Origin of the sequence: Duganella sp. S19_KUP01_CR8, from assembly GCF_036688705.1 — a bacterium.
In the GTDB taxonomy this organism is placed as follows: domain Bacteria; phylum Pseudomonadota; class Gammaproteobacteria; order Burkholderiales; family Burkholderiaceae_D; genus Rugamonas.
Map to the genome: position 1 here is coordinate 1 of NZ_JAQQPR010000007.1, position 56,311 is coordinate 56,311.

Annotated in this window: 53 protein-coding genes and 1 tRNA gene (1 of these 54 cut by a window edge); 21 read left to right on the plus strand and 33 right to left on the minus strand. The window is 65.9% G+C overall.

Annotated features, from left to right (window positions below):
• On the minus strand, positions 1-3,237 hold a 3,237-nt coding region (locus V6M89_RS08740; RefSeq protein ID WP_332852824.1), incomplete at its 3' end, for an MHYT domain-containing protein.
• A 136-nt stretch (positions 3,238-3,373) separates the two neighbouring features.
• Positions 3,374-4,342: an alpha/beta fold hydrolase gene (locus V6M89_RS08745; RefSeq protein WP_332852826.1), complete on the minus strand. Its 969-nt coding sequence runs from the start codon at positions 4,340-4,342 to the stop codon at positions 3,374-3,376.
• A gap of 253 nt (positions 4,343-4,595) precedes the next feature.
• Here V6M89_RS08745 and V6M89_RS08750 point away from each other — a divergent pair, with 253 nt between their 5' ends.
• Genes V6M89_RS08750 through V6M89_RS08760 form a run of 3 tightly spaced genes read left to right on the plus strand, consistent with a single transcriptional unit; the run spans position 4,596 to position 7,800 of the window.
• The gene (locus V6M89_RS08750) at positions 4,596-5,831 is read left to right on the plus strand and encodes an efflux RND transporter periplasmic adaptor subunit (RefSeq protein ID WP_332852827.1); all 1,236 of its coding nucleotides are present in this window, start codon (positions 4,596-4,598) and stop codon (positions 5,829-5,831) included.
• Positions 5,828-6,571, plus strand: a complete 744-nt coding sequence (locus tag V6M89_RS08755; protein ID WP_332852828.1) for an ABC transporter ATP-binding protein — start codon at positions 5,828-5,830, stop codon at positions 6,569-6,571. Before V6M89_RS08750 ends, V6M89_RS08755 begins: the two co-directional genes overlap by 4 nt.
• 44 nt (positions 6,572-6,615) lie before the next feature.
• Positions 6,616-7,800 carry an ABC transporter permease gene (locus V6M89_RS08760; RefSeq protein ID WP_332852829.1) on the plus strand — a complete coding sequence of 395 codons (1,185 nt, stop codon included), beginning with the start codon at positions 6,616-6,618 and terminating at the stop codon, positions 7,798-7,800.
• A gap of 1 nt (position 7,801) precedes the next feature.
• Here V6M89_RS08760 and V6M89_RS08765 read toward each other — a convergent pair whose 3' ends face one another.
• The 7 genes from V6M89_RS08765 to V6M89_RS08795 form a co-directional block, all read right to left on the minus strand.
• On the minus strand, positions 7,802-8,242 hold the full coding sequence (locus V6M89_RS08765; RefSeq protein ID WP_332852830.1) for a hypothetical protein: 441 nt from the start codon (positions 8,240-8,242) through the stop codon (positions 7,802-7,804).
• 142 nt (positions 8,243-8,384) lie between these two features.
• Positions 8,385-8,870, minus strand: coding sequence for a glycine zipper 2TM domain-containing protein (locus tag V6M89_RS08770; protein WP_332852831.1), 486 nt, complete (start codon positions 8,868-8,870; stop codon positions 8,385-8,387).
• Between the two features lie 98 nt (positions 8,871-8,968).
• Positions 8,969-9,286 (minus strand): hypothetical protein, encoded by a 318-nt coding sequence (locus V6M89_RS08775; protein WP_332852832.1) that lies wholly within the window; start codon positions 9,284-9,286, stop codon positions 8,969-8,971.
• 65 nt (positions 9,287-9,351) lie between these two features.
• Positions 9,352-10,062, minus strand: coding sequence for a choice-of-anchor J family PEP-CTERM protein (locus tag V6M89_RS08780; protein WP_332852833.1), 711 nt, complete (start codon positions 10,060-10,062; stop codon positions 9,352-9,354).
• Between the two features lie 193 nt (positions 10,063-10,255).
• Entirely contained in the window at positions 10,256-10,966 is a 711-nt protein-coding gene (locus V6M89_RS08785) for a choice-of-anchor J family PEP-CTERM protein (RefSeq protein WP_332852834.1), read from the minus strand.
• Positions 10,967-11,260: 294 nt separating this feature from the next.
• Positions 11,261-11,345, minus strand: a tRNA-Leu gene (locus V6M89_RS08790).
• A gap of 58 nt (positions 11,346-11,403) precedes the next feature.
• Positions 11,404-13,320 (minus strand): AAA family ATPase, encoded by a 1,917-nt coding sequence (locus tag V6M89_RS08795; RefSeq protein ID WP_332852835.1) that lies wholly within the window; start codon positions 13,318-13,320, stop codon positions 11,404-11,406.
• A 369-nt stretch (positions 13,321-13,689) separates the two neighbouring features.
• Here V6M89_RS08795 and V6M89_RS08800 point away from each other — a divergent pair, with 369 nt between their 5' ends.
• Both V6M89_RS08800 and V6M89_RS08805 read left to right on the plus strand, forming a co-directional pair.
• Complete coding sequence (locus V6M89_RS08800) at positions 13,690-14,076, plus strand: gel scht (protein ID WP_332852836.1); 387 nt, start codon at positions 13,690-13,692, stop codon at positions 14,074-14,076.
• 60 nt (positions 14,077-14,136) lie between these two features.
• Positions 14,137-14,544, plus strand: coding sequence for a hypothetical protein (locus tag V6M89_RS08805; RefSeq protein WP_332852837.1), 408 nt, complete (start codon positions 14,137-14,139; stop codon positions 14,542-14,544).
• Between the two features lie 9 nt (positions 14,545-14,553).
• On the opposite strand, the gene V6M89_RS08810 is transcribed toward V6M89_RS08805, so the two are convergent.
• The 8 genes from V6M89_RS08810 to hutC form a co-directional block, all read right to left on the minus strand.
• A complete protein-coding gene (locus V6M89_RS08810) occupies positions 14,554-15,285 on the minus strand; it encodes a substrate-binding periplasmic protein (protein WP_332852838.1) in 732 nt (243 codons plus the stop codon).
• 84 nt (positions 15,286-15,369) lie between these two features.
• On the minus strand, positions 15,370-17,094 hold the full coding sequence (locus V6M89_RS08815) for an ArnT family glycosyltransferase (protein ID WP_332852839.1): 1,725 nt from the start codon (positions 17,092-17,094) through the stop codon (positions 15,370-15,372).
• 102 nt (positions 17,095-17,196) lie between these two features.
• Positions 17,197-17,466, minus strand: a complete 270-nt coding sequence (locus tag V6M89_RS08820) for a type B 50S ribosomal protein L31 (RefSeq protein WP_116991849.1) — start codon at positions 17,464-17,466, stop codon at positions 17,197-17,199.
• A gap of 286 nt (positions 17,467-17,752) precedes the next feature.
• Positions 17,753-19,015 (minus strand): transcription termination factor Rho, encoded by a 1,263-nt coding sequence (rho, locus tag V6M89_RS08825; protein WP_116991848.1) that lies wholly within the window; start codon positions 19,013-19,015, stop codon positions 17,753-17,755.
• 121 nt (positions 19,016-19,136) lie between these two features.
• Entirely contained in the window at positions 19,137-19,463 is a 327-nt protein-coding gene (gene trxA, locus V6M89_RS08830; protein ID WP_020701014.1) for a thioredoxin TrxA, read from the minus strand.
• Between the two features lie 219 nt (positions 19,464-19,682).
• The gene (locus tag V6M89_RS08835) at positions 19,683-20,099 is read right to left on the minus strand and encodes a response regulator (protein WP_332852840.1); all 417 of its coding nucleotides are present in this window, start codon (positions 20,097-20,099) and stop codon (positions 19,683-19,685) included.
• A 15-nt stretch (positions 20,100-20,114) separates the two neighbouring features.
• Positions 20,115-24,398 carry a PAS domain S-box protein gene (locus V6M89_RS08840; RefSeq protein ID WP_332852841.1) on the minus strand — a complete coding sequence of 1,428 codons (4,284 nt, stop codon included), beginning with the start codon at positions 24,396-24,398 and terminating at the stop codon, positions 20,115-20,117.
• A 104-nt stretch (positions 24,399-24,502) separates the two neighbouring features.
• Complete coding sequence (hutC, locus tag V6M89_RS08845; RefSeq protein WP_332852842.1) at positions 24,503-25,279, minus strand: histidine utilization repressor; 777 nt, start codon at positions 25,277-25,279, stop codon at positions 24,503-24,505.
• A gap of 98 nt (positions 25,280-25,377) precedes the next feature.
• Here hutC and ada point away from each other — a divergent pair, with 98 nt between their 5' ends.
• On the plus strand, positions 25,378-26,484 hold the full coding sequence (gene ada, locus V6M89_RS08850) for a bifunctional DNA-binding transcriptional regulator/O6-methylguanine-DNA methyltransferase Ada (RefSeq protein ID WP_332852843.1): 1,107 nt from the start codon (positions 25,378-25,380) through the stop codon (positions 26,482-26,484).
• Complete coding sequence (locus V6M89_RS08855) at positions 26,481-27,425, plus strand: 2OG-Fe(II) oxygenase (RefSeq protein ID WP_332852844.1); 945 nt, start codon at positions 26,481-26,483, stop codon at positions 27,423-27,425. Before ada ends, V6M89_RS08855 begins: the two co-directional genes overlap by 4 nt.
• Here the strand turns inward: V6M89_RS08855 and msbA are convergent.
• Complete coding sequence (msbA, locus tag V6M89_RS08860; protein ID WP_332852845.1) at positions 27,410-29,236, minus strand: lipid A export permease/ATP-binding protein MsbA; 1,827 nt, start codon at positions 29,234-29,236, stop codon at positions 27,410-27,412. The genes V6M89_RS08855 and msbA overlap by 16 nt on opposite strands.
• A gap of 200 nt (positions 29,237-29,436) precedes the next feature.
• Here msbA and V6M89_RS08865 point away from each other — a divergent pair, with 200 nt between their 5' ends.
• Genes V6M89_RS08865 through V6M89_RS08875 form a run of 3 tightly spaced genes read left to right on the plus strand, consistent with a single transcriptional unit; the run spans position 29,437 to position 32,822 of the window.
• Entirely contained in the window at positions 29,437-29,868 is a 432-nt protein-coding gene (locus tag V6M89_RS08865) for a hypothetical protein (RefSeq protein WP_332852846.1), read from the plus strand.
• A gap of 35 nt (positions 29,869-29,903) precedes the next feature.
• Positions 29,904-31,067 (plus strand): hypothetical protein, encoded by a 1,164-nt coding sequence (locus V6M89_RS08870; RefSeq protein WP_332852847.1) that lies wholly within the window; start codon positions 29,904-29,906, stop codon positions 31,065-31,067.
• A gap of 60 nt (positions 31,068-31,127) precedes the next feature.
• The gene (locus tag V6M89_RS08875) at positions 31,128-32,822 is read left to right on the plus strand and encodes an amidohydrolase (RefSeq protein WP_332852848.1); all 1,695 of its coding nucleotides are present in this window, start codon (positions 31,128-31,130) and stop codon (positions 32,820-32,822) included.
• A 13-nt stretch (positions 32,823-32,835) separates the two neighbouring features.
• Here V6M89_RS08875 and V6M89_RS08880 read toward each other — a convergent pair whose 3' ends face one another.
• Both V6M89_RS08880 and V6M89_RS08885 read right to left on the minus strand, forming a co-directional pair.
• The gene (locus tag V6M89_RS08880) at positions 32,836-33,126 is read right to left on the minus strand and encodes a type II toxin-antitoxin system RelE/ParE family toxin (protein ID WP_332852849.1); all 291 of its coding nucleotides are present in this window, start codon (positions 33,124-33,126) and stop codon (positions 32,836-32,838) included.
• A gap of 2 nt (positions 33,127-33,128) precedes the next feature.
• Positions 33,129-33,353 (minus strand): TA system antitoxin ParD family protein, encoded by a 225-nt coding sequence (locus V6M89_RS08885; RefSeq protein ID WP_442881960.1) that lies wholly within the window; start codon positions 33,351-33,353, stop codon positions 33,129-33,131.
• A 278-nt stretch (positions 33,354-33,631) separates the two neighbouring features.
• Between V6M89_RS08885 and hutU the strand changes: the two genes are divergently transcribed.
• The 8 genes from hutU to V6M89_RS08925 all read left to right on the plus strand — a co-directional run bounded on the left by hutU (position 33,632) and on the right by V6M89_RS08925 (position 45,132).
• Entirely contained in the window at positions 33,632-35,335 is a 1,704-nt protein-coding gene (hutU, locus tag V6M89_RS08890; protein WP_332852850.1) for a urocanate hydratase, read from the plus strand.
• Positions 35,336-35,348: 13 nt separating this feature from the next.
• The gene (hutH, locus tag V6M89_RS08895) at positions 35,349-36,896 is read left to right on the plus strand and encodes a histidine ammonia-lyase (protein ID WP_332852851.1); all 1,548 of its coding nucleotides are present in this window, start codon (positions 35,349-35,351) and stop codon (positions 36,894-36,896) included.
• Between the two features lie 11 nt (positions 36,897-36,907).
• On the plus strand, positions 36,908-37,696 hold the full coding sequence (hutG, locus tag V6M89_RS08900; protein ID WP_332852852.1) for an N-formylglutamate deformylase: 789 nt from the start codon (positions 36,908-36,910) through the stop codon (positions 37,694-37,696).
• Positions 37,693-39,069, plus strand: coding sequence for a formimidoylglutamate deiminase (locus V6M89_RS08905; RefSeq protein WP_332852853.1), 1,377 nt, complete (start codon positions 37,693-37,695; stop codon positions 39,067-39,069). The genes hutG and V6M89_RS08905 overlap by 4 nt, the downstream gene beginning before the upstream one ends.
• Entirely contained in the window at positions 39,066-39,641 is a 576-nt protein-coding gene (locus V6M89_RS08910; RefSeq protein WP_332852854.1) for a HutD/Ves family protein, read from the plus strand. The genes V6M89_RS08905 and V6M89_RS08910 overlap by 4 nt, the downstream gene beginning before the upstream one ends.
• A 14-nt stretch (positions 39,642-39,655) precedes the next feature.
• Positions 39,656-40,867 carry an imidazolonepropionase gene (gene hutI, locus V6M89_RS08915; protein WP_332852855.1) on the plus strand — a complete coding sequence of 404 codons (1,212 nt, stop codon included), beginning with the start codon at positions 39,656-39,658 and terminating at the stop codon, positions 40,865-40,867.
• Between the two features lie 84 nt (positions 40,868-40,951).
• Positions 40,952-43,585, plus strand: coding sequence for a zinc-dependent metalloprotease (locus V6M89_RS08920; protein ID WP_332852856.1), 2,634 nt, complete (start codon positions 40,952-40,954; stop codon positions 43,583-43,585).
• Positions 43,585-45,132 (plus strand): glycine betaine ABC transporter substrate-binding protein, encoded by a 1,548-nt coding sequence (locus V6M89_RS08925; protein WP_332852857.1) that lies wholly within the window; start codon positions 43,585-43,587, stop codon positions 45,130-45,132. Before V6M89_RS08920 ends, V6M89_RS08925 begins: the two co-directional genes overlap by 1 nt.
• Here the strand turns inward: V6M89_RS08925 and V6M89_RS08930 are convergent.
• The 3 genes from V6M89_RS08930 to V6M89_RS08940 form a co-directional block, all read right to left on the minus strand.
• Positions 45,118-45,294, minus strand: coding sequence for a hypothetical protein (locus V6M89_RS08930; RefSeq protein WP_332852858.1), 177 nt, complete (start codon positions 45,292-45,294; stop codon positions 45,118-45,120). The genes V6M89_RS08925 and V6M89_RS08930 overlap by 15 nt on opposite strands.
• Before the next feature lie 66 nt (positions 45,295-45,360).
• On the minus strand, positions 45,361-45,852 hold the full coding sequence (locus V6M89_RS08935; protein ID WP_332852859.1) for a GNAT family N-acetyltransferase: 492 nt from the start codon (positions 45,850-45,852) through the stop codon (positions 45,361-45,363).
• A complete protein-coding gene (locus tag V6M89_RS08940) occupies positions 45,852-46,772 on the minus strand; it encodes a DMT family transporter (protein ID WP_332852860.1) in 921 nt (306 codons plus the stop codon). Before V6M89_RS08940 ends, V6M89_RS08935 begins: the two co-directional genes overlap by 1 nt.
• Positions 46,773-46,931: 159 nt before the next feature.
• On the opposite strand from V6M89_RS08940, the gene V6M89_RS08945 reads away from it, so the two are divergent.
• On the plus strand, positions 46,932-47,069 hold the full coding sequence (locus V6M89_RS08945; protein ID WP_332852861.1) for a hypothetical protein: 138 nt from the start codon (positions 46,932-46,934) through the stop codon (positions 47,067-47,069).
• 102 nt (positions 47,070-47,171) lie between these two features.
• On the opposite strand, the gene V6M89_RS08950 is transcribed toward V6M89_RS08945, so the two are convergent.
• Positions 47,172-47,609, minus strand: a complete 438-nt coding sequence (locus V6M89_RS08950) for an Mpo1 family 2-hydroxy fatty acid dioxygenase (protein WP_332852862.1) — start codon at positions 47,607-47,609, stop codon at positions 47,172-47,174.
• Positions 47,610-47,700: 91 nt separating this feature from the next.
• Between V6M89_RS08950 and V6M89_RS08955 the strand changes: the two genes are divergently transcribed.
• Positions 47,701-48,207, plus strand: coding sequence for a DNA-deoxyinosine glycosylase (locus V6M89_RS08955; protein ID WP_332852863.1), 507 nt, complete (start codon positions 47,701-47,703; stop codon positions 48,205-48,207).
• 2 nt (positions 48,208-48,209) lie between these two features.
• Here the strand turns inward: V6M89_RS08955 and V6M89_RS08960 are convergent, their stop codons facing one another.
• The 6 genes from V6M89_RS08960 to V6M89_RS08985 form a co-directional block, all read right to left on the minus strand.
• A complete protein-coding gene (locus tag V6M89_RS08960) occupies positions 48,210-48,755 on the minus strand; it encodes a DUF4256 domain-containing protein (RefSeq protein ID WP_332852864.1) in 546 nt (181 codons plus the stop codon).
• 57 nt (positions 48,756-48,812) lie between these two features.
• Positions 48,813-49,166: an HVO_A0114 family putative DNA-binding protein gene (locus V6M89_RS08965; RefSeq protein WP_442881961.1), complete on the minus strand. Its 354-nt coding sequence runs from the start codon at positions 49,164-49,166 to the stop codon at positions 48,813-48,815.
• Positions 49,163-49,525, minus strand: a complete 363-nt coding sequence (locus tag V6M89_RS08970) for a toxin-antitoxin system TumE family protein (RefSeq protein WP_332852865.1) — start codon at positions 49,523-49,525, stop codon at positions 49,163-49,165. Before V6M89_RS08970 ends, V6M89_RS08965 begins: the two co-directional genes overlap by 4 nt.
• Positions 49,526-49,590: 65 nt before the next feature.
• Entirely contained in the window at positions 49,591-50,331 is a 741-nt protein-coding gene (locus tag V6M89_RS08975) for a metallophosphoesterase family protein (RefSeq protein WP_332852866.1), read from the minus strand.
• 2 nt (positions 50,332-50,333) lie between these two features.
• Complete coding sequence (locus tag V6M89_RS08980; protein WP_332852867.1) at positions 50,334-50,885, minus strand: cysteine hydrolase family protein; 552 nt, start codon at positions 50,883-50,885, stop codon at positions 50,334-50,336.
• Between the two features lie 2 nt (positions 50,886-50,887).
• On the minus strand, positions 50,888-51,574 hold the full coding sequence (locus V6M89_RS08985) for a GNAT family N-acetyltransferase (RefSeq protein ID WP_332852868.1): 687 nt from the start codon (positions 51,572-51,574) through the stop codon (positions 50,888-50,890).
• Between the two features lie 109 nt (positions 51,575-51,683).
• On the opposite strand from V6M89_RS08985, the gene V6M89_RS08990 reads away from it, so the two are divergent.
• Positions 51,684-52,061 (plus strand): homoserine dehydrogenase, encoded by a 378-nt coding sequence (locus V6M89_RS08990; protein WP_332852869.1) that lies wholly within the window; start codon positions 51,684-51,686, stop codon positions 52,059-52,061.
• Positions 52,062-52,067: 6 nt separating this feature from the next.
• Here the strand turns inward: V6M89_RS08990 and V6M89_RS08995 are convergent, their stop codons facing one another.
• The 3 genes from V6M89_RS08995 to V6M89_RS09005 form a co-directional block, all read right to left on the minus strand.
• Positions 52,068-54,653, minus strand: coding sequence for a quinoprotein amine dehydrogenase (locus tag V6M89_RS08995; RefSeq protein ID WP_332852870.1), 2,586 nt, complete (start codon positions 54,651-54,653; stop codon positions 52,068-52,070).
• A 126-nt stretch (positions 54,654-54,779) separates the two neighbouring features.
• A complete protein-coding gene (locus V6M89_RS09000) occupies positions 54,780-55,964 on the minus strand; it encodes a tetratricopeptide repeat protein (RefSeq protein WP_332852871.1) in 1,185 nt (394 codons plus the stop codon).
• A 122-nt stretch (positions 55,965-56,086) separates the two neighbouring features.
• A protein-coding gene (locus tag V6M89_RS09005) for a DUF2863 family protein (RefSeq protein WP_332852872.1) crosses the window boundary here: on the minus strand, positions 56,087-56,311 show its end. It continues 993 nt past the right edge of the window; the window shows 225 of its 1,218 coding nt (coding positions 994-1,218); its start codon lies beyond the right edge, outside the window — the gene reads right to left on this strand; it ends in the stop codon at positions 56,087-56,089.

The following is a 56,311-nucleotide window of genomic DNA, read 5'->3' on the forward strand; positions in this document are numbered from 1 at the left end:
GCGCCGCAGCGACGGCAGCAGCGCCTGCGCCGCCGCGTGCGCGCGCGCCGCGTCGAAGGACGGCGCGGCGGCCGCGGCTTCGGCGGCCTGTTCGCGTTCGCGCAGCACGGCGCGCGGGGTTTCGATCGCATGGATCGCGCTCAGCGCCGCATCCAGCTGCGAGGTCAGCAGGCGCTGCACCTGCGCCAGTTCGGTCGGCAGGGTGGCCGTGCCGGCCTCGCGCTGCGGCGAGCCGCACAGCTTTTCCGCCTGCGCCAGCGAGGCGGCCAGCTGTTCCAGTCCCAGGTTGGCGGCCACGCCGCGCACCTTGTGGCAGCAGGCCTGCGCTTCGGCCAGCCGGGTCTCGCTGTCGCTGGCGAACAGCCGCGCCAGCGCCGTGGCGGCGTCGCCGTAGTCGGTGGCGAAGCGGTGCAGCGCCTGGTGGTACTTGACTTCGTCGCCGGACCAGCGCTGCAGGCCGGTCTTCTGGTTCAGCACGCGCGCGCGCGCCGGCGCGTCGGCCGCGGCCGGCGCCTGCTCCAGCGGCGGCAGCGCCAGCACGCGGGCGATTTCATGCGACAGCGCATACCAGTCCACCGGCTTGGAGGCGAAGCCGTTCATGCCGGCGGCGGACGCGGCCTCGCGGTGCGCCGCCAGCACGCTGGCGGTCATGGCGACGATCGGGATGGCCGGCGCGCCGGCCGCGCGCTCGCGTTCGCGGATCGCGCGGGTGGCCGCCAGGCCGTCCATCAGCGGCATCTGCATGTCCATCAAAATAAGGTCGTACGGGCGCTCGGCCGACAGGCGCAGCGCGGCCGCGCCGTCGCCGGCCCGCTCCAGCGTGTGGCCGCGCTTCTGCATCAGCAGGGTCAGCAGTTCCAGGTTCTGCGGCACGTCGTCGGCCGCCAGCACCCGCAGCGGCGCCAGCGGATAGGCGGTGCGCTCGGCGGCCTGGCTGCTGTCGTTGCGGGCCGGCTCCAGCGGCAGCACCAGGTGGAAGGTGGTGCCCTGGCCGGGCGTGCTCTCGGCCCACAGCTTGCCGCCCATCAGCGCCACCAGCTGGCGGCTGATGGTGGTGCCCAGGCCGGTGCCGCCGAAGCGCCGCGTCATGGACGGGTCGGCCTGGGTGAAGGGGTCGAAGATCGCTTCCAGCCGCTCCGGCGCGATGCCGATGCCGGTGTCCTGCACGGCGATCTCGAGCTGGCCCTGGGCGGCGCTGGCGCGCAGGCTGACGCTGCCGGCGGAGGTGAACTTGATGGCGTTGTCGAGCAGGTTGCCGAGGATCTGGCGCATGCGCAGCTCGTCGCCGTGCAGCCAGGGCGGCAGCGACGGGTCGTAGACGATGTCGATGGCCAGGCCCTTGCTGCGGGCGTTGCTGCCGAAGGTGGAGGCCAGCTCGTCGATCAGGCCCAGCAGACTGTAGTCGTCCGGCTCCAGCTCCACCGCGCCCTTGTCCAGCTTGGCGGTGTCGAGGATTTCGTTGAGCAGGCGCAGCAGCGAGCGGCCTTCCTTGCGCACCGTGTCCAGGTGGCGCCGCTGGTTGTCGTCCAGTTCGGTGTCCAGCAGCACGTCGGTGAAGCCGAGGATGGCGTTCATCGGCGTGCGGATTTCATGGCTCATATTGGCCACGAAGCTGGCGCGCGCGGCGGCCGCCTGTTCCGCCGTTTCCTTGGCCTTGCGCAGCTCCTGCTCCATCTGGCGCCGTTCGCTGATGTCGAGGATGACGCCGTCGATCCAGCGCTGCCCGGGATCGCTCTCGTCCTGGGTGACGGCGCCGTGCTCCCACATCCAGCTGGCGTGGCCGTCGGCGTGGCGCAGCCGGTATTCGACCTGGTAGGCGCTGGTGTCGGCGACCGCGCGGTCGATCTCCGCCTTCACGCCGGCGCGGTCTTCCGGCACGATCAGGCTGCCCAGCGTGCGGCTGCGGCCCTCGCCGACGAAGTCGCTGGCCGGGTAGCCGGCCAGGCGCTCGATGCCGTCGCTGACGAACACCGGCGGCGCGTCGAAGCGCATGCTGCTGCGGAAGGAGATGCCGGGGATGTTGCCGATCAGCGAGCGGAACTGTTGCTCGCTGTCGCGCAGCGCCTGCATGATGGCGCGCCGCTCGCTGATGTCGGTGATGAACAGCACGAACAGGTCGCGCTCGGCCAGCCGCGCGTGGCCCAGCGCGCGCCGGATCGGCACCTTGCTGCGGTCCTTGCGCACGGCGATCACTTCGCTGCCCTGGCCGGGGATGGCCGAGTCCTCGGTGCGCAGGTAGTTGAGCAGGCCGTCGCGCTCGGAGCGCTGGGCGTCGTCCATCAGCACGCGGATGTTCTGGCCGACGATCTCGTCGCGCCGCCAGCCGAAGATGCGTTCGGCCGAGGCGTTGAATTCGTGGATCAGGCCCTCGCGGTCGACCGTGACCACGCCGTCGATGGTGGTGGTCAGCAGGGCGCGCATCCAGGCTTCGCTTTCGCTTTTCTGGCGGAACAGTTCGCGGTAGCGCAGCAGGCCGTTGGCCGACATGATGAAGATGGTGATGGCGATGGTGATCAGCGAGATCGCCAGCGCCAGGAAGGTGCTGCTTTGTTCGGGCGCGGCGCCGGGCAGCGGGCGGCCGGCGAAGCGCGCGGCCGCCATGCCGGTGTAGTGCATGCCGGCGATGGCGCAGCCCATGACGGTGGCGCTGATCGCGCCCAGCACGCTGGACGGCAGGCGGGTGTGCATGCGCAGGCCGAAGCGCACCCACAGCGCCAAGGTGGCCAGCACCACCGCCACCACGATCGACAGGCCGAACATCAGCGGATCGTAGTACAGGGCGAAGGACATGCGCATCGCCGCCATGCCGGTGTAGTGCATGGCGCCGATGCCGGCGCCCACCAGCAGGCCGCCCAGCAGCAGCGAACCGGTGCCGATCTGGCGGCGGCTGATCAGCGACAGGGCGATGCCGGAGGCGGCCAGGCTGGGCAGCACCGACAGCATGGTGACGACGTGGTCGTAGTCGACCTCGGTGCACAGGTTGAAGGCCAGCATGCCGATGAAGTGCATGGCCCACACGCCGCAGCCCAGCGCCAGGCTGCCGGTGGCCAGCATGATGGCGCGCAGGCCGCGGCTCTTGCTGGACTGGGCCTGCGCCACCACCTGCAAGCCCATCCAGGAGGAAAAGATGGCTATCAAGATGGAGAGCAGCACCAGCGTCGGCGTGTAGCTGCCGTATTGGATCAGGGAAGGGTCGGACGGGGGCGCAAACAGCCGCAGGAGAGTGTCGATATTCATAAGGTTTCCGCTGTGGCGAACTGGCACAGCAGAAACCTTATCACAGTCCATCCGGGGTCAGGTCCCCCATTTATGCATCAGCTCGGTTTTTCAGCCGAACTGATGCATAAATGGGGGACCTGACCCCGGATGAACATCAGGATTTTGCGAAGGCCAGGAAATCGGCGTTGAAGCGATCCTTGTGGGTGTCGGTCAGGCCGTGCGGCGCGCCGGGGTAGGTGATCAGCTTGGCGTGCGGGACGAGCTTGGCGGCGGCGCGGCCGGCGGCGTCGATCGGCACCACCTGGTCGTCCTCGCCGTGGATGATCAGGGTCGGCTTGTCGAACTTTTTCAGGTCGTCGCGGAAGTCGGTTTCCGAGAAGGCCTTGATCGAGTCGTAGGTGTTCTTGTGGCCGCCCTGCATGCCCTGGTTGTAGAAGGCGTTGATCAGCGCCTGCGACGGCTTGGCGCCCGGACGGTTGTAGTTGAAGAACGGGCCGGAGGCGAAGTCCAGGTACAGCTGGCCGCGGTTGGCGATCGAGGCGGCGCGGATGCCGTCGAACACTTCGACCGGCAGGCCGCCGGGGTTGGTGGCGGTCTTGGCCATCAGCGGCGTCACCGCCGACACCAGCGCCAGCTTGGCCACGCGCTTGGTGCCGTGACGGCCCACATAGCGCGCCACTTCGCCGCCGCCGGTGGAGAAGCCGGCCAGGATGATGTTTTTCAAATCCAGCGCTTCGATCAACTGCGCCAGGTCGTCGGCGTAGTGGTCCATGTCGTTGCCGTCCCACGGCTGGCTGGAGCGGCCGTGGCCGCGGCGGTCGTGGGTGATGACGCGGAAACCGTTGTTGGCCAGGTGGAAGGCCGCCGATTCCCAGCTGTCGGCGTTGAGCGGCCAGCCATGGCTCAGGATCACCGGCTGGCCGCCGCGCGGGCCCCAGTCCTTGAAGTAGATCTCGACGCCGTCGCGGGTGGTGATGGTGCTGACGGTTTTTTGCACCTTGGCGGCGCCGGCGGCCTGGCTGTCGCTGCTGGCGGCGGCCAGCGGCAGGGCGACTGCGGCCACGGCGGCGGCGCTGCCGACCAGGGCGTTACGGCGGGATGGATTGCTAGCTTGGCTGGACATGATGGGCTTCCTTGGTGAGTGATGATGTGCCCCATGGTAGGGAGGAATGGCCGCGCTGGGAACGCCCATACGTGCAATCCCGGACTGCGACTTTGCACATACCCCGATGGGGTGGTCGGGCGCCCAGTCCAAAGGTGGAGGCCTGGCGGGGTGACCAATCGAATCCTTGCCATGTTGCATTCCTTGCAAAACGCCATATACTTGGCGGGCTGATCCGCATATCGACGGATCCCACCATGGGACACATAGAACGATGGCTTTCCTGACCAAGAAGAAGATTGCGCTGGCCATAGGCCTGCTTGTTATCGGTGGCGCCAGCGCCGCCTGGTATTCCAAAAGCAAGACCCCGGTGGTCGAGGCGCCGCGCTTCCGCGTGGCCGCCGCCGACACCGGCAACATCACGCAGACGGTGACGGCCACCGGCACCATCAACCCGGTGGCGCTGATCAACATCGGCTCGCAGGTGTCGGGCACGGTGAGCGAGCTGAAGGCGGACTTCAACGACCATGTGAAGAAAGGCCAGGTGCTGCTCAAGCTGGACCCGACCATCTTCAACGCCCAGATCCGCCAGGTCGAGGCGCAGCTGGCGTCGGCGCGGGCCAGCCTGCGGCTGGCGCAGGCCACCCACCAGCGCAACCAGACGCTGGTGACGCAGAGCTACATCTCGCCGCTGGCGCTGGACCAGTCCAAGCGCGAGGTCGACGTGGCGCAGGCCAATATCCAGCTGGCGCAGGCGCAGCTGGCGCGCGCCCAGGCCGACCTCGACAACAGCGTGATCCGCTCGCCGATCGACGGCGTCATCATCAAGCGCACGGTGGACCTGGGCCAGACCGTGGCGGCCTCGTTCACCACGCCGACCTTGTTCCAGATCGCCCGCGACCTGACCAAGATGCAGATCGACACCAGCGTCTCGGAAGCCGACGTCGGCGCGCTGAAGGATGGCCAGGCGGCGCGCTTCGTGGTCGACGCCTATCCCGACAAGGAGTTCGATGCGCGCATGCGCCAGTTCCGGCTGGCCGCCAACGTGGTGCAGAACGTGGTCACCTACAACGTGGTGCTGGACGTCGACAACAGCGAAGAGCTGCTCAAGCCGGGCATGACGGCGCAGGTGCGCCTGCTGGTCGGCAACCGCCAGCAGGTGCTGCGCATCCCGACCGCCGCGCTGCGCTTCCGCCTGAGCGACGAGGAAATCGAGAAGCAGGCCAAGAAGGACAAGGCGCTGGCCGCCAAGACGGCCTCCGCCGGCGCATCCGCCAGCGCCACCGCCGTGGCCGAGGCGCCGCAGGAAGACGACGCCGCCTTCCGCACCAAGAGCGAACTGGCGCGCTCGTTCAAGATCTACACCATGGACGACAAGAACAACCCGGTGGCCAGGGACATCAAGATCGGCCTGTCTAACTTCCGCTACACCGAGGTCGTCGGCGGCGAGCTGAAGAAGGGCGACAAGGTGATCACCCGCGCGATCAACGAGAAGCAGGGTGAGCTGTGACCGCGCCGCAACCGCTGATCGATATCCGCCAGGTCACCAAGAGCTACTTCTCCGGCAACGTTGAAACCCAGGTCCTGTTCGGCATCGACCTGGCGGTGCCGCGCGGCGACTTCCTGGCGGTGATGGGGCAGTCCGGCTCGGGCAAGTCGACCCTGATGAATATCTTCGGCTGCCTCGACCAGGCCACCGGCGGCAGCTACCACCTCAACGGCGTCGACACGCTGACCTTGTCGCGCGCCGAGCTGGCGACCATCCGCAACCGCACCATCGGTTTCGTGTTCCAGAGCTTTAACCTGATCAAGCGCATGAGCGTGGCGGAGAACGTGGCGCTGCCGCTGATCTACGCCGGCGTCTCGCGCGGCAAGGCGCACGCCAAGGCGCTGGTGGAGCTGGAGCGGGTCGGCCTGAAGGACTACGCCAAGCGCACGCCGAACCAGCTGTCCGGCGGCCAGCAGCAGCGGGTGGCGATCGCCCGCGCGCTGGTGGGCGATCCGCCGCTGATCCTGGCCGACGAGCCGACCGGCAACCTCGACACCCAGACCAGCGAGGAGATCATGCGCTCCTTCCAGCAGCTCAACGAGGAGCGCGGCATCACCATCCTGCTGGTCACGCACGAGCCGGACATCGCCGCCTACAGCAAGCGGCTGATGCGGCTCAAGGACGGCCACGTGCTGTACGACGGCCCGGCCGCCGAAGGCTTGCGGCTGATGTCGCAGAGCCATGAATCCATAACCGTGTAAATCATATGAATCCTTTACAGATAGTGGTAGAGGCGTTTCGCTCGATGATGGCGAACCGCCTGCGCACGCTGCTGACCATGCTGGGCATCATCATCGGCATCACCTCGGTGGTGCTGCTGCTGGCGGTGGGCGACAGCATGAAGCGCTTCATCGCCAAGGAGCTGGAGCAGCTGGGCACGAATATGCTGTTCGTCTCGCCCGGCGGCGACCGCGCGCAGCAGCAGCGCATGCGCAGCGGCGCGGCGCCGGCCCTGACCATGGCCGACGCGGCGGCGCTGAACGCGCTGCCGTCGCTGGCCGGCGCGGCCGGCGTGCTGCAGGGCGGCTTCAACCTGGCGGTCGGCAACGAGAACGCCTCGAAGACGGTGCACGGCGTGACGCCGGCCATGTTCAAGATCCGCGGCTGGAAGATCGACAAGGGCAGCGCCTTCAGCGACGCCGATGTGCGCGCCGCCTCGCGCATGGTGGTGATCGGCAAGAAGATCGCCGACCAGTTCTTCTACAAGGTCGACCCGCTGGGCAAGTACATCCGCATCGAGAACGTCTCGTTCCAGGTGGTGGGCGTGCTGTACGGCGAGGGCAAGCAGGTCGACGGCGGCGACCTGGCCGACTATGTGCTGGTGCCGATCACGGCGTCGGCGGCCAACCTGGTGCGGCTGCCGTTCCCCGGCAATGTGCATTACGTGGTGGCGCAGGGCAAGTCCGGCGGCAATCTGCAGGACGCCATCCAGGACATCAACGAAACCTTGCGCGACCGGCATCACATCAAGTTCGAGCAGCCGGACGATTTCCGCATCGACAACCTGGCCTCGTTCGCCGAGACCGCGCAGAAGATCAGCGCCGGCCTGGCGGCCCTGCTGGGCCTGATCGGCGCGATTTCGCTGATCGTCGGCGGCATCGGCATCATGAACATCATGCTGGTGTCGGTGACCGAGCGCACCCGCGAGATCGGCATCCGCATGGCGATCGGCGCCAAGCCGCGCGACGTGCTGCTGCAGTTCCTGACGGAGGCGGTGGTGATCTGCCTGGTGGGCGGGGTGTTCGGCATTTTGCTGGCCACCGGGGCGGCGGCCGGCATCACTTCGACCGGCAAGTTCGACGTGTTCATCACCTTGCAGGCGGTGGTGGTGGCGTGCGGCTTCTCCAGCCTGGTGGGGGTGTTCTTCGGCTTCTACCCGGCGCGCCGGGCGTCGAAGCTGCTGCCGGTGGACTGCCTGCGCTACGAGTAAATCAGTAGTCGAACTTGTTGCTGCGGGGGGAGGTCTTGAAGAAGGACGGCGCGGCTTCCCTGTCCTTCTGCTCCTGCTCGCGGCGCTCTTTGGCTTCCAGCTTTTTCTGGGCGATGCGCTCGTTGTGCTCGTCGATGCGCTGCTGCATGTCGCGCCCCTGCTTGCTGTTGCGCAGCAGGCTGAACTTTTGCAGCATGGCGGCGGCCCACAGCAGGAAGATCACCAGCAAGGCCAGCAGGTAGCCGGCCTGCCAGGCGCCGTAGTTCTGGCTGATGATGGGGAACAGCGGACTGGCATCCTCCAGCCAGCCCTGGCCCAGCACGCCGCATATCGCCGCCAGCACGCCCAGCGCCGAGGTCTTGACGATCAGCCAACGGCTGGCCTTGACGCGCTGGCTCCAGAAATGTCGTAAGTCTTCGTGTGGGTCGGTGGCGGTGGTCATGACGGTCGGTATGTGTGGCGGTGGGGCGGCAAGTATTATGTCATATTTTCCACTTGGAAACTAAATCCGGCTTTGCGCCGGCGCAAACAAAACGGCCCGGTCCCCTGTGCGGGGCCGGGCCGTTGTGCTGCGCGGGCGTGGCTTAGTTCTTCTTGGCGATCTCGTTGCCGACGTAGGCGCCGCCGACCACGCCGGCGATGGTGGCCGCGGTCTTGCCCTTGCCGCCGCCGACCTGGTTGCCGATCAAGCCGCCGACCACCGCGCCGATGCCCATGCCGAGCGGGCTGTTCTGCGCTACCGGGGCCGGAGCCGGGGCGGGCGCCTGGGCCACCGGCGCCTGGACGCTGTCGCCGTTGCTGTTGACGTGGCGTACCTGCGGGGTCACATGATGCACCACGGTGCGGTGTTCCAGCACGGGCTGGCGCGTTTCCTGCGCAGGCTGGGCGGCCAGTGGCGCGCTGGTTTGCGGCGCCGAGTTGGCGATCACTGGCGTGGCGCTGTCAGGGGTGGCGTGCGAGCTTGGCAGCAAGCCGGCGATCGACGCGGCGCCGACCAGGCTGACCAGCGTCAGCGACACGGCGGCTACGGCCATCAATGGGTGGATGCGGGTGGTTGGGGTGGTCGTCATTTTTGTTCTCCTGGGTTGCGCCACAGTGGCGCTTGTCCATATAACGGGCCGGAGAGCAAAGCTGGTGACGCAGAAAGTGTTTCCAGAGTAAGCAGATGTTACGGCGCGCCGTGGGCGGCGCTGCGGCGTTCCAGCCATTCGCGGCCGCCGTTGGCTAGCGCCTTGGCGATGACGGCGGGCGGCAGGCTGTAGACGGTGGCCCAGCTGGCGCGGCCGTCGCCGGTGTTGGAGGGGAAGCTGCTGGTCTCGACCGGCCAGTTGTATTTGCGCTTGAGCGTCTTGACGATGGCGGCCAGCGAGGTGCGCCCTTGCAGCGGCGGCGCGCCGGTCTGGTCGGCGTCGGAAATCAGGATGGCCAGCACGGCGCCGCGCGCGGTCAGCGGGCCGGGGAATTTGGGGAGTTTGGCGGGAGGCATGCCGCCATTCTAGCGGATCGGACCGGCGAGGCGGAGGCGGCGCTGCCGCCCGCCTCGCTGGCTGCTTAAGCCGCCTTGGCTTTGCGCTTGCGTGCCAGGCCGACCAGGCCCAGGCCGGCGCCCAGCATCAGGTAGGTGCTCGGTTCCGGCACGGCGGTGACCGACACGGTGTCGATGCCGATGTAGTCGGAGTTGTCGCCGAACGGGCCGCCGTCAGTCACCGAGTAGTGGAAGGCGAAAGCGCCGCTGGTGGCGCCGGACAGGCCGCTCAGGGTCACGCTGTACTTGGTCCATTCTTGCGGATAGCCGCCGACGTCCAGGTCGGGATTGACGGACAGCAGCAGCGAGCTGAACGTGCCGACGCTGGACGCCGTGCTGCCGACGTTGGTGCCGCCGACGTTGCTGAAGCGTACTTCCAGACGGTCGGGGTAGTCGGAGTTTTCGACACCGCGGGTGTAGAACGACAGCGTGTCGCCGTTGTGGTAGGTGGAGGTCGGCAGGATCAGCCAATCGCTGATGGTGGAGACGCCGCCGCCGCTGTTGAAATTGCTTCCCAGGTAGGAGTTGGGTGCGCCTTGGTGCGAACTGAACACGGCTGGATTCCCCTGGAACCAGTTGTTCACGCCCAGCGGAACACTATTGTTGACGACCGTCCAGCCGGTCGGTACGCCGCTGTCGAAACCCTCGGTGAGCGCGTTTGCCGAAGCGGCGCCTACGCTCAAGGTCATAGCCAGGAACAGGGTGGAAATCACAGCAGGTTTAAACGATACAGCCATTTTTACACCTCCATCAAACCATCTAGGGGAATACCGGCGAGGCCCCCGGCCCCGCCGGGCCATGCAATCCAATACAGATGAGGTCGCATGGTTCAACGATAACATATGCACAATTAAATTATGGAAATTTAAACAACTTTGCATATGATTTATATGATTTATTACAACAGGGGCGATGGGGGCGGTATCCGCCTCAGGCGGCCTTGGCACGACGCTTGCGCGCCAGGCCGAGCAGGCCCAGGCCGGCGCCCAGCATCAGGTAGGTGGTCGGTTCCGGCACGGCGGAGATCGACACGGTGTCGATGCCGATAAAGTTGGAGCTGGTGCCGTTCGGGCCGCCGTCGTCCAGCGAATAGTGGAAGGCGAAGGCGCCGCTGGTGGCGCCGGACAGGCCGTTCAAGGTCACGCTGTACTTGGTCCACGCTTCCGGATAGACGCTGGCGTCCTGGCCGGGATTGACGGACAGCAGCAGCGAACTGAACGAGCCGACGCTGTCGGCCGTGCCGCCGACGTTGGTGCCGCCGACATTGCTGAAGCGCACTTCCAGGCGGTCGGGGAAGATCGAGTTTTCAGCGGTGCGGGTGTAGAACGACAGGGTGTCGCCATTCTGGTAGGTCGAGGTTGGCAGGATCAGCCAATTGCTGATGGCCGACACGTCCTTGCCGTTGGCCCAGCTGGCGCCGATGTAGGAAGCGGGCGCGCCCTGCTGCGCACTGAACACCTTGGTGTCGCCCTGGAACCAGTTGACGTCGCCCCGTGGATTGCTATTGTTGACGACCGTCCAGCCACTCGGCACGCCGCCGTCGAAATTTTCGTTGAGTGCGTTTGCCGACGCGGCGCCCGCGCTCAAGGCCATGGCCAGCAACAGGGTGGACATCACAGCAGGTTTAAACGATACAGCCATTTCTACACCTCCATCAAACTATCGAGAGAATACCGGCGGGCCCCCGCCGCACCGGGCCACGTCATCCCGTACTGGCGGGATGGCGTGAAATGACGATAGCATATGCATAATGGAAATATGGCAGACGGAATAATCTTGCATATGGTTTATGCCGTTTTAGCGGGAAACTACACCGAAGCGGTCCAGTGGCTGTTGTTTCGCAAGCTCATCGGCCCGGCCCGGATCGCTGCGGGCGCCAGGCAATAAAAAACCCGCGCTGCCTGGGAGGCAACGCGGGTTTTTTACGGTGTTGGGTGGTGCCGGGAGCCGGAATCGAACCGGCACGCCTTGCGGCGCGGGATTTTGAGTCCCGTGCGTCTACCTATTCCGCCATCCCGGCAACGCGACCCGCATTATCACTGATTTGCCTGCGGGCCGCAAGCCATGGCGCGGAATTTTTATATTTGTGCAAGGTTGGCGGCGGCCGGTTGGCGGGCCTGCTGCTGCTCCAGCAGCGCGAAGATGGCGTCCTTGGACAGCACATACTGGTCCATCAGCACCTCCCTCAGCTCGCTGATCGCGCCGCGGTAGTCGGCGATCGCCTGCAGCGTGTAGGTGTACAGCTCGTCGGCCTTGGCCTGCACCTGGTCGAGGTCGCGCTCCCGGTGCTTGAACTGGCTGTAGTCCAGCTTGGAACGCGAATACATCGACAGCTGGTTGACCATCATGTCCAGCATGGAGGTGGCTTTCTGGATGTCGTTCTGGCTGCCGACCGAAATGCCGCGCGCGCCGTAGAACAGTTCCTCGGCGGCGACGCCGCCGTACAGCTGGATCACGTCGCGCTCCAGCTCCTCCAGCGTGCGCAGGGCGGCGTCGTCCGAGGCCGACAGCACATAGCCCAGCGCGCCGAGCTTGGACACCGACTCGGTGCTGATCTTGAGCAGCGGCGAGCGCTCCTTGACCTGCGCCAGCGTCAAGCCCTGGCGCAGCCACGGGTCGATCTGCATGAAGAAGTGGCCCAGCTCGTGCAACGCCACCCGTTCGCGCTGGCGGGTCTTTTCGGCGCTGGTGGCGCGGTCGGTCAGGCCGATGGTGGCGCGCTCGAAGGCGCGGAACATCAGCCCGGTGTCGATGGCCGCCTGCTCCTGGATGGCGATCATGCTGGCGCGGTCGACCACGGTCTGCAGCAGCGCCGGACTGAGGTTGGCGGTGATCTCGGCCACCTGGTCGAGGTCGAGCCGGTCCCAGTCCACGCAGCCGTCGGCCTTGCGCGCCAGGAAGGCGCGCAGCAGTGCGCGCCGCTCTGCCTTGTTGGGCAGGCGGAAATTGATCTTGACCGAGAAGCGGCGCAGCATCGCCTCGTCCATCGCCGAGCTGGCGTCGTCGAAGTTGGAGGCGACCACCCAGATCACGCCCGCGCCCTGGTCGCTGCGCACGCCGTCGAGCAGGCCCAGCAGCGTGTTGGCGGTGTCGTCCTCCCATTTCTTGTCGCCGCGTCCGCGCGGCATGAACAAGCTCTGGGCTTCGTCGAGGAATATGATACAGCTGCCGCGCGCGCAAGCCTTGCGATGTAATGTATGCAAGGCCTTGGCGCCGCCGCCGATGTAGCCGGACTCCAGCGCCGAGGCCGAGGCCTGGATCAGCGGCACGTTCAGGCGCTTGGCCAGGTAGCCGGCCAGCTTGGTCTTGCCGGTGCCGGCCGGCCCGGTCAGCATGACATTGAAGGGCTTGTCGATATCGTGCTCGCGATATACCGCGCGGTTGCGGATCATGTCTTCAAGGTGTAACACTTCCTGCTTGATATCCTCCATGCCGATCAGGTCGTCCATGCTGCCGCTCAACTGGTCCGGGGTCAGCACGGCGGCCGCCATGCCGCTTCCGGGCAGGCCGTGGCGCAGCATGAACAGCACCAGGCCGAGCAGCAGCAGATCGACCGCGTGGCGCCGCAGCCAGCCGCCCGCGCGCGCCAGTTTGCTGTCGTCCTCATCCTGCAGCACCGCGCGGTGCGAGGCCAGGTAGTCGTCGCGCGCGATGGCATACGGCAGGTTGTGCCGCAGCAGCACTTCACGTTCCAGACTCAGGTGCGTGGTGGCCGGCACTTTGACCACATACAGCACCGGATCGCCGCGCAGCTTGAATACATAGCGCGGCGCATCCGACAGCGGCGCCGCCACCAGCAGGTATTCCAGCCGCTGGCGCTGACCCGGCAGCGCGGTGATCTGGGCGATGTCCTGCGAGCGCAGCACCGGCTGCGGATCTTGCGGCACGTCGGCGCGCCAGCCGAACAGTATCGCCACGACGGCGACCAACAGGGCCAGCCCCGCGCGCACATAATTGTTGCGCAGGGCGGCTTGCAATTTGTACCAGGTATTCATGAATGCTATCCAGGCTAGGGCTGTGCGGCTGATATGGGGCTGATATGGGGGCGCGAGGATGGGGCGCAGCAGCCGAGGCTGCCATGGACGGCGCGCGAGGCGGAGGCGCTGCCGTGTGTTGCCCTCAATATAGCGGGACTGGGGAGGTTTGTATCAGCTGAGCTGAAAGAAAGACGCGGCTTGCAACAGCGTCGGCGCCGCCGTTCATCGCGTTTTTTTGCAACTGGCGCACGCGGATTTACCGCTCGTCGCATACGCCGGATATTGCGCAAAGTCTTTGTTAATCTGCACCTGTCTACCGCTGATCCGAAAAATGCAGCGGTGGCTCCCCGGCAGTATTAATGACTCGATATCCTTACGGAGCACACCATGAAAACCACACTCTTCGGCGTCGTCGCCGCACTCGCCTTCGCCGCCATCCCTGCCGCCCACGCGGACGACACCAGCGTGCAAATCAAAGGCGGCAGCCAGCGCTTTCATATGATGCAGGAAGACTTTGCGGACTACAAAAATTCGTATCGCTTGACCAACGGCCAGATCCTGAAATTCAGCCAGCGCCAGGCCCACTTCTACGCCCAGCTCGACAAGGGCCAGCGCGTGGAAATCTTCGCGATCGGCAAGGACCAGTTCGTTAGCGACGCCGGCACCCGCTTTGAATTCAGCGATGCGGCCGAGAACGTCGGCGTGGCCAACTTCGGCCGCCTGCCGATGGCCCAGGCCACCACTGGCGACACCATCGTCATGGCCCGTCGTTAAACCTATAACTAAACACATTGGGCACGCTGCCCATCCTGAAAAATTGATTGGAGCAAGACCATGAAAACCACTCTGTTGAGCCTGGCTGTAGCCGCTGCTTTGTCCATCACCGCCGTGGCTTCCGCCGCACCGGCCTCCGCTTCCGCCGAGGCCGCCAGCGAAAGCGTGAAGATCAGCGCGACGCGCTACCACATGGAGCCGCAGGAGTTTGCCGACTATCAGTCCTCCTACCATCTCAGCAACGGCGAAACCATGCGCTTCACGCGCCAGGTCGGCCGTTTCTACACCGAGATCCAGGGCCAGGCACGGGTGGAAATCTTTGCGGTGGGTCCGGCGGAATTCATCACCCGCAACGGTTCGCGCATGGCGTTCGACGACCAGGGCGACTCGCTCACCGTCAGCAACTACGAGCGCCTGCCGATGACGGCCCAGCTGCCGGCCAACACCATCGTCATGGCCAAGCGTTGATGGCGGGTTTTATTTGGGCAGGGTCCAGTGCTCATACTTCCGTTCCAGGCGCGTCATGGTGCCGTCGCGCCGCATCTCAGCCAGTGCCGCGTTGAGCTGGGCGACCAGTTCATCCGGCACTGAGGGGTTGCAGGCCAGGTAGACCTTGACCCGGTTGAACACCAGCAGCGGCACCACCTTGTCCGCCCAGTCGTACTGGCTCGGTCCGGGGCTGCCATTGCGCATGCCGACGGCCCACAGGTCTATGCGTTTGAGCAGCACTTTCTGCGGATTGGCCAGGTCGTTGCTGACCGGCTCGACATGAAAGCCGCGGCTGCGCAGGTACTCGTCGCGCGCATCGCCGATGTAGGTGCCGATGCGCAGGTGGCGCGCATCCTCCAGTGTCTTCAAGGGAAACTCGTGGTCGGCGCGGCCCCACAGCACCCATTCGGCCTCGTCGGTCGGTCCTATCCATTTGAACAGTTTTTCGCGCTCTTCGGTGCGCGAGGTCGAGTACACGCAGGTGGCCGGCTGTTGCCGCGCCATCACGAAGGCGCGTTTCCACGGCAATAGCTCGACGGTGTAGGTGGTGCCGGTGCGGGCCATCATTTCGCGCACCTTGTCGGTTTCGCGGCCGGTCACGCCTTCCTGTCCCTGCATGCTGGCGGGCGGCGCGTGTTCGGTCACCAGGGTCAGCGACGCGGCGCCGGCGCCGTCGACGCCGGCCGTCGCGAGCAATAATGACAGGAGAATAATTCGCATAGGCGGGCCGCTTTCTTCGCCTAAGCATAGCAGCAATGCGAAGCGGGCGGCAACGCGCGCGCCCGTTGATGCGCCTGGTCGCGCCTAGTCGGCGCGGCGGTACAGGCGGAAACGCTCGTCGCGGTCGGCCGGGCGCCGGCCTTCCCATAGCAGGCGCCATTGCTGGTCGCGGTAGCGCGCCGGGACTTCGCGCTCGTCGCGCAGCTTGATGCTGTCTTGCAGCAGCAGCAGGTCGCAGTGGCCGCCTTCGACGCCGGCAAACGGCAGCTGGGCGTAGTAGGCGAACGAGGCGCGCTGGGCCGGGCCGACGTTGGTCTCGATGCACCGCGCGCCGGGCGGCAGTTTCTCGGCGATCTGGTGCGCCACGCTGGCGTAGCTCTTGCTGTAGTTGACGTCCGGCAGGAACAAGGTCATCAGCAAAATCCAGATCAGGATCAGGCCGCCGGACGACAGCACCACGGCGCGCCACAGCACGGCCGGCTGGCGCGAGATGCGCCAGTGCACCAGCGCGAACCAGCCGGCGGTGGCGGCCAGCGCCACCAGCAGCGCGATCCAGCCCAGTTCCGGGTGGAAGCCCGGCACCAGCTTGAGCGCGTTCTTGGCGGCCTTGGCCGGCCAGCCGGTCAGCTTGGCGATCCAGAACAGCCAGATCACGGCCGCGCACAAGGTCAGCGCCATCACCGAGAACCAGTCGATGGCGTTGATGGCGCCGCGCTTCATGGTCAGCAGGCCGAAGGCGGCCATGATGGCCAGCGGCGGCAGCAGCACCAGCAGTTGTCCCTGCTCGGGCTGGCCGTTGAACAGCGTCAGCAGCGCGCCCATGGTGACGAAGGCCAGCGGCACCACGATGTGCAGCGCGCGGCGCTGGCGGCGCCAGGCCCACACGGCCCAGCCGGCGAACGGCCACGCCGGCCAGAAGAACCAGACGCCGACGCGCAGGAAGAATTTGAGCGACTGCATGCTCGGCAGGCCGAACAGGTCGAGGTTCCAGGCCAGCCAGGCGTTCAGCGGCAGCTGGTGGTAGGGCTGCAGCAGCTGCGCCGGCAGCAGCCACAGCGCGGCCACGGCGCCGCCGACGGCGATGGTGGCGCCCAGGTCGCGCATCGCGCGGATGGCGGGCTGGTCGAGGAAACGGGTGCAGGCGAACAGGGCCAGCATGAGGAACACCGGCGTGACCCAGCCGCGCGTCAAGGTCAGCAGGCCGACCGCCAGGCCGCTGAGGGCGGCGTTGCGCAGCGACGGGCCTTCCACATAGCGCACGGTGCGGTACAGCAGCAGCGCCACCAGCGACACTTGCAGCGCCTCGGAGGTGGTCTCGTGGCTGTGCAGCAGCAGGCCCAGGCAGCCGAGGTAGAGCAGCACGGCGGCGTCGGCCAGGGTGCGGCCGAAGTCGTTCGGTTCGGGCTGGCCGCCGAAGGCCAGGCGCAGCGGCTGCGCATCCTGGCGGCGCCCCAGGTTGAAGGTGGCGTACCACAGCGACAGCACGCCCAGCAGGAAGACGCCGACGGTGCCGACGCGGGCCGCCAGCACGTCGCCCAGCAGCCAGCCGAACAGCTTGATGCCGAGCGCGCCCAGCCAGAACGCCAGCGGGCCTTCGTCCGGCATCGACAGGCCGGCGATGTTAGGCCACAGCCAGTCCTGCCAGGTGCCGTGCGCCATGGTCCACATGATGCCGAAGCTGGCGGCGTCGTCGTTCTTCCACGGATCGCGGCCGATCAGGCCGGGCAGGATGTACAGCAGGCCCAGGGCGAACAGCGCCCAGCGCGGCAGTGCCAGGGTAGCGGCGGCGGGAAGACGGACAGGCTTCATCGATCGGTGTGCAAGTGAGAGGTGAACGGGAGTATGAAGGAAAACGGGACAAGAAACAAAAAAAGCAGCCAGAGGCTGCTTTTTTGTTCATCGCGGCGAAAATCAGCCTTGTGCGACTTGGGTCTTCGAGCCAACTGCGCCGAATTTCTGGCGGAATTTCTCAACGCGGCCAGCGGTGTCGACGATTTTGTGCTTGCCGGTGTAGAACGGGTGCGATTCAGCCGAAACCTCGATCTTGATCAGCGGGTATTCTTTACCGTTGTGCTCGATCTTTTCGCGGGTTTGGATGGTCGAACGGGTAACGAATTTGAAGTCGCACGACAGATCGTGGAACACAACTTCGCGGTATTCTGGATGGATTTCTGGTTTCATTTTGAAGCCTTCGGTTAGTTAGGTAGCCAAACAGCACTTCGTCGGTCGGTCCAGCTTCTTGACCCGATTGCCGCTCACTTGCCAGAGTTAAAGTTAATGCGATCGGCGATTATACCGGTTTTTTGTCGCCCCGCAAACCGGAGATGTGGGGGCGGACCCCGTACGGGGTCCGGGGAGGGCTATGCCCGCAACTCCTGCGGAGTTGCCCCCTGCGGCCGCACTGCGGGGTAAACGCAAACAGGCAACCGTATGGGTTGCCTGTCTACCATGATTGCGCTACGGGGAATTAACCGCCGCGACGCATCATGTCGAAGAACTCACCGTTGTTCTTGGTGGCCTTCATCTTGTCGAGGATGAACTCCATCGCTTCGATCTCGTCCATCGAGTACAGCAGCTTGCGCAGGATCCAGATCTTCTGCAGCTGGTCCGGCTTGATCAGCAGTTCTTCGCGGCGGGTACCCGATTTGTTCAGGTTGATCGCCGGGTAGACGCGCTTCTCGGCCAGGCGGCGCTCCAGGTGCACCTCCATATTGCCGGTACCCTTGAATTCTTCGTAGATCACGTCATCCATGCGCGAACCGGTTTCGATCAGCGCGGTGGCGATGATGGTCAGCGAGCCGCCTTCTTCGATGTTGCGGGCGGCGCCGAAGAAGCGCTTAGGACGTTGCAGCGCGTTGGCGTCGACACCACCGGTCAGCACCTTGCCGGAGGCAGGGATCACGGTGTTGTAGGCGCGCGCCAGGCGGGTGATCGAATCCAGCAGGATGATCACGTCCTTCTTCATTTCGACCAGGCGCTTGGCTTTTTCCAGCACCATCTCGGCGACCTGCACGTGGCGGGTGGCCGGTTCGTCGAAGGTCGAGGCGACCACTTCGCCGCGCACCGAGCGTTGCATCTCGGTCACTTCTTCCGGACGTTCGTCGATCAGCAGCACGATCAGCGTGCAGTCCGGGTGGTTGGCGGTGATCGCGTGCGCGATGTGCTGCAGGATCACCGACTTGCCGGATTTAGGCGACGCCACCAGCAGGCCGCGCTGGCCCTTGCCGATCGGCGCGATCAGGTCGATGATGCGGCCGGTGATGTTCTCGGTGCCGTTGATGTCACGTTCCAGGCGCAGCGGCTCGTTCGGGTGCAGCGGCGTCAGGTTCTCAAACAATATGCGGTGCTTCGAGGCTTCCGGCGATTCGCCGTTGACCTTGTCGACCTTGACCAGCGCGAAGTAGCGCTCGCCATCTTTAGGGGTACGCACTTCGCCCTCGATCGAATCGCCGGTGTGCAGGTTGAAGCGGCGGATCTGCGATGGGGAAATGTAGATGTCGTCGGTGGACGCCATGTAGCTGGCGTCGGGCGAGCGCAGGAAGCCGAAGCCGTCCGGCAGCACTTCCAGGGCGCCGTCGCCGAAGATCTGTTCACCGGATTTCGCGCGCTTTTTCAGGATCGCAAACATCAGTTCCTGTTTGCGCAGACGCGCCGCGTTGTCGATATCAAGACCGATGGCCATCTCCAGCAATGCCGAGACGTGTAGGGCCTTTAATTCAGATAGATGCATATGTGTTGAGTGTCCCGTGACGGGAAAGTAAAGGTAGGGGAGGGAACTGCGTGGTTGTCTCTAAGTTATTAAACGGCGTCGCGGGCGCGGCGCCGTTTTTTGCAGCGTAATACTATCTTACTTAGATATTGCTGTCGATGAAAGAGGTCAGCTGGCCTTTTGCCATTGCGCCAACCTTTTGAGCGGCGGCGACGCCGTTCTTGAACAGGATCAGGGTCGGGATGCCGCGGATGCCGAACTTGGCAGGCACTGCCTGGTTGGCGTCGACGTCCATCTTGGCGATCAGGATCTTGCCGTCGTATTCCTTGGCCACTTCTTCCAGGATCGGGGCGATGCTCTTGCAGGGACCGCACCACTCGGCCCAGAAGTCGACCAGCACTGGGCGGTCGGATTTCAGGACGTCGGCGTCAAAGGAACTGTCGGTGATGTGTTTGATGTTTTCGCTCATATATTCCTCTATCGAGGTCTGTTGGGGTCAATAACGCCTGGGGATTATGCCATGTTGTCTGCAATCGCCGTCAACGTTGCCGGTTACAGGCAGCAGATGGTGGCCAATTGCGCGAATTCAATGTCTTGGAAGGGGTGGCAACAAGGTCGGCAGGCGGGGATGGCGTAAATAATAACCCATTTTTTAGAAATGTGCGGCAGATTGTAGAAACCATCTAAACTATTTGCCATTGTTGTCAAGCGCCGGCCCGGGCTGGGCCTGGCAGCGGCTTGCTGCGCGCGCCATCAGCGCGGCCAGCGTGTCGATCGCCAGCGGCTTGGCGCAGGCGTCCAGGATCGCCAGTCCCTGCGCCTCGGCCAGGCGGGCCGCGGTTTTCAGCACGGCGCCGTCCACGCCCGACAGCAGCACCACGCAGCCGCGGTATTGCTGCGCCGCCGCCAGCCGCAGGAAGTCGATGCCGTCCATCACCGGCATGCTCAAGTCGCAAATCAGCAACTCCGGCGGGCGCAGGCGCAGCTCCACCAGCGCGCGCCGGCCGTCGGTCTCGGGCAGCACTTCGTGCGGCCCCAGGCCGGCGATCATGTCGGCCAGCACGTCCAGCATGAACTTGTCGTCATCCAGCAGCAATACCCGCATGATGTCTTGCCCTACCTAGTTATCGTCGGCGAAAGTGGTGTTGGTCATGATTTGTTCGGTGATCTGTTCCAGCAGCGGCCACAGCTGCGCAAGGATGGCTTGCGCGCGCTGCGCCCCCCGCTCGGGCGGGGCGTCGGCCGGCAGCTGCTCGATCTCCAGCATCAGCTCGCCCATGCCCAGCGCGCCGACGGTGCGCGCCGGCGACTTCAGGCGGTGGCCCAGTTCGCGCACCCGCGCCAGGTCGCCCCGCTGCAGCGCCCGCTCCATCTGGCCCAGGCCTTCCTGGGTGTTTTGCAGGAACTTGAAGGCGAACTTGCGCACCTTGTGCGGATGATAGCCCAGCAGCTTGGCCAGGATCGACAGGTCGATCACCGCCGGGTCGCCGCCCAGCGTGGTCTTGAACACCGGGCGCGCGCTCACCGCCGGCGCCGCGCGCGGGGCGTCGTCGCTGCGCTCCGGCAGCCAGTTGGCGATGGTCTGGTACATCAGCGCCGGCTGGATCGGCTTGGAGATGAAGTCGTCCATGCCGGCCTCGATGCAGCGCACCCGGTCTTCGTTGGTGGCGGTGGCGGTCATCGCCAGCACCCGCATGTCGGCCAGGCTGGGGTCGGCGCGGATGCGGCGCGTGGTTTCCAGGCCGTCCATCAGCGGCATCTGCACGTCCATCAGCACGCAGTCGAACACGGTCTGGCGCAGCAGCTCCAGCGCCTCCATGCCGTTGGCGGCCAGGCACACCGAGGAGCCGACTTCCTCCAGCATCTCCAGCGCGATCTGCTGGTTGAAGGTGTTGTCCTCGACCAGCAGGATGCGGGCGTGCTTCAGCGCCGCCATCACCGCCGCGCTGCGCGAGGAGGCCAGCAGCTCGGCGGCGGCGTCCTTGACGCGGTCGATCAGCGCCGGCACCGTGGCGCTGCTGATACCCAATCGCGCGGTGAACCAGAAGGTGCTGCCCAGGCCGGGCCGGCTGCGCACGCCGACGTCGCCGCCCATCAGCTGCGCCAGCTGCTTGCAGATAGCCAGGCCGAGGCCGGTGCCGCCGTATTCGCGCGTGGTCGAGGTGTCGGCCTGCTGGAACGACTGGAACAGCTTGTCGATCTCGGCTTCCGACAGGCCGATGCCGCAGTCGCTCACTTCGAAGCGCAGCAGGCAGCCGTTGGCGTCGCCCACCACCTGCCGCACCCGCACCTCGATCCGGCCCTTCTCGCTGAACTTGATGGCGTTGTTGGTGTAGTTGATCAGCACTTGGCCCAGCCGCAGCGGATCGCCGCGCAGCACCCTGGGCAGCGTGGGGTCGAGGTCGAACACCAGTTCCAGGTCGCGGCTGGCCGCCTTCGGCGCCACCACCGTGGTCAGCGTCTGGATCACGTGGTCGAGCGCGAAGTCGACCTGCTCGATCTCCAGCTTGCCGGCCTCGATCTTGGAGATGTCGAGGATGTCGTCGATGATGCCCAGCAGGTGCTCGCCGGCGAAGCGGATCTTTTCCAGGTAGTCGCGCTGGCGCGGATCGAGGTCGGTCTTCAGCGCCAGGTAGGCCATGCCGATCACGCCGTTCATCGGCGTGCGGATCTCGTGGCTCATATTGGCCAGGAACTGGCCCTTGGTCTGGCTGGCTTCCTCGGCCAGCATGCGGGCCTGGTTCAGTTCATCGGTGCGGATCGCCACCCGTTCCTCCAGGTGCTCGTTCAGTTCGCGCAGCTGGTCTTCGCCGCGCTTGCGGTCGGTGATGTCGGTCAGGCTGGCCACCACCAGCGGCACCATGCCGCGCTCGTCGGGTATCGGCTCGGCGTTGACCGACAGCCAGTGCACTTCGCCGTTGGCCTGGCTCACGCCCATCACCACGTCGCGCACCGAGACGCCGGTGACGATGGCCTGCTGCACCGGATGGCTGGCGAGGTCGAACGGCGAACCGTCCTCGCGCACGCCGCGCCACAGGCGGCCGCCGTCGACCTCCAGCGAATGCGCCAGCATGTGGGCGGCGGCGGCGTTGCTTTCCAGGATAAAGCCGTCGCCGTTGATCATCACCAGGCCGTTGGTGACGGCGTTGAAGATCGACGCCAGCCGCTGGCTGGAGCTGCGCAGCGCGCTGTCGGCGCGGCGCCGTTCGGTGATATCGGTCAGCATCGCCAGGGTGCCGGCGTAGTGGCCGGCGTCGGAGTTGATGACGGTGGTCGACAGCAGGCACCAGACCACGCTGCCGTCGCGCCGCAGGAAGCAGACATCGCCCTGGCAGGCCTCGCCGGCCAGGCGCCGCTGCAGGTGCTGCTTGAGCAGGGCGTGGCCGTCGTCGTCCATGAAGTCGGTCATGGCGCGGCCCAGCATCTGCTCGACGTCGTAGTCCAGCATGCGCGCCATGGTCGGGTTGACGAAGCTGGTGCGGTCGTCGGCGCCGGTCATCCAGATGCCTTCGGCGGCGGTCTGCACGATCAGGCGGTAGCGTTCGGAGCTGGCGTGCAGCGCTTCCTCGGCGCGCTGGCGCTGGGTCATGTCGCGCAGCGCCATCACCACCAGCTCCTGGCCGGCCAGCATCACCGGCGCGATGTGCACCATCGCCGGGAAGCTGCCGCCGTCGGCGCGGATCGCGCTCAGCACCCGGCCCGGCAGGTTGGGGCGCGAGAACAGCTCGCGCGTGCGGCCGTTGCTGCGCATGGCTTCCGGCGCCAGCTGCTCGACCGAGCGCCCGGCCATCGTGCCCTCGTAGCCGAAGCTGCGGGCGCAGGCCGGATTGGCGTAGCGCACCCGGCCGCTCTTGTCGGCGATCAGCATGGCGCCCGGGGTGGCGTCGACGATGGAGCACAGGCGCGCCTCTTCGGCGGCGGCGCGCTCGCTGATGTCGGCCATGGTGCCGGTGGCGCGCAGCGGCCGGCCGCTGTCGTCGCGTTCGATGATCCTGCCGCGCGCCAGCACCCAGATCCAGCCGCCGTCCTTGGTGCGCATGCGGTGCTCGCTGACGATCTGGAGGTGCGGTTCGGCCATGCTGGCCAGGCAGTCCTGGATGGTGCGCTCGACGCGCGCCTGGTCGTCCGGGTGCACGTGCACCAGCCACTGCTCCAGCGTCGGCGTGAATTCGCCGGCGCCGTAGCCCAGCAGCGCGCCGTAGCGCGGCGACAAGGTCAGCGCGCCGGTGTCGAGCCGCCACTCCCACATGCCTTCGCCGGTGCTCTCCAGCGCGAAGCTGGCGATGCGCTCGGCGTCGCCCAGTTCCGCGCGCGCCGCCCGCAACGCCGCCGCCTGCCGCCGCAGGCGCCACAGGCCGGCCGCCGTCAACAGCAGCAGCAACGCCGCCGCCAGCGCGCCGAGGTAGCGCAGCAGGCGGTCGCTGGCCTGCGGCTGGTACAGGAAGCCGTCCAGCTTGAAGTCGGCCGGCAGCATGCCCTGCTCGATATAGGCGCGGGCGATGGCTTGCCAGCGTTCGGGGTTGCTGTAGCCTAGCTCGATCAAGCCCTGTTCCAGCAGCGGCACGGTGTGCTGCGCCTCGTACATCAGGTGCTCGCGGCTGTGGCGTTCGGGGTAACGGGCCCGTATCAGGTCGGCGATCTCGCCCTGGTGCGTCATCGCATAGCGCCAGCCGCGCAGCGTGGCGTCGCGCAGCGCCTGCGCGCGCAGCGGGTGCTCGCGCAGTTCGCTTTCGGTGGTGTACAGCATGTCGCCGTAGAAGTCGTCGCCCAGCGAGCGCGCCGACAGGATCTCGTAGCCGACGTTGTTGCGTTCGAGCAGATACGGCGCTTCGGTGACGTAGATCGACATGGCGTCGATCCGGCCTTCGAGCAGGTCCTCGGTACTGAAGCTGTGCATGGCCTGCACCAGGCTGTCGGGGCGCACGCCGAGCTTCTTGAGGAAGATCATCAGTTCTTCGTTGTTCGCCGCCAGCATCACGCGGCTGCCGGGCCAGGGACGCGGCTTGCCGTCGGCGTCGTGCCGCACCAGCAGCGCGCTGGCCGAGTGCTGGAAGATCGAGGCCAGCACCACCACCGGCTGGCCGCGTCCGCGCGCCACCAGCAGCGAGGTGTTGCCGACGCCGTATTGGGCGCGGCCGTCGAGTACTGACTGGATGGGATCGATGCCGGGGCGCGCCTCGAGCAGCGTGACGTCGAGGCCGACGTCGCGGTAGTAGCCCTGGTCCTGCGCCGCGTAGTAGCCGGCGAACTGGAACTGGTGCATCCATTTGAGCTGGATGCTGACCTTCTCCGCCGCCTGCGCGCCGTCAAGGCCGAACGCCAGCACGAGCGCAGCCGCCGTCAGGCTGCGTGGCAGACGGCGCCAGAAGAGGGTCCGGCCGGACCTGGGACGGCGGTGCAACAAGAGCTTCCCTTTCAATCCGCAAGGCGTTGCTGGTATTTGTGCTGTGGCCGGGCAACTATAGCATCGAAGGTTGGGCTTTAGTCGACTAAGTTGTAAGGAATACCTTATTGCGCGAAGCTGCCGGCGAACTGGTAGCGGTGGCCGGGATGCCACATGGTGGCGATCGAGGCGACCTGGCCGTTGGAACGGGTCTGGCGCTTGAGCACCAGGCAGGCCTGCCTGGTGTCGATGGCCAGCATCTCGGCGATGTCGCGCGGGGCGGCCAGCGCTTCGATGCTGTAGCTGGCGCCTTGCAAGGGGGCCGCCTTCATCAGGTATTCGTTGGGCGTGATGGCGGCATAGTCCTGCTCCATGTAGTCCGGCGCGCACAGCGGATTGGCCCAGCGGTCTTCGACCTGGATCGGCACGCCGTTCTCGAAGTGCACGATCACCGAATGGAACAGCGGATGGCCGGCCGGCAGCTCGAACTGCTTGGCCATCAACTCGCTGGCCTTGACCCGCTCCAGCTGCTGCAGGCTGCTGCGGTGGGCGTGGCCGCGGGCGCGGATCTCGTCGGCGATGGATTTGATTTCCAGCAGCGTGGCCTGGTACTTCTGCTGGGCGACGTAGGTGCCGGAGCCCTGGCGGCGGGTCAGGATCTGGTCGGCGGTCAGCTCGCGCACGGCGCGGTTGACGGTCATGCGCGACACGCCGAACTGCTTGACCAGCGCCTGTTCGGACGGGATCACGTCGCCTTCCTTCCAGGTGCCGGCGGCGATCTGCGCCACCAGGTAATCCTTGATGCGCTGGAATATGGGGGTACTGTCTTGCAGGGCTTGTTCGTCGTCCAAACGGTTTCTCCGAGGGCGCGCCTGACTGGCGGCAAGTGGGCATTTTAGCATCGCGTGCCGGCCCGACGTACAATCTACAATTCAAAAGCAAGAGCCGGAGTGCGTCGCGGCGCGGCGCTGGATAGGATGGCTGCATTCCTTATCCGATCATGGAGTCTGAGATGGGCAAGACAGCAAATAAAGAAGTGACACGGACCGCCTACCAGGGCGATGAGCTGCGCTGGGACGCCGTGCGGCAGCGCGACGCCGGCGCCGACGGCGAGTTCTGGTACTCGGTGCGCAGCACCGGCGTGTACTGCCGGCCGTCGTGCGGGGCGCGGCCGGCGCTGCGCAAGAACGTGGCCTTCCACGACAGCCGCGAGGCGGCCGAGCAGGCCGGCTTCCGTCCCTGCCTGCGCTGCAAGCCGGACCAGCCGCCGCTGGCCGAGCGCCAGGCCGCCATCGTGGCGCAGGCCTGCCGCCTGATCGACGCCGCCGCCGCCGGCGCAGAGAGCGCGCCGGACCTGGACAGCCTGGCGACGGCGGTGGGCGTGAGCCGCTTCCATTTTCACCGTATGTTCAAGGCGGTGACCGGGATTACGCCCAAGGCCTACGCCAACGCGCAGCGGGCGCGCCGCATGCAGGACGGGCTGGCGCAGCAGGCCACGGTGACGGACGCGATGTACGCGGCCGGCTACAACTCCAGCGGGCGCTTCTACGCGCAGTCGCCGTCGGTGCTGGGCATGACGCCGACCGCCTTCCGCAACGGCGGACGCGGCGCGCAGATCCGCTTCGCCATCGGCGCCTGCTCGCTGGGCGCGATCCTGGTGGCCAGCACCGAGCAGGGCATCTGCGCGATCCTGATCGACGACGATCCCGATGTGCTGGTGCGCGATTTGCAGGACCGCTTCCCGAAGGCGGAGCTGATCGGCGCGGAGCCGGAGTATGAGCAGGTGGTGTCGCGCGTGGTCGGCATGGTGGAGCGGCCGGAGCTCGGTCTCGACCTGCCGCTCGATGTGCGCGGGACGGCCTTCCAGCAGCGCGTGTGGCAGGTGCTGCGCGGGATCCCTGCCGGGCGCACGGTCAGCTATGCGGAACTGGCGGCGCTGGTCGGCTCGCCCAAGGGCGCGCGGGCGGTGGCCGGGGCCTGCGCGGCGAACGCGCTGGCGGTGGCGATACCGTGTCACCGCGTGGTGCGCAACGATGGTTCGATCTCCGGCTACCGCTGGGGCGTGGACCGCAAGGCCGCGCTGCTGGACCGGGAGGCGGGCAAATGAAGAACGGCGAGTTCGATTTCGGCGGCGGCGCGGCCGAGCGCAAGCCGCGCAAGCAGCTGCCGGTGAGCGTGGCGCCGCCGGTGCAGGCAGCAGTGCCCGCCGCGGCCGCAGCGCCCGCAGGCAGCGCCGTCCCGGCGGGCGACAACGCCGACGCAGCCGCCCAAGCCGCCGCCAACGCGCTGGCGCTGGCCAACGCCCGCAAGGCGGTCGGCGCGGCGGCCGGCATCGCGGTGCACGTGGCGGGGCTGGACTGGCAAGCCATCGCCGATGAGTTGAACGCGCACGGCTACGCCATCGTCCCCGGCATGCTGGGCGCCGACGAATGCATCGCGATGGCGGCGCAGTACCGGCAAGCCTCGCTGTTCCGCAGCCGGGTGGTGATGGCGCAGCATGGCTTCGGCAGCGGCGAGTACCAGTACTTCCGCTATCCGCTGCCGTCGATGATCTCGGCGCTGCGGCAATCGCTGTATGGCCCGCTGGCCGATATCGCCAACCGCTGGCACGAGCTGATGGACATGGAAGCGCGCTTCCCGCCCGACCATGCCGACTTCCTGGCGCGCTGCCACGCCGCCGGCCAGCAGCGTCCGACGCCGCTGATGCTGCAATACGGCGCCGGCGACTACAACTGCCTGCACCAGGACCTGTACGGCGAGCACGTGTTCCCGCTGCAGGCGGCGATCTTGCTGAGCCAACCGGGCAAGGACTTCGAAGGAGGGGAGTTCGTGCTGACCGAGCAGCGCCCCCGCATGCAGTCGCGGGTGGAGGTGGTGCCGCTGAAGCGCGGCGACATGGTGATCTTCCCGGTCAACCACCGGCCGGCGCAGGGCGCGCGCGGCGTCTACCGGGTCGCCATGCGGCATGGCGTGAGCCGGATCCGTTCGGCGTCGTCAGGCCCCACTGCGCGACATACGCTGGGACTGATTTTTCACGACGCGACCTGAACGCTCTTCTGCGTCTGGTACAGGCGGGCGTAGATGCCGTGCTGCGCCAGCAGCGCCTCGTGGCTGCCCACTTCGGCGATGCGGCCGCCGTCCAGCACCACGATGCGGTCGGCGTTTTCGATGGTCGACAGGCGATGCGCGATGACCACCGTGGTGCGGCCCCGCATCAGCACTTCCAATGCCGCCTGCACCAGGCGTTCCGATTCAGTGTCCAGCGCGCTGGTGGCTTCGTCCAGGATCAGGATGGGCGCGTTCTTGTACAGCGCACGGGCGATCGCCAGGCGCTGGCGCTGGCCGCCCGACAGCCGCAGGCCGTTCTCGCCGACCGAGGTCTGGTAGCCATTCGGCTGGCGTTCGATGAATTCGTGCGCATGGGCGGCGCGCGCCGCCGCCTCGATGCGCTGCATCGACGGCTCGGGATCGCCGTAGGCGATATTGGCCGCCAGCGTGTCGTTGAACAGCACCACGTCCTGGCTGACCAGCGCGATCTGCTGGCGCAGGGAAGCCATGGTGTAGTCGCGCAGGTCGACGCCATCGAGCTTGATGCTGCCGGCGCCGACATCATAGAAGCGCGGCAGCAGGCCGGCCAGCGTGGTCTTGCCGCTGCCCGAGCTGCCCACCAGGGCCACCGTTTCGCCGGCGGCGATGTCGAGCGACACGCGGTCCAGCGCCGGCTTGGCGTCGGCATCGGCGCCGTAGTGGAAGCTGACTTCCTCCAGCGCCAAATGGCCGATCGCGCGCTCCACCTTCTTGGTGCCGGTGTCGGCTTCGGCCTCGGTGTCGATCAGGCCGAACACGGATTCGGCGGCGGCCAGGCCGCGCTGCATCGGTTCGTTAATCTTGGTCAGGTTCTTGATCGGCGACTGCATCGCCATCAGCGACGACATGAAGGCCACGAAGGCGCCCGGCGTCAGCGCGCCGGCCTGCGCGCGCAGCAGCGCGAAGTAGATCACCGACGACAGCGTAATCCCGATCAGCAGCATGATGATGCCGGAGTTGAGCGCCGACGTCGCCGCGTGCTTGACGGCCAGCTGGCGATTGAGCTTGACCACGCCGTCGAAGCGGGCCTGCTCGTACTTCTGGCCGCCGAAGATCTTGACCACGCGCTGGCCGCTGATGCTTTCGTCGAGCACATTGGTCAGGTAGCCCATGGCCGCCTGCGCGCTCTTGCTCAGGTGGCGCATGCGGCGCCCGGCGAAGGTGACGATGATGGCCACCAGCGGCAGCAGGCCAAGGCAGAACAGGGCCAGTTGCCAGTCGACGATGAACAGCGTGGCCAGGTAGCCGATGGTGGCGACCGAATCGCGCACCGCCACGTTGACCACGGTCAGGCCGGCCTGCGCCACCTGGGCGGCGTCGAAGGCCACGCGCGACAGCGTGGTGCCGGTGGAGGATAGATCGAAATAGCCGTTCGGCAGGCGCATGATGCGGGCGAACATCAACTCGCGCAGATTGGCCTGCACCCGGCTGCTCAGCCAGGCGGCGCCGTATTCGCCGGCGAAGCTGGAAAACATGCGCATCACGGCCAGCCCGAAGATCACCGCCGGTATCGACCACAGCGCCGCGTTGACCGGATCGTGCGGCAGCACCTGTCTCAGCCACTCCTGCACTTCGGCCAACAGGCCGGTCGCTGGACGGCCGGCGGCCAGAGTGTGGCTCGGAGCCAACGCATCGACGACGTTTTGCAGTTGTTGGATCAGCATGACATCGGTGGCGGCAGCCAGGCCGACCGCGAACAGGGTGACGACGCCGATCCAGGCGTAGGGGGAGAACTGCTTGAGCAGGCGTAGATAGAGTAGGCGGCTGGACACGAGAGGTGCTTATCGGGCGGCAAAGACTGCATTGTAACCGGCTTGCCGGGCCGCAGCCGCTAGCTAACGCGTTGTTCAATCGAAACACTCACAGCCAAGAAAAACCTTTACCTTCCAAAAATTACTTTAGTGCAAAAATTTCACGGACTAGAATGAACCCGCACTGCAATAGTTTCCTCACGTACTTTCAGAGAGGTGATATGGATCTGCATTCGCTCTTACCGCGGCAGCGCCTGGCGCTGCTGCTTGCGACGGCGCTGTTGGGCGGCACATCGTTGTCGGCGCAGGCCGAACTGGCCATCATCGTCAATCCGCAAAACCCGGCCACCCGCATGTTCCCGTCCCAGGCGGCGCAGTTCTTCCTGGGCGGCTCGGTGCAGTTCACGCCGGTGGAACAGCCGGAAAGCTCGCCGCTGCGCGCCGAGTTCTGTAAAAAAGTGCTGGAGAAATCGCCGGCCCAGGTCGAGGCCATCTGGTCCAAGATCGTCTTCACCGCCAAGGGTAAGCCCCCCAAGGAATACAAGAGCAGTGCCGAAGTCAAGAAAGCGGTGGCCGACAACGTCAACGCCATCGGCTACATCGAAAAATCGGCGGTGGACGACACGGTCAAGGTCGTGGCGATCGTTCCTTGAACTGGCATGTTCTTCCCTTTACTGGAGTCTGCTCGATGAAAAAAACACTGATAGCGATGGCACTGGCCGCGCTGGCCGGCCTGGCCGGCGCCACCGACCTGACCGACGACGGCACGCTCAAGCTGACCGGCTTCTACAACCTGACCGGCGCCCGCGTGCTGAGCGGCAAAGCCCAGGGCAGCGGCACGCCGTGGGACTACATGCAGTGGAAATGTCCCTGCACGGTGCAGAACTGGGAATACGCCGCCGTCTACGAACGCAGCGAGGGCTGGCAATTCAACCAGGAGTCGTCGGTCGGGTTCCAGCTGAAGAAGGAGTTCTCGCCGACGCTGTCGGCCACGGCGCAGGTGCTGGTGCGCGCGCATAATCCCGGCCATGGCCTGACGCCGACGCTGGACTGGGCCTACCTGACCTGGCAGCCGTCCGCCGATTCCGCCTGGACCTTCCAGGCCGGCCAGTTCCGCATTCCGCTGTACTACTACAGCGATTACCTGTACATCGGCTATGCCTACCCTTGGGTGCGGCCGGCGCCGGACGTCTACGGCTGGCCGATCTACGCCTACCAGGGCGCCAACGCCAGCTACCGCACGCAGCTGGGACAGTCCGACTGGGCCGCCACCTTCCACATGTGGGCCGGCGGCTACACCCAGCACAACGACACCTACGACACGCAGATCTACTACGCCACGCCGACCCATGAAGCGTGGAAGAGCATGGTGGGCGGCTATGTGTCGGCCAACAACGGCGTGTTCGACGTGCGCGCCATGCTGATGCACTACAAGGACAGCACCTGGCAGGACAGCCCGGCGGGCAAGGTGTACTTCGTCGACGGCCAGAGCACCCGCATCGCCGGGCTGTCGGCCAACGTCGACTACAAGAACTGGCTGGTCAAGTCCGAGCTGGATCGCTACGAGCAGGTCGACGCCGGCAAGGGGCTCAACAACGTTTACAAGTACGCGCTGGTCGCCGTCGGCTACCAGTACGAGGCGTGGACGCCGATGTACACCTTCTCGCGCTACACCACCATCAACGAGCCTATCGAGGCGCGCAACACGCAGTACCTGTCGCTGCGCTGGGATTTCCGCAAGAACACAGCGCTCAAGGTGCAGTACGACGTGAGCAAGGACAAGTCGCACTACAGCTATCCGTTCTTCGGCGACTCGCGCCTGTTGTCGGTGTCGCTGCAAGGCTTGTTCTAGACGTTGCGTTCGGCGGGTTGTGCGCTACACTCTGTTCTTGCTTCTGAATGGAGAGTATCGATGCGCACATCCCAGTTTTCGCCCGCTCCGCTGGCCGCCGCCGTCAGCCTGGCCCTGTCCGCCGTCCTGCCGCTGGCGCAGGCCGACACCATCATCGACCACGCCAACGGCTATACGCTGAACGCGGCCGGCACCTTGCAGCGATTCAGTTCGCTGGCCTTCGATGACCTGGGCCGCATCGTCGCGGTGGGCAGCGAGCGCGAAACGGCGATCCGGCTGCCGAAGGCGGAGCACATCGACGCCCAGGGCAAGACCCTGCTGCCAGGCCTGATCGACGCCCACGGCCACGTGTTCGAGCTGGGCGAGATCGCCTCCGGCGTGGAGCTGTTCAGCGCCATCTCGCTGGGCGGGGCGGTGCGCGCGGTGGCGGAGTTCAGCCGCACGCACCCGAAGAACGCCTGGGTGGTGGGCTTCGGCTGGAACCAGGAAGTGTGGAAGCTGGGCCGCTTCCCGACCGCCGCCGAGCTGGATGCGGTGGTGGGCGACCGGCCGGTGCTGCTGCACCGGGTCGACGGCCACGCCACCTGGGTCAACACCAAGGCGCTGGAAATGGCCGGCATCACCAGGGATACGCCGGACCCGAAGGGCGGCAAGATCGAGCGTGACGCCTCCGGCAAGCCTAGCGGCGTGCTGGTGGACGCGGCGATGGAGCTGGTCGACAAGGTGGTGCCGCTGGCCACGCCCAACGAGGCGCGCGCCCGGCTGGACAACGCGCTGGCGGCGCTGGCCAAGGCCGGCCTGACCAGCGTGCACGACGCCGGCATCAAGGTGGTGCAGGACGACCTGTATCGCGACTACGCCGACCACGGCAAGCTGACCACCCGCGTGTACGCGATGATCGGCGACACCGCGGCCGATTTCGACGAGCTGTCCAAGGAAGGCCCGCTCAAATCCTATGGCAACGATGTGTATGCGCTGGCCGCCGTCAAGCTGTACTCGGACGGCGCGCTGGGCAGCCGCGGCGCGGCCTTGCTGGCGCCGTACAGCGACATGCCGTCGACCCGGGGCCTGCTGTTCTATCCGAACGCCGAGATGCTGGCCAAGATGAACAAGGCCATGAAGGCCGGCTACCAGGTCAACGTGCACGCCATCGGCGACGCCGGCAACCGCCAGATCCTCGACGCCTACGCGCAGCTGATCCCGAAATATAACAACGTCGAGCTGCGCCACCGCGTCGAGCATGCGCAGGTGGTGGCGCTGGAGGACATCCCGCGCTTCAAGGCGCTGGGCATCATCCCGTCGATGCAGCCGACGCATGCGACCTCGGACCAGAACATGGCCGAGCAGCGTGTGGGGCACGAGCGCATCAAGGGCGCGTATGCGTGGCGCACCTTCCTCGACCAGGGCTCGCGGATCGCCTGCGGTTCGGACTTCCCGGTGGAGTCGCCGAATCCGTTCGAGGGGCTGCATGCGGCGGTCACGCGGCAGAACAACGCCGGCGTGCCGGCCGGCGGCTGGTACAAGAACCAGGCGATGACGCTGACCGAAGCGTTCCGCTGCTTCACGCTGGACGCGGCCTATGCGGCGCACCAGGAAAACGTCATCGGCTCGCTGGAGCCGGGCAAGTGGGCCGACTTCATCCTGATCGACCGCGACCTGTTCAAAGTGCCGGCCGAGCAGATCGGCAAGACCCAGGTGCTGCAGACCTGGATGGGCGGCAAGCGGGTGTATAAAAAGGACAAGCGCCCGGATTAAGCACCGCTGCGCTTTAATTTAGTCGCTTCAATTCCGCATAGAAGTTCTCATGCGAACCCAAGTTCAGGAGGACTACCGAAATCGGCTGAAATTTGGTGGGGCGCAGCTGATACGCGAGCAGAATCTCCTGCTTGTTAATCTTGAACTTGTGCACAAAAATCCCGGCAAGATCACCTTTCTTCTCTTCCCCGATGGTTGGCGCGTTGGCAATAGCCTTCACTGCTTTGTCTACGATGGTCTTGTCCTTGGCGTGGAGTTTTTTGACGGCCTTTGCAAAAGTTGGGGTAACAAGGACGTCAAGCACCGTTATGCCCCGAACTGGTATGGCGTGAGCATTTCGGCCTTGGCCTCTTGCGCGGCAAGCAGAGTATCTTTGATGAACTGGAGCGGCAAGTCGGGGTTTTCATCGACAGCCTTTCCTAGCCGCGCCCAGTACTCGATCTGCTTGGGAACAGAGCGGTGTTCGGCAGCAGCGTGTGGCTTAGCCATTTCAACCAGTTCGTCCGATAATTTCAAGGAAGTCGCCATCATGTCACCTCTAAGTAGTAGGTGTTAACCTGCCACTTATTGCTACCTTTTGCAACCATTTTGACGTGAGATCACCTCTGAAAAATATTCGGCGTCGCCTGGCGAATGCTGGCAACATATCTAGAGCATATTTGACAGGTGCGGGAATGGATCGTTCCCTCAGTCCGCTTAAAAACTGATTGACTTGGTTGTATATACAACTTATCCTTTAAGGATGCGCTGGCTGTGCGCGCGTTGTTGCGCGCCTGGCCGGTCCCACTCACTCAGGAGCAGGAGCCACCATGACGACCCATTTAGACAGCGATCCACGTTTTGACGCCAGCCGCGAAATCCGCGCCCCCCGCGGACCGGAGCGTACCTGTAAAAACTGGGGCGCCGAGGCGGCCTACCGCATGATCCAGAATAATCTGGACAAGGAAGTGGCGGAAAACCCGAAACACCTGGTGGTCTACGGCGGCATCGGCCGCGCGGCCCGCAACTGGGAATGCTACGACCAGATCCTGGCCTCGCTGCGCGAGCTGGAAGACAATCAAACCCTGCTGATCCAGTCCGGCAAGCCGGTCGGCGTGTTCCAGACCCACGAAGACGCGCCGCGCGTGCTGATCGCGAATTCGAATCTGGTGCCGAAATGGGCCAACTGGGAACACTTCAATGAACTGGACCGCAAAGGCCTGTTCATGTACGGCCAGATGACGGCCGGTTCGTGGATCTACATCGGCACCCAGGGCATCGTGCAGGGCACCTTCGAGACCTTCGCCGAAGCGGGCCGCCAGCATTTCGGCGGCGACCTCAAAGGCCGCTGGGTATTGACCGCAGGCCTGGGCGGCATGGGCGGCGCGCAGCCGCTGGCTGCGACCATGGCCGGCGCCGTGTCGCTGACCATCGAGTGCCAGCAGAGCAGCATCGACTTCCGCCTGCGCACCCGCTACCTCGACAAGCAGGCCGCCAGCATCGACGAGGCGCTGGAAATGATCAAACTGCACAAGGCCAATGGCGACGCCATCTCCATCGGCCTGCTGGGCAACGCGGCCGACGTGCTGCCGGAACTGGTACGCCGCGCGAAAGCCGGCGGCGTGGTACCGGACATCGTCACCGACCAGACCTCCGCGCATGACCTGATCAACGGCTACCTGCCGCAGGGCTGGACCGTCGAGCAGTGGAAGGCCGCGCAGCACGACGCCGCGCGCCACGAAGCACTGAAGGCCGCCGCCACCGAAGGTTGCGCCGTCCACGTGCAGGCGATGCTGGACTTCCAGACGCTGGGCGCCAAGGTCGTCGACTACGGCAACAACATCCGCCAGGTGGCGTTCGACCACGGCGTCAAGAACGCCTTCGATTTCCCTGGCTTCGTGCCGGCCTATATCCGCCCGCAGTTCTGCGAAGGCCGCGGCCCGTTCCGCTGGGTGGCGCTGTCCGGCGATCCGGAAGACATCTACAAGACCGACGCCAAGATCAAGGAGCTGTTCCCGCACCACGCCAACGTGCACCGCTGGCTGGACATGGCGCGCGAACGCATCGCCTTCCAGGGCCTGCCGGCGCGTATCTGCTGGCTGGGCCTGGGCGAGCGCCACATCGCCGGTCTGGCCTTCAACGAAATGGTGCGCAACGGCGAGCTGAAAGCGCCGGTCGTCATCGGCCGCGACCATCTGGACACCGGCTCCGTCGCCAGCCCTAACCGCGAAACCGAAAGCATGAAGGACGGCACCGACGCCGTCTCCGACTGGCCGCTGCTGAACGCGCTGCTCAACACCGCCGGCGGCGCGACCTGGGTGTCGCTGCACCACGGCGGCGGCGTGGGCATGGGCTACTCGCAGCACTCCGGCGTGGTGATCGTGGCCGACGGCACCGATGCCGCCGCCAAGCGCCTGGCGCGCGTGCTGGTCAACGACAGCGGCTCGGGCGTGATGCGTCACGCCGATGCGGGATACGAGACTGCGGTCGCCTGCGCCAAGCGCAACGGCCTCAATCTGCCAATGATTAAATAATTCGAGAGTACCTATGAAACCAAATGCACTGACCCTGAAACCAGGCGCGATGACCCTGACCGAACTGCGCGCCGTGTGGAGCGCCGCCGGTCCGCTGGCGCTGGCCGCCGAAGCCTATCCGATCATCGAAGCATCCGCCGCCGCCGTGCGCGCCATCGTCGCCAAGGGTGACGCCGCCTACGGCATCAACACCGGCTTCGGCCTGCTGGCCAAGACCCGCATCCCGGACGACAAGCTGGAACAGCTGCAACGCAACCTGATCCTGTCGCACTCGGTCGGCACCGGCGACCTGCTGTCGGACTCCGTCTGCCGCCTGATCCTGCTGATGAAAATCGGCAGCCTGGCGCGCGGCTACTCCGGCGTGCGTCCGCTGATCATCGACACGCTGATCGCGCTGTACAACGCCGGCATCATGCCGGCCATTCCGGCCAAGGGTTCGGTCGGCGCCTCGGGCGACCTGGCGCCGCTGTCGCACATGACGCTGGCGATGCTGGGCGTGGGCGACGTCCGCGTCAACGGTGAAATCATGCCGGCCGCCGACGCACTGAAAGCCGCCAACATCGCGCCGGTGGTGCTGGCCGCGAAAGAAGGCCTGGCGCTGATCAACGGCACCCAGGTGTCGACCGCGCTGGCGCTGCATGGCCTGTTCATGGCCGAGCGCCTGCTGGAAGCGGGCATGGTGTCCGGCGCGCTGTCGCTGGACGCGGCCAAGGGTTCCGATTCGCCGTTCGACGCCCGCGTGCACGAAGTGCGCGGCCAGCCGGGCCAGATCGCCGCCGCCTCGATCTATCGCCAACTGGTGAGCAACAGCGCGATCCGCGCCTCGCACCTGGTCGGCGACGAGCGCGTGCAGGACCCGTACTGCCTGCGCTGTCAGCCGCAAGTGATGGGTGCCTGCTGGGACATCATCGGCAACGCCGCCCGCACGCTGCTGATCGAAGCCAACGCCGTGACCGACAATCCGCTGCTGTTCAAGGACGGCGAACTGTCGGTGGTGGTCTCGGGCGGTAACTTCCACGCCGAGCCGGTGGCCTTCGCCGCCGACACGCTGGCGCTGGCGATCGCCGAAATCGGCGCCATTTCCGAACGCCGCATCGCGCTGCTGATCGACGCCACCTTGTCCGGCCTGCCGCCGTTCCTGGTGCGCGATCCGGGCGTGAACTCGGGCTTCATGATCGCCCACGTGACCGCCGCCGCGCTGGCGTCGGAGAACAAGTCGCTGGCCCATCCGGGCAGCGTCGATTCGATCCCGACCTCGGCCAACCAGGAAGACCACGTCAGCATGGCCACCTACGCCGCGCGCCGACTGGACGACATGGCGCACAACACCGCCGTCATCATCGGCATCGAGCTGCTGGCCGCGGCGCAGGGCATCGACTTCCACCGTCCGCTGAAAACCTCGCCGCACCTGGAGCACGTGCATGCGCAGCTGCGCCAGAAGGTGCCGTTCTTCGACGCCGACCGCTTCTTCGCGCCGGATATCGAAGCGGCCAAGGGCATGGTCATGCGCGGCGAGTTGAGCGCGTCGTGCCAGAGCCTGTTCACGCCGCTGCACCCTTAAGAGGAGGCGTCATGGACTATCAGTTCAAAGCAGGCAGTATTCCCTTGCTGGTGTCCATGCCGCACGTGGGCACCGATATTCCCGACGACGTGGCGGCGGCGATGACGCCGGCCGCCGTCGACAAGCAGGATACGGACTGGCACCTGGTGCGCCTGTACGAGTTCCTCGGCGAGATGGGGGCGTCGACATTGTCGGCGCGCTGGTCGCGCTACGTCATCGATTTGAACCGTCCGCCGGAAAACACCAACCTGTATCCGGGCCAGGATACGACCGGCCTGTGCCCGGTCGACACCTTCCATCGCGAGCCGCTGTACCGCGACGGCCATACGCCGAGCGAGGCCGAAGTGCAGCGCCGCCTGGCCGCCTACTGGAAGCCGTATCACGATCAACTGCGCGCGGAGCTGGACCGGCTGCTGGCGCTGCACGGCCGCGTGGTGCTGTGGGACGCGCATTCGATCGCATCGGTGGTGCCGCGCTTCTTCGAGGGCAAGCTGCCGGACCTGAACTTCGGCACGGCCGACGGCAAGAGCTGCGCGCCGGGCCTGAGCGACGCCATCGTGGCGCGCGCGCTGGCGCAGGATCAGTTCAGCGTGGCGGTCAACGGCCGCTTCAAGGGCGGGCATATCACCCGCCACTACGGCCAGCCGGCCAACAATGTGCACGCGATCCAGCTGGAGATGTGCCAGTCGACTTACATGGATGAGCAAGCGCCGTACGGCTATCGCGCGGACCGCGCGCAGCAGGTACAAGGCGTGTTGCAGAAAATGACGCAGGCCGCAGCCGATTGGGGGCGTGCATGAACCGGCTGTTCGCGCGCAACGCGCTGCTGCCGGAAGGCTGGCGCAAGGATGTGCTGGTCGAGTGGGATGCGAACGGCACCATCGTCCGCGTCGATGCCGGCGTGGTTGCGCCGGCCGGCGCGCAGCTGATCGCGCCGGTGGTGGAGTACGCGCTGCCGGGCATGATCAACCTGCATTCGCACAGCTTCCAGCGGGCGTTGGGCGGCCGCACGGAAAAGGCCGGCGAAACCAAGGACAGTTTCTGGACCTGGCGCGACCTGATGTACCGCTTCGCGCGCAACATCACGCCCGAGCACATCGAGGCCATCGCGGCTCAGCTGTTTTCGGAATGCCTGCGCCACGGCTACACGTCGATGTGCGAGTTCCATTACGTGCAGCGCGCGCCGGACGGCGCCATGTATCCGCGCCCGGCGGAAACGGCGGAGCGTGTCGTCGCCGCCGCACGTTTGGCGGGAATCGGCATCACCATGCTGCCAGTGTTGTATAGTTATTCCGGCTTCGGCGAAAGCGCCTTGAAGCCGGAGCAAAAGCGCTTCAAGACCGATCCGCAGGATGTGTTGCGGGTGATCGAGGCGCTGGAGCCCCTGCGCGATGCGCAAACCGAAGTGGGCGTGGCGCCGCATTCGCTGCGCGCGGCCTCGGTGGCGCAGATTAACGAGGTGCTGGTGACGCTGCCGGACGACCGTCCGGTGCACATCCACATCGCGGAACAGAAGCAGGAAGTGCAGCAGTCGCTGGACTGGAGCGGACGCCGCCCCGTGCAGTGGCTGCTGGACCAGGTGGAAGTCGATCAACGCTGGTGCCTGATCCACGCGACGCACTTGATGCGCGACGAGGTGGACAACATAGCGCAGAGCGGCGCCGTGGCGGGGCTGTGTCCGACCACGGAGGCCAACCTGGGCGACGGCCTGTTCCCGCTGGAGGACTTTTTGGCGGCGGGCGGACGATTCGGCATCGGCAGCGACAGCCATATTTCGCAAAGCGCGGTGGAAGAACTGCGCTGGCTGGAATACGGCCAGCGCCTGCAACACCAGCGCCGCAATATCGCGGTGTCGGCCGGGCAGCGCAATGTCGGCGACTTCCTGTGGCAGGGCGCCTTGCAGGGCGGCGCGCAGGCCAGCGGACGGCAGGTGGGCGCGTTGGCGCCGGGCCGCCGCGCCGATATGATCGTGCTGGATGACCAGCACCCGAATCTGTATGGATTGGCGCTGGACGAGGTGCTCGGCAGCTTCGTCTTCTGCGGTAATGACAATCTGGTCAAGGACGTCATGGTCGGCGGCCAGTGGGTAGTACGCAATCAGCAGCACGTTGCGCAGCAGGCGATCGCTGCGCGCTTCAAGCAGACCTTGGCCGAACTGAGGGAGTTCCGATGACCCAGCTAATCCAGTATGCAAGCCTGCGGCCCGCGCCGTGGAAGAACGGCGGCGGCAGCACGACGGAAATCGCCATCTCGCCCGCCGGCTCCGGCTTCGATGAATTCGACTGGCGCGTCAGCCTGGCGACCATTTCGCAGAGCGGGCCTTTCTCCAGCTTCCCCGGCATTGATCGTTCACTGGCGCTGGTCGACGGCGACGGCGTGCTGCTCGATTTCGGCGACGAGCGTTTTGTGCTCAGCCCCAGCGAGCCGCTGATCGAATTCGACGGCGAGGCGGCGGTGCACGCCACCGTCACCGGCAGCCTGACCACCGACTTCAATGTGATGACGCGGCGCGGCCGCTGCCGCCACCGGCTGGAGTCGTGCGAGGTCAGCGGCGCCGAGCGGCTCAAGCGCCGCAGCGGCACCACGCTGCTGTTCCTGGCCGACGGCGAGAGCCTGACGGTGAGCAGCGCGCGCGAACGCATCGCCATGGTGCGCTACGACGTGCTGGTGCTGGAGGCCGAAGAGGAATGGTCGATGGAAGCGCAACGCGCGACGGTGTTCGTGGTCGACATCATCAACAATTAAAGAAAGTACCAAGCATGTGGGATGTGTTGTTTACGAACGTGCATTTGGCCACGATGGCCGATGGCTACGGTGAAATCCGCGATGCGGCCATCGCCGTCAAGGACGGCAAGATCGCCTGGCTGGGGCCCCAGGCAGAGATGCCGCCGGGCGTGCTGGCCACCACCGTGCACGATGGCGGCGGCTGCTGGCTGACGCCGGGCCTGATCGACTGCCACACCCACATCGTCCACGCCGGCAACCGCAGCGATGAATTCGAGGCGCGCCTCAACGGCGCCACCTACGAGGACATAGCCCGCGCCGGCGGCGGCATCATGTCCACCGTGCGCGCCACCCGCGCCGCGTCCGAGGACGAGCTGCTGCGGCAAAGCCTGCCGCGCGTGTGCAGCCTGCTGGCCGAAGGCGTGACCACGCTGGAAATCAAGTCGGGCTACGGCCTGACGCTGGAGTCGGAAGCGAACATGCTGCGCGTGGCGCGCCGCATCGGCCGCGAGCTGCCGGTCAGCGTCGCCGCCACCTTCCTCGGCGCGCACGCCTTGCCGCCGGAGTTCGCCGGCCGCGCCGACGACTACATCACCGAAGTGTGCGCGATGATCGCGCCGCTGGCCGCCGAAGGGCTGGTCGACGCGGTGGACGCCTTCTGCGAACGGATCGGCTTCTCGCATGAGCAGACGGAGCGCGTGTTCCAGGCTGCGCGCGCGCAGGGCTTGCCGGTCAAGCTGCATGCGGAGCAGCTGTCCGACCAGCGCGGCGCCGAGCTGGTGGCGCGCCACCACGGCCTGTCCGCCGACCATCTGGAACACCTGACCGACGCCGGCATCGCGGCGATGGCCGCCGCCGGCACGGTGGCGGTGCTGCTGCCCGGCGCCTACTACTTCCTGCGCGACACCACGCCGCCGCCGGTGGCCGCCATGCGCGCCGCCGGCGTGGCGATGGCCGTCGCCACCGACTGCAATCCCGGCACCTCGCCGATGACCTCCCTGCTGCTGGCGATGAATATGGTCTGCACCCTGTGGCGCCTGACGCCATTGGAGGCGCTGGCCGGCTGCACCGTGCACGCGGCCCGCGCGCTGGGCCGCGAACAGCAGATCGGCAGCCTGGAAGTGGGCAAGCGCGCCGACTTCGCGCTGTGGCGCATCGCCCGTCCGGCCGACCTGTCCTACGCCATCGGCCTCAATCCCTGCCGGGGCGTGGTCAATGCGGGGGTGTTGCGTTCGCCGCAGGTTTAGAGTGCCGCCTCGGGAAATTCTGTTTCGTTAGTTATTGTTTCGGTTACAGTACCGGGATGCCTCTTCTAACGTAACAGGATATCCATGTTTGCCTTGAACTCTCTCCGCGCCGCCGTCTTGCTGACGCTCGGCGCGCAGGCGCTGGCCCAGGAGCCGGTGCCGCCCACGCCCGTCCCCCACACACCAGAAGCCCCCGTCGCCGCCAGCGCGCCTGTGCCGCCGGCCGCCAACCTGGCCGCCGCAGTGGCGGCGGCCGCTGCGCCGAAGCCTTACGCGGAGGTGGTGCGCGGCGCCGCCCATGTGCAGGGCTTCCTGAACCTGTTCCAGAAAGAGGAAAAAGTCTGGATCGAGCTGCGGCCCGACCAGTTCGACCGTCCGATCTTCATGACCGTGAACATGCCGAACGGGATAGGCGAGCGCGGTATCTACGGCAGCCAGATGGGACTGAGCCAGGTGGTGGTGTTCCACCGCATCGGCAACCTGGTGCAGATGATCGCCAAGAACACCGACTACGGCGCCAAGGCCGGCACGCCGCAGGCGCTGGCGGTGTCGCAGGCGTTCTCGGACAGCCTGCTGGCGATCGCGCCGGTGGCCAGCGGTCCGCATCCGCAGAGCCACGCCATCCTGGTGGAGGCGAACATCCTGCTGTTCGGCGATATCCCTAGTTTCACGACCCGGCTGGAAACGGCCTTCCGCATGCCGTATGCGATGGACGCGCGCAACAGCAGCTTCCAGACCATTCGCTCCGACGAGTCCATGACCGGCTTCCAGGTCAACGCCCACTTCTTCGTGCCGCGCATCGCGGCGCCGCCGCTGGTGCCGCCGACCACGCCGGTGGCGGTCCCCATGCCGCCGACCACGCTGCCGGACCCGCGCAGCATGTTCCTCGGCTTCTACTACAGCTTCATGCCGCTGCCGGCACAGCCCATGCATGGCCGCCTTGCGGACGACCGCATCGGCCACTTCGTCAGCACCATGCATGACTATTCGGACGACGTGACGCCGACGACGGCCGTGCATGTGATCGAACGCTGGCGCCTGGAGAAGCAGGATCCGGCGCAGGCGCTGTCGGAACCCAAGCAGCCCATCGTCTACTGGCTCGACGCGAACATCCCCGAGAAGTACCGCGAGTCGGTAAAGCAGGGCATCCTGGCCTGGAACGAGGCGTTTGAACGCATCGGTTTCAAGAACGCCATCGTGGTCAAGCAGCAGAGCGAGAAGGACCGCTTCGATACGATGGATGCGCGGCATGCGTCGGTGCGCTGGTTCGTCGGCAGCGATGTAGGCTTCGCCATCGGGCCGCGCCAGGTCGATCCGCGCAGCGGTGAGATCCTCGATGCGGACATCGGCATGTCCGACATCTTCGCGCGCGGCGCGCGCCGCATGATCGGCGAGGACAGCATGCCGCTGCAGGAAGCGCGCTGCGACTACCTGCTGGAATCGGCGTCCGAGATGGGCTTCGCCATGGGCCTGCTGGAGGCGCGCGGCGAACTGGAAATGGGCAGCCCGGAGGCGGACGCGGTGGCGCAAGCCTATGTGCGTTCGGTGGTGATGCACGAGATCGGGCACACGCTGGGCTTGCGGCACAACTTCCGCTCGTCGACCATCTACAGCATGAAGCAGTTGCAGGACCCGGAGTTCACCAAGAAGAACGGCCTGGCCGGTTCGGTGATGGACTACACGCCGTTCAACCTGTCGCTGAAGGGCGAGAAGCAGGGCGAGTACGTGGCGTCGACGCTGGGGCCCTACGATTACTGGGCCATCGAATACGCCTACAAGCCTATCGAACCGGCGCAGGAGAAGGAAGAACTGGCGAAGATCGCCGCGCGCTCAAATGAGCCGCTGCTGGCTTTCGGCACCGACCAGGACGCGGGCGGTTTCAATTCCGATCCCGACGTCAACGTGTTCGACCTGGGCAGCGATCCGCTGGCTTACTTTCAGCGCCGCCTGACGATCTCTCGCGAGCTGTGGGACCGTCTGCAAAACCGCACGCTGAAACCGGGCGAGAGCTATGACACGCTGCGCCGCAGTTTCGACTACGGCTTCCAGCAGTTTGCGCGCACCATGCCGGTGGTGGTCAAGTACGTCGGCGGCGTGACCTATCTGCGCGACCACGCCGGCACCGGCCGCGCCACCTTCACGCCGGTGCCGCTGCCGCGCCAGCGGGCCGCCTTGCAGATGCTGACCACCAGCCTGTTCAAGTCGGACAGCTTCCAGTTCTCGCCGGCGATGATCAGCCGCCTGGGATCGGATCATTTTGAACCGCGTGGACGGGCCGACGTGTCGGTCAGCGGACGCGTGCTGTCCTTGCAGTCCGGCGCGCTGGACCAGCTGATGTCCGATGTGGTGGCGATACGCCTGCTCGATTCTCAGGAAAAACTGGACGACCGCAAGCAGGCGCTCAGCCTCGACGAGTTGTACACCACCGTGCAGGACGCGGTATGGAGCGAGCTGAAAACCGGCAAGGACATCAACGGCATGCGCCGCAATCTGCAACGCGAGCATCTGAAGCGGCTGACCGCGATCCTGCTGCGCTCCTCGCCGATCACTCCGGCCGATGCGCGCAGCCTGCAACGCGAGAATGCGCTGGCGCTGCAACGCGATATCCGCGGCGCGATGGCAAAGCCGATGAGCCGCGAGGCCAAGGCGCACCTGTCGGAGTCGTATGAAACGCTGAGCCAGGCCTTGAAGGCAGCCATGTTGCGCGCGGGCGCTTGATGGTAAAAGTACGATTGCTAGTTTGCCTGGCCCTGTTGTTGGCCGGCGCGGCGTGCGCCGCGCCGGCCGATACGCTGCATGTGGGTTCGAAGCGCTTCACCGAATCCTATATTCTTGGCGAGGTGCTGGCGCAGACCGCAGCGCAGGCGGCACCGGCGACCAAGGTCGAGCACCTTCAAGGCCTGGGCAATACCGCCATCGTGCTGGCGGCCTTGCAGGCCGGCCGCATCGACGTCTATCCCGAGTACCTCGGCACCATCGACCTGGAAATCCTCAAGCACACGCAGGCCGCGCCGCTGGAGCAGATCCGCCGCGAACTGGCGCCGCTGGGACTGGGCGTGGCGGCGCCGCTGGGCTTCAACAACACCTACGCGCTGGCGATGCGCGGCGGGCCGGATGGGTTGACGAAACTCAGCGAGCTGGCCGCGCAACCGCGCTTGCGCTTTGGCCTGTCGCATGAATTCATCGGCCGCGCCGACGGCTGGCCGGGCCTGGCCAAGCGCTACGGCCTGCCGCAGCAGCCGGAAGGCCTGGACCACGGCATCGCCTACGAGGCGTTGATGCAGCGCCAGGTCGACGTGATCGACATCTACTCCACCGACGCCAAGATCCGCCAGTACGGCCTGCGCGTGCTGGAGGACGACCGCGCCTACTTCCCGCGCTACGACGCGGTGCTGCTGTACCGGCTCGATGCGGCCCAGCGCTTCCCGGCCGCGTGGAAGGCGATCACGCAGCTGGAGGGCCGCATCAGCGCGGCCGACATGATCGCGATGAACGCCGCCGCCGAAATCGACGGCCAGAATTTCGCCAACGTGGCGCGCGACTGGCTGGCCGCGCACAAGCCGCTGGCCGCCGGCGCGCCGTCCGCCGATGCCGGCAAGGCAGTGCAAGCGCCGCCGGTTCGCGATGGGCTGCTGGCCAAGATCTTCGACAAGAACCTGTGGCCGCTGACGCGCCAGCATGTGACGCTGGTACTGGTGGCGGTGCTGCTGGCATGCGTGGTCGGCATTCCGCTGGGCGTGCTGGCGGCGGCGTTGCCGCGCCTGCGGCAGGTGGTGCTGGGGTTGACGGGCGTGCTGCAAACGGTGCCGTCGCTGGCCCTGCTGGCGTTGCTGATACCCTTGCTGGGCATGATAGGCACGGCGCCGGCATTGGTGGCGCTGGTGGTGTATGCGCTGCTGCCCATCGTGCGCAACACCTGCACCGGTTTGTTGCAGGTGCCGGCCGGCTTGCGGCTGGCGGCGCAGGCGCTGGGCTTGCGGCCGATGCAGCGGCTGCTGCATGTCGAGCTGCCGCTGGCCCTGCCGGTGATCCTGGCCGGCGTGAAAACGGCGGCGGTGATGAGCGTGGGGACGGCGACCATCGCCGCCTTCATTGGCGCCGGTGGCTACGGCGAACGCATCACCATCGGCCTGGCGCTGAACGATAACGCCATGCTGCTGGCCGGGGCGATACCGGCGGCGCTGCTGGCGCTGCTGACGCAGGCCGCGTTCGAGTTGCTGGAGCGGCTGGCCAGCCGGGGCCGGGCCGCGTCACAGCGAGTGTAGCTTGGAGCGCAGCATCACCATTTCCTTGTGCAGCAGGCGCTCGGCGAGGAAATCGTTCTCGCGCTGGGCGGCGATGGCTTCCAGCGCCTGCGTATGGCGTTCCAGCCTGGAGCGTAGCCAGGCTTTGTAGACGGCGGTGGCCAGGGGCGGCAATTTGAGCATGACTGTCTCCTGCGATAGGTTCGACATTCATTCTGCAAGCATGACCGCGCCATGCTTTGCGTTATATCAAGACCCTTGAGACATATGCGTCAGCGCCTCGCCGGTGACGCGGCAAATGCGCCATTCCGGCAACAGCGAGGCGCCCATGCTTTCGTACAACTTGATGGCGTTGCTGTTCCAGTCCAGCACCGACCATTCGAAGCGGCCGCAGTCGCGTTCCACCGCCAGCTGCGCCAGCGCCACCAGCATCTGCTTGCCGTAGCCCTTGCCGCGCGCGCTTTGCTTGACGTACAAGTCTTCCAGGTACAGGCCCTTCTTGCACAGGAAGGTGGAGAAGTTGTGGAAGAACAACGCGAAGGTGACGACGACGCCGTCGGTCTCGCCGACCAGCGCTTCGCAGACCGGCTTGTCGCAGAACAGGCTGTCGTGCAGCATGGTTTCGTTGGCGACCACCATGTGTTCCAGTTTTTCAAACACGGCCAATTCGTAAATCATGCCGAAAATGGCGGCGACGTCTGCCGGCTGGGCCGGGCGTATGGTCAGGTTGGAAGTGCTCATCAGGCTTCGACTATGCTTTCTGTGGTGGAAGGGGAATCGGATTGCAGCGCCCAGGCGACGCTGGACAGGCACAATACCATGCCGGCCCATTGCAGCGGCCCCGGGCGGAAGTGCTCCAGCTGGATCGACAGCAGCACGGAAATGACCGGTGTGACCACGCCGATGTACACCGCCTTGTGCGAGCCGATGCGGTGGATCAGCGTAAAGTAGGCGGCGAAGGCGATCACCGAGCCGAACAGCGACAGGTACAGCAGCCCGCCCCAGTAGGGCAGGCCGGCCGGCACGGTGAAGGACTGGCCGCTGACCAGCACCCACAAGGCCACCAGCAGGCTGCCCCACAGCATCGACCAGGCCATCGTCAGCAGCACGTTGGACGATTGCTCGCGCACCTTGATCACGACCACGTTGCCGACCGAACTGGCGATGGTGGCGGTCAGCGCCAGTGCCAGGCCGAGCAGAAAGTGACCATTGCCGCCGGACAGGATCTCGCTCCAGGCGCCCACGATGGACTGGAAGAACAGCAGCGTGACGCCGCAGATGGCGACCGCGCCGGCGCTCCAGGTGCGCCAGCTGAGCGGGGTGCCGAAGGCCATGCGGTTGAGGATGGGGTTCCAGAACACCATCAGCGCGAACAGCACGGCGACCAGGCCGGACACCAGGTATTGCTCGGAGGTGTAGGTGCAGATGTAGCTCAGGCCGAAGGTGGCGCAGCCTTGCAGGAACATCCAGCGCTGGGTGCGCCAGGGCATCAGCAGCTTGTCGCCGCGCGCCAGGCACCAGGCGAACAGCACCGCCGCCGACAGCGCGAAACGGTAGACCACCGACACGGCGGGCGCGACCTCGCCCAGTTGCAGCGTGATGGCGAAGAAAGTGGAGCCCCAGATCAGGCAGGCAATGATGAACAGGAGTGGAGAGGACATCGGACGAGTATAGCCGCCCGGGCGATTCCTTGCCTAGCGGCTATGATTTTGTTGCGGCGCAACAGATCGAGGAATTTGTTTGTATCGCTGCGTAAATCTTGAGCAATTTGTTGAAAATGCAAGTATGATGGAATGACACATCAATCAAGGGAGAGCGGCATGAGTACCGCGCTGCAAATCAAGGTCGTCGGCTTGCTGGGCTATGTCGCGCTCAGCACCGCGCTGGTGCTGTTGCTGGCCGACGAACAGATGCAGAGCGCCGCCCAGACCCTGCTGGCGTTTTCAGGTTTCCATTAAGAAGTTGCGTTCAAAAAGACCGCAGCGTCGTTGTGGCGCCTCGCCGTGCAGGCGCACTGTCTTCGTCACCACGCCTAGCTGCGCTCATTTTGAACGCAACTTCTAGTACGCCAGTTTCATCCGGCGGTACAAAAATCCCAGCACAAACAGCGGCCCGATCAGCAGGAAGCGCAGGTCGTCGAAAAACGACGGCTTCTTGCCTTCGATCTTGTGGCCGATGAACTGTCCTATCCACGCCAGCACGAAGATCGCCAACGACAGCGGCAGGATGGCGCGGTCGGGCAGGGCGGCCAGCAGGGCCAGCATCAGCGTCGACATCAGCAGCATGCCCACCGCGAACGGTTTCGACAGCTTGAAATAATAGGCCAGCGAGGCCAGCGTGACCGCCACCGCCAGCAGCGGATGCACCGCCCACAGCAAACCCAGCAGCGTGAAGACGATGACCGGCACGCAGACGAAGTGGATCACTTCATTGATGGGGTTGAGGTGGCTTTCGCTGTACTGGGCCAGTAGCGTATCGATGGTGCGGGGTTGCGACATGGGTGTCTCCTTTGTTTTTATAGTACGGTCGTGCCGTCGGCAAATTCTACACCTGAAACGCGGCGTGGCAACGCTTGGGTACAATGCGGCCATGATCAACGCTACAGATCCCCTCCTTCCCGCATTGACCGGCCTGGCGCCGGTGATCGACGCGCGCACCCGCATCCTGGTGCTGGGCAGCTTTCCCGGCGCCGCCTCGCTGGCGGCGCAGCAGTACTACGCGCATCCGCGCAATCTGCTGTGGCCGATCCTGTCGGCGCTGACGGGGGAGCCGCTGGCCCAGTTGCCGTACGACGAACGCCTGCCGCGTCTGCTGGCGCATGGCTTCGGCCTGTGGGATGTGCTGGGCGCCTGCGAACGTGAAGGCAGTCTCGACTCGGCTATTCGCAAGCCCGCCGCCAACGACTTTTCCCGTCTGCGCGAATTATGCCCCGCGCTTGAAACCATCGGCTTCAACGGCCAGACATCCGGCAAATTCGCCGCGCAGTTCGCTGCCCATGGTTACCGGACGCTGGTCTTGCCATCAACCTCGCCCGCCCATGCCAGCTTGTCGTTGCAAGCGAAACTGGAATTATGGCGTGAACTATTGCATTGCTGAATTCAGACGCTGAGCCGACCGCGAAAGCCTCTTGCTGCATAGTACGATTCAGCGCCATTGTGATACAGGAAAACATGGTCATAGCGACGATCGCAGAACAGCGCGCCACCAAGATGCCTTATCTGGGCGGGTGTTTGCACCCAGCTCGATGTTTTCCTGTCGAACTCTCCCAATTCCTGCAACGCTCGATATTGCTGCTCCGTGAGTAACTCGACACCGATAGCGGACGCCATTTCGATAGCGCTTGCGCCGGGCTTATTTTCCTTGCGTGAATCGCGCGCCTCTTTGTCGTAGCAGGTGCTGCGTCGGCCCGTTGGACTTTCGGGCGAACAATCACAGAAAATGAACGCATCGCTTATTGCGTCATAAGCAATGACATCCGGTTCTCCGCCGGTGCGTTCCATTTCGGCGAGTGGCGGGAGCTTTCCGGGACTGGCCTCCAACTTCGCCTGCACGGAGCTCCAGTCGATTGCTGCGTGACGACGCATGTTCTTCGCGAACCGATCTTTGAGCGTTCCGATTAACTCGTCCCCAAGTGCCGTTTCCAATTTATTTCTCCTTTCGAAGCCAACGTGCCGGTTAATGCTGCTTTAATCCAACCGGCTTCAATGAGCGACGATGCGAAACTCAGTTGCTTTAGCCACTGGGCGCACTAGATTTCGTTCACGTATCAACTCCACGATGCCGTAGTTGGACATTGTTTTCAAAGTGCGTGATAGGTTGCTTGGTTTTCGACCGGTCGCCTCCGCCAACGCCGAGATGGATTCGGGTTGCGTTTCCAGGATCACGTGAAGTAACGCTCGGTTTTCATCGCTCAGGACTTCAGCCAGCGATTTCATCGAGGTGAACCAGACTTTGGGCTCGTTGGGTTTTGGCTTGTAACTGCCGCGAGCAATTGCGAGCACGCGCTCGCGAATTTTCTCTTGCGGCATGATGCCTATAAAAATCGGTTTCATCATTTTCTTAGCTCCTGCAGGACACGGTCCACGTCCGCAAAGAAATCGTTGAAGAGTTGCTGTGCATCCTTGAATTCATAAGGGACACCCTGGTCTGATGCGTGTCGGTGTTTATGATCGAAAGCCAGGATGCGTCCCGCATACTTGAATTTCTTTGGTGGCTTTACCATGTGGGCATTGTCGTAACCCAGAATGCGTATTCCATAAGGATCGTGCAGCGTCAGGGAGTAGCGGACGCCGTGCGGAACTTCGTCTGAGACCTCAGTCCGTTTGGCTTCTACCTTGATCCAATAGCCGCTCCCTTGATCAAGTACTGAGCCATCCAGATCCAACAGCGTGTCAATGACGGGATCGATCTTCATGCGAAGAGTATATCATCTGCTGATATGCAGCGACCGTGCTTGGTGTCAACCGTGAGGGTAGCGCATCAAGTTTTGTAATGGTTGCTATCAACATAACCAGTCATCAGCGCGACCGCCCAGTCTTCGCGGCCGTTGGCGCAGGCCAGTTCGGCCATGCTGCGGTGGTCGTAGGGGACGCTGAGCAGTTGCGCCTGCCACTGCTGCTGGCGGCGCTCGACGATGGCGTAGCGGGCGTCGGGCGAGCCGGATTCGATGGCGTGGGGATACGGGTGGTCGTCGGCATAGGCCGGCTGGCCGACGCTGCCGGGATTGACGAGCAACTGGCCGCGCGCGCTGCGCACGCTGCGCGGCACGTGCGTGTGGCCGCAGGCGACCAGGCTGGCGTCGACCTGGCCGAGGCGCTGCTCGATGTCGGCGGCGCCGGCGTGGCGCTCGGCCGTTTCCAGCAGGCCGGTGAGGTCGCTGGTCGGCGTGCCGTGGCATAAAAATACGTCTTCGCTGTATTGCAGCGCCGGCCGCAGCGTGGCGATCCACGCCAGTTCGCGCGGCGTCAGTTGCGCGCGGGCGTAGGCGTCGGCCGCGCCGGAGCCGGGATGCAGTTCGAGGATCTGCCGTTCGTGGTTGCCGGCCAGGTGGACCCAGTCCTGCGCCATCAGGTAGCGCGCCGTCTCCAGCGGCAGCAGCGGGCCGGACAGGCTGTCGCCCAGGTTGACCACCGCGTCCACGCCCTGGCGGCGGATGTCGGCCGCCACCGCTTCCAGTGCGGCCAGGTTGCCGTGGATGTCGGAGACGATGGCGATGCGCATGGCTAGTTATCCTTGAACGTGGCCAGCAAGCCGGCCGTGTCGACGATGGCGGCGTACTCGCCATCGAGGTTGGACAATGCCATGTAGTGTACATCGTCGGCGCTGCGGGGCGCGCCCGCGTAGTCGGTTTGGGCGTAGGCGTAGCAGGCGTCGGCCACCACGCTGGTGGCGAAGCCGAGGTTGCCGGCGCTGCGGGCGCTGGACTCCACCGAGTTGTTGGTGCTGACGCCGGCCAGCACCAGCCGGTCGATGCCGCGCACCCGCAACCAGCGCTCCAGTCCGCTGTTGACGAAGCAGTCCGGCACATTCTTTTCCACCACGTGTTCGCGCGCCAGCGGCGCCAGGCGCGGCTGGAATTCGGCGCCCGGCTGGCCGGGCCAGAACGGCGAACCCGGCGTGCGCGACATGTGGCGCACGTGCACCACCGGGGCGCCGGCCGCGCGCCAGGCGTCCAGCAGGGCGGCGATGTTGCGCTCGGCGTCGGGGTTGTTGCGCGCGCCGGCGGCGGGGCTGGCCATGCCTTGTTGCATGTCGATGATGATCAATGCCTGCATCGTTATGGTTCCTGGCGGGAGATCACCCGCACCACCGACTCCAGGTAATCCTCGAAGCCCATGCGCAGGTAGAGTTGGTGCGCGTCATTGCTGCGCATGACGTGCAGGAAAGAGGTGTCGCCGCGCTGCAGGTGGCGGCGGACCAGCTTGAGTATCAGTTGCTTGGCCAGCCCCCGGCCCTGGTAGTCGGGATGGGTGCAGACGCCGCTGATTTCGCACAGCCCCGGCGCGCGCAGGCGTTCGCCGGCCATGGCCATCAGGCGCTCGCCGTCGAAGTAGCCGAAGTAGTCGCCCAGCTCGATGGTGCGCAGGCCGAACGGGCCCGGCTTGCACAGCAGTGCCAGTTCCAGCGCCTGCGCCGCGTGCCGCGGGCCCAGCGGTTGTGCCTGCGGGGCCGGATCGGCTGCCGGCATGGCGCCGCTCCAGACCATGCGGAACATGGTGCTCTCGGCGTCTATCTTCCAGCCGGGCGGGGCGGCGCCGTGCCAGCTGTCGCAGTAAAACGGTTCGCCCGGCGCGCACACCGCTTCCAGCGCGGCGAAGTCCGGCCGCGCCGGATCGGCAAAGGCGACGATGGGGGAGAAGCCCTGGGTGTAGCGGCGCGCGCCGCCGCTGCCGTCGGCGTGGCGCGCGTGGGCGCCGGTCAGGGTGTGCCAAAAAATGTGGTCCAGCAGGTCGTTGCGTTCCATGCAGCTTGCCTTGTCGGTGGAGCGTGGTTATGCTTGTTTTAAATACACTTTCTTTTTAACACAGTTTTGACAGGGGTATGCATCGCAGTTCAACTTAGCTGGGGACAAAATGGATAATCAGAAAATCGCCATCATCGGACTGGGCCGTATCGGCTCGGCCTTCCTGCGCAACATGCTGGGCCGCCGCGAGCGCGGCGTGGAGCTGGTGGGCGTGGCCGAAAGCGGCGACACGCCGGGCCGCCAGCTGGCGCTCGACGCCGGCCTGGCGGTGGTGACGCTGGACCAGATTGTCGCCATGGGCAGCGGCGTCGACATCCTGTTCGACCTGACCGGCATCCCCGCCGTGCGGCGCGAGATCCGCGAAAAGCTGATGGCGCAGGGTAACCACCACACGGTGATCGCCTCGGAAACCATCGCCCGCCTGATCTGGGCCATGACCAGCGACGACGACCTGCCGGTCATCGCCGGCCGCAGCACCGGCTACTGATACTCGCTACGGCCCCACCGGGACGATGGTGGCGACGCCGTCGTCGGTGATGCCGATCAACAGCATGCCGTCGCCGGACACCGCCAGCTGGCGCGGCAGCAGCTGCTTGCCGCTGCCGACCAGCTTGAACTGGTTCAGCAGCTTGCCGGTGGTGTCGTACATCCACACATCGCTGACGGCCGCCTTGACGGCGGCGCCGCAATAGATGCGGCCATCGCTGCCCAGCTCGATGTTATTGGGCGTGCCGTCGCCGGCCGCCAGGTAGCCCAACACCCCCAGGTCGACCGGATTGAGTATGCTGCACAGCTTGGGCGAGCTGCTGGCGGTGTAGATCCGCGTGCCGTCCTGGCTGACGGCGATGTCCTGGCCCAGCGTGCCGGTGTTGGCGTGGCTGGCGGCCGGGACCTTGGCCGGATACAGGGTGCCGCCGTTGAGCGCGGCATAGTCGACGCTGAGCGTGGTGACGGCCACCACGGCGGCGTTCTCGGCCTGCTGCAACAGGCGGTTGCCGTCGCCGCTGGCGGCCAGCGTGCCGCCGCCGCCGAGCGGCAGGTTGAGGCGGGCGTTATTGGCGGTCAGGTAGGCGGCGCCGGTGCTGAGCACCAGCATTTCCACGCCGTTCGGACGGATCACCTTGAGGCGGGTGCTCTGGTCGGCGTCGACCGCGATCTGCGACAGCACCGTCTGGGTGTTGAGGTCGATGGTGACCAGCGCGTGGCTGGTCAGGTTCAACAGGTACAGGTAGTCGCCGTTGGCGCTGGTGGTCATGTCGCCCAGGCTGGCGCCCAGGCCGGCGATGGTGCCGGTCTTCTGTCCGCTGTAGAGGTTGTAGATGTCGATGTAGGCGCCGCCGTTGTGCGCATAGGCATAGGGCCGGATCGGATCGGTGATCACGTTGGCGTAGGTCAGCACGGTGCTGACGTTGGCCAGCGGCGTGCGCGTGCCTTTCCACAGGGCGACGCGGATCGGCTCGGGCGCGCTGGCGTCGGCGTCGAACGGGGTCAGCGTGACGGTGGCGATGCTCAGCGTGTCGGCCGCCAGCGCGGTCGGGTCGGCCGTCAGGATCAGTTTGTTGGCGTTGACGCCGGCCACCAGCCAGCCCTGGCTGGAGGTGGCGCTCATGCCGCCGAAGGTGCCGTAGTTGTCGCGCACGGTCAGGGTGCGGGTCAGCCTGGTCCAGGCCGGCGTGCCGCTGAAGGCAACCCCGGTTTCCGACGGCAGCAGCTTGTGCTGGTCCTTGTTGATGGTCAGCAGCACCGGCGCCACCACCCGGTCGCCGTTGACGCGGGCGGTGGCGTTGACCAGCGACGAGCTGACGCCGACGCCGGCCTTGGCCGGCAGCGCGTTGAAGGCGACGCTGCTGGCGGCCTGGTTGACGTTGCCGCTGAGGACGCTGGCGGCGGCCCAGGTGGGCAGCGTGCCGAACGACCAGGGCCAGGAATTGGTGACGGTGTTCAGGCTCAGCGCCAGGCTCGGGCTGGCGCTGAAATCGCGGCCGTAGGTGCCGCCCAGGGTGATGCTGTTGAGCGATGCGCTCAGGGTGGCCGGGCTCAGGTTGAGCGTGACCGGCAGGCTGCGGCCGGCCTGGCCGGTGGCGCTCAGCGTGACGCTGCCGTTGTAGCTGGCGCTGGCCAGCGTGCCGATGGTGGGATCGACCGTCAGCACCGCGGTGGCCGGCGTGGTGCCGCTGGTGGGCGAGATGCGCAGCCAGGCGCCGTTGGCCACGGCGCTCCAGTTGGCGCTGCGCTGGTCGTCGGTGTCGAGCGCGATCACCTGGTTCGGCACCGGGGCGCCGTTGATGGCGTTGAAGGTGACGCTGCCGGCGGTGACCACGCCGCTGGGCTGGACCGACAGCGTGGCCGGCAGGACGGCGCTCTGGCCGTCGCTGGCGTTGATGGTCAGCGTGGTGCTGTAGCTGCCCACGGCCAGGCCGCTGGCGTCGAAGGCGACGCTGAGCGTGCCGCTGCCGCTGCCGGAGTCGGCGCCCGGCTTGAGCCAGGCGGCGCCGCTGCTGGCGGTCCAGCTGCGGCCTTCGCTGCTGATGGCGACGTTGATCGCGGCCGGCGCGGCGCCGCCGATGTGGGCGGTGCCGCCGAGCGCGACGGCCGGCGTGGCGCTGAACACCAGCTGGCCGGCCGCCACCACCTGCAAGCTGTAGGGCAGCAGCATCGGCGAACCGGGGAATTGCGCGGCGCAGCCGCTGTCGCGGCACAGGCGCACATTGAAGTTGCCGGTGTAGGTGCCGGCCGCCAGCGACGGCGAGGTTTGCAGCACGGCGTGGTACTGGGTGTCGCTGTCGCGTATCAGCTGGACATTGGGCAGCAGCACGCCATTGCTGTCGACCACGCTGGCGAACACGCTGGTGGCGTTGGCGAAGTCGGCCGGCCTGGCCACGGTGGCGATGATGTTGAGGGTGCTCGAGGTGCCGGCGCTGATGCTGGCGCGGACGGTGTCGGGGTTGAAGCTGAGGGCTGGTGTAGCGGCCGGGGTGGCAGGATCGGCGCTGCCGCCACCACCGCCGCCACCGCCGCATCCGGTCAACAGGGCGGCCAGCAATAGTGGCAGGAGGTAGACGGACCTGGGTCTCAGCATGGCGGTATCCTTGGGGTAAGCACAGCTTGATTTACACATTTTACAATTGTTGCGTATTTGCAACTATGTGTCAAGCATCGGGACGCGCGCACGGCCGCGCCCCGGCCAGAATACCATCGCACGGGCCTATTTGCCCGCCGAGTGCGCCTCATACGCGCGGATGCGGTCCAGCTTGGCCGAATACAGGTCGTGGTCGCCGCGCGTGGTGCTGTTGGCCAGCGCCTTGGCCATGTGGGCGTCGGCCTCGCGCAGATTGCCCAGTTGGTAATTGGCCAGCGCCAGCCAGAAGTGGAACTCGTGGTAGTCCGGCACCCGCTCCACTTCGCGCGTGAACATCTCGCGCGCGCGGCGGTAGTCGCCGGCCTGCATGGCGGCCTGGCCCAGGTTGAAGAAATGGAAGGGCGGGTCGGGTTCCAGCTGGCTCAGGCGGATGCGCAGCCGGGCCGCCTCGGCCTGTTTGTCCGGGTTGGGCTGGGCGTCCAGCGACTGCACCAGGTTGGACAGGAAGATGGTGCTGTCGGGCGATTGCGACAGCGCGTAGCGCAGCGCCTGCTCGGCCTCGGGCAGGTTGCCATGGTGCTGGTAGACCACGGCCAGCGTGTTGTAGGCGTGCAGGAAGCCCGGGTCCTGCTCGACCGCCTTGCGGGCCGACCAGTAGGCGTCGTCCAGCTTGCCCTGCGACAGCAGCTCGGCGGCGCGGTTGTTCAGGTACATGGCGACGATGGTGTGCTCTTCCAGCGGCTTGGCGTTTTCGCGCGCCTTGGGCGGGATGGGGATGAAGTCCACCGTCAGCGCGTTCGACATGTCGACGCTGTAGATTTCGCCGTGGGACAGGCGCTGCCGGCCCAGCGCCAGGTTGACGTGGTTGCTGGCGAAATACAGGTTGCCGGCGCGGCTCCAGCTCTCCTCGACCTCGACCTGCTGGAACTGCACCACCAGGTTGAGCTCGCGCGCCAGCGCGGCCGTCATGATGGCCAGCGACAGGCAGTTGCCGGCGCGCGCGTCGAAGGTTTGCGCGGCGTCGCGGGTGATGGCGGAATCGTATTCGAGTTGCAGCTTGTCCTTGCGGTACAGGGCGTCGAACAGCTCGCGGCGCGGATCCTTGCGCGTCAGGCTGTGGCCGATTTCGCGGCTCAGGTAGCTGCGCATGGCGGGGCTCACGGCGAACACGTGGGTGGTGTCGACCGGCGCCGCCGGCGGCTGGAACAAGGGATCGTGGAACAGCATCGGCGCGGCCGCGCGCGGCGCCAGCGACGGCCCGGCGCAACCGCACAGCAGTGCGGCGCACAAGGTCAGGGCCCATGGTTTCATGACGAGTCTCCCTTTGCTGCGGAGCACAAGCCGGCGCCGCACCAGGCAGCGGACTCTGTGTCCCGCTTGAGGAAAGTATCCTCGGCTCGCGGGGCGATGTCAAACGGGAATTTGCGGCCGGCTCAAGCCAGCGGGCGCAGCTCCACCGGCTGTCCGTGGGCGTCGAAGCGCAGCGCCACCTGCACCTCGGTGACGCCGATGCTGGCCAGGGCGTCGCGCAGGTCGTCGACCTCCAGTTCCAGGTCGGCGCCGAGGTCGAGCGGCTTGTCGCCGCTGGCCAGCACGGCTTCGCCGTCGCGCAGCTGGACCCGCAGCACCATCTCGTCGTCGACGTCGGACGGCGCGAT

Coding starts and splice junctions, on each gene's coding strand:
- V6M89_RS08770 (WP_332852831.1), bottom strand. CDS start 8,870: ATGACGACCACCCCAACCACCCGCATCCACCCATTGATGGCCGTAGCC.
- V6M89_RS08955 (WP_332852863.1), top strand. CDS start 47,701: ATGATCAACGCTACAGATCCCCTCCTTCCCGCATTGACCGGCCTGGCG.
- V6M89_RS08765 (WP_332852830.1), bottom strand. CDS start 8,242: ATGACCACCGCCACCGACCCACACGAAGACTTACGACATTTCTGGAGC.
- V6M89_RS08785 (WP_332852834.1), bottom strand. CDS start 10,966: ATGGCTGTATCGTTTAAACCTGCTGTGATGTCCACCCTGTTGCTGGCC.
- V6M89_RS08920 (WP_332852856.1), top strand. CDS start 40,952: ATGTTTGCCTTGAACTCTCTCCGCGCCGCCGTCTTGCTGACGCTCGGC.
- V6M89_RS08810 (WP_332852838.1), bottom strand. CDS start 15,285: ATGCGAATTATTCTCCTGTCATTATTGCTCGCGACGGCCGGCGTCGAC.
- V6M89_RS08975 (WP_332852866.1), bottom strand. CDS start 50,331: ATGCGCATCGCCATCGTCTCCGACATCCACGGCAACCTGGCCGCACTG.
- V6M89_RS08815 (WP_332852839.1), bottom strand. CDS start 17,094: ATGAAGCCTGTCCGTCTTCCCGCCGCCGCTACCCTGGCACTGCCGCGC.
- V6M89_RS08965 (WP_442881961.1), bottom strand. CDS start 49,166: ATGATGAAACCGATTTTTATAGGCATCATGCCGCAAGAGAAAATTCGC.
- hutI (WP_332852855.1), top strand. CDS start 39,656: ATGTGGGATGTGTTGTTTACGAACGTGCATTTGGCCACGATGGCCGAT.
- V6M89_RS08950 (WP_332852862.1), bottom strand. CDS start 47,609: ATGTCGCAACCCCGCACCATCGATACGCTACTGGCCCAGTACAGCGAA.
- hutH (WP_332852851.1), top strand. CDS start 35,349: ATGAAACCAAATGCACTGACCCTGAAACCAGGCGCGATGACCCTGACC.
- V6M89_RS08875 (WP_332852848.1), top strand. CDS start 31,128: ATGCGCACATCCCAGTTTTCGCCCGCTCCGCTGGCCGCCGCCGTCAGC.
- V6M89_RS08805 (WP_332852837.1), top strand. CDS start 14,137: ATGAAAACCACTCTGTTGAGCCTGGCTGTAGCCGCTGCTTTGTCCATC.
- V6M89_RS08945 (WP_332852861.1), top strand. CDS start 46,932: ATGAGTACCGCGCTGCAAATCAAGGTCGTCGGCTTGCTGGGCTATGTC.
- hutU (WP_332852850.1), top strand. CDS start 33,632: ATGACGACCCATTTAGACAGCGATCCACGTTTTGACGCCAGCCGCGAA.
- V6M89_RS08930 (WP_332852858.1), bottom strand. CDS start 45,294: ATGCTCAAATTGCCGCCCCTGGCCACCGCCGTCTACAAAGCCTGGCTA.
- V6M89_RS08925 (WP_332852857.1), top strand. CDS start 43,585: ATGGTAAAAGTACGATTGCTAGTTTGCCTGGCCCTGTTGTTGGCCGGC.
- V6M89_RS08995 (WP_332852870.1), bottom strand. CDS start 54,653: ATGCTGAGACCCAGGTCCGTCTACCTCCTGCCACTATTGCTGGCCGCC.
- V6M89_RS08885 (WP_442881960.1), bottom strand. CDS start 33,353: ATGATGGCGACTTCCTTGAAATTATCGGACGAACTGGTTGAAATGGCT.
- V6M89_RS09000 (WP_332852871.1), bottom strand. CDS start 55,964: ATGAAACCATGGGCCCTGACCTTGTGCGCCGCACTGCTGTGCGGTTGC.
- V6M89_RS08935 (WP_332852859.1), bottom strand. CDS start 45,852: ATGAGCACTTCCAACCTGACCATACGCCCGGCCCAGCCGGCAGACGTC.
- V6M89_RS08750 (WP_332852827.1), top strand. CDS start 4,596: ATGGCTTTCCTGACCAAGAAGAAGATTGCGCTGGCCATAGGCCTGCTT.
- V6M89_RS08940 (WP_332852860.1), bottom strand. CDS start 46,772: ATGTCCTCTCCACTCCTGTTCATCATTGCCTGCCTGATCTGGGGCTCC.
- V6M89_RS08980 (WP_332852867.1), bottom strand. CDS start 50,885: ATGCAGGCATTGATCATCATCGACATGCAACAAGGCATGGCCAGCCCC.
- V6M89_RS08865 (WP_332852846.1), top strand. CDS start 29,437: ATGGATCTGCATTCGCTCTTACCGCGGCAGCGCCTGGCGCTGCTGCTT.
- V6M89_RS08970 (WP_332852865.1), bottom strand. CDS start 49,525: ATGAAGATCGATCCCGTCATTGACACGCTGTTGGATCTGGATGGCTCA.
- V6M89_RS08775 (WP_332852832.1), bottom strand. CDS start 9,286: ATGCCTCCCGCCAAACTCCCCAAATTCCCCGGCCCGCTGACCGCGCGC.
- trxA (WP_020701014.1), bottom strand. CDS start 19,463: ATGAGCGAAAACATCAAACACATCACCGACAGTTCCTTTGACGCCGAC.
- V6M89_RS08760 (WP_332852829.1), top strand. CDS start 6,616: ATGATGGCGAACCGCCTGCGCACGCTGCTGACCATGCTGGGCATCATC.
- V6M89_RS08870 (WP_332852847.1), top strand. CDS start 29,904: ATGAAAAAAACACTGATAGCGATGGCACTGGCCGCGCTGGCCGGCCTG.
- V6M89_RS08835 (WP_332852840.1), bottom strand. CDS start 20,099: ATGCGGGTATTGCTGCTGGATGACGACAAGTTCATGCTGGACGTGCTG.
- V6M89_RS08820 (WP_116991849.1), bottom strand. CDS start 17,466: ATGAAACCAGAAATCCATCCAGAATACCGCGAAGTTGTGTTCCACGAT.
- V6M89_RS08745 (WP_332852826.1), bottom strand. CDS start 4,342: ATGTCCAGCCAAGCTAGCAATCCATCCCGCCGTAACGCCCTGGTCGGC.
- hutG (WP_332852852.1), top strand. CDS start 36,908: ATGGACTATCAGTTCAAAGCAGGCAGTATTCCCTTGCTGGTGTCCATG.
- V6M89_RS08910 (WP_332852854.1), top strand. CDS start 39,066: ATGACCCAGCTAATCCAGTATGCAAGCCTGCGGCCCGCGCCGTGGAAG.
- hutC (WP_332852842.1), bottom strand. CDS start 25,279: ATGCTAAAATGCCCACTTGCCGCCAGTCAGGCGCGCCCTCGGAGAAAC.
- V6M89_RS08905 (WP_332852853.1), top strand. CDS start 37,693: ATGAACCGGCTGTTCGCGCGCAACGCGCTGCTGCCGGAAGGCTGGCGC.
- V6M89_RS08795 (WP_332852835.1), bottom strand. CDS start 13,320: ATGAATACCTGGTACAAATTGCAAGCCGCCCTGCGCAACAATTATGTG.
- V6M89_RS08780 (WP_332852833.1), bottom strand. CDS start 10,062: ATGGCTGTATCGTTTAAACCTGCTGTGATTTCCACCCTGTTCCTGGCT.
- ada (WP_332852843.1), top strand. CDS start 25,378: ATGGAGTCTGAGATGGGCAAGACAGCAAATAAAGAAGTGACACGGACC.
- rho (WP_116991848.1), bottom strand. CDS start 19,015: ATGCATCTATCTGAATTAAAGGCCCTACACGTCTCGGCATTGCTGGAG.
- V6M89_RS08855 (WP_332852844.1), top strand. CDS start 26,481: ATGAAGAACGGCGAGTTCGATTTCGGCGGCGGCGCGGCCGAGCGCAAG.
- V6M89_RS08800 (WP_332852836.1), top strand. CDS start 13,690: ATGAAAACCACACTCTTCGGCGTCGTCGCCGCACTCGCCTTCGCCGCC.
- V6M89_RS08985 (WP_332852868.1), bottom strand. CDS start 51,574: ATGGAACGCAACGACCTGCTGGACCACATTTTTTGGCACACCCTGACC.
- V6M89_RS08990 (WP_332852869.1), top strand. CDS start 51,684: ATGGATAATCAGAAAATCGCCATCATCGGACTGGGCCGTATCGGCTCG.